The organism is Azospirillum picis (assembly GCF_017876115.1).
GTDB classification, from domain to species: Bacteria; Pseudomonadota; Alphaproteobacteria; order Azospirillales; family Azospirillaceae; genus Azospirillum; species Azospirillum picis.
The window spans coordinates 1-56,752 of the sequence record NZ_JAGINO010000031.1; the positions used below are offsets into that span (position 1 = coordinate 1).

Below are 56,752 nucleotides of genomic sequence, written 5' to 3' on the forward strand. Positions count from 1 at the left end.
GCGCACATTCATCAGACCGCGCCGATCCGATGTCCATGTTGTCGGTGCTGGCTCGTCCCGCGCAGGCGGGAGTAGAACTGCCAAAGTAGTGCTAGGACCTAATGGCTAAGGGCACTCCTTACTGTTCGAAGCGATTGACCGCTCTCTACCGAGCGCCTATCTGAAACGTCATCCGAGCCAACAAAAGTCTTACGGAATCCGATGGGCGTGTGGAAATGGCTGCGCAGGATGGCGGCGGCGGACGGGCGGACGGCGCCCGCCCTGCTGGCCGCCGCCCTGTTGGCGGCCGTGCTCCTGTGGAGCGGCGGGGCATCCGCCGACTGCCCGCACGGTGACATGCCCCCATCCACGACCTCCTGGACCGCCATGCCCGCCGCCATGCCCGCCGCCGGGCCAATGCAGGCTGCACACTGCGCGGGGGATGAGCATCGCCACGCCGATTCGCCCTGCTGCGGCTGGATGGCCTGCGGCACCATGCATGTCGGCCTGATCGGGCTGGAGCCGCTGCCGATTCCGCGCTTTGCCAAAGCGCCGCTCTGCCATGCCGACCTCCGCCTGCAGAAGGGACTGGAGTCGCGGCCGGCCCTGCCACCTCCGCGGCGGGCTTGACCCAGCGCCAAGCCAATCCTGTTCCCTTCATTTCCGGAGTCCGCGATGACTCTTCCGATTTCCCGCCGTCGCCTGCTGTCGGCGGCGCTGGCCGGCGGCTGTGCGGCGGCCCTGACGCCTGCCAAGCCCCATACCGCCGTCGCCGGCCACAGTGGCGGCGATCCCGTCCGCCTGACCGTCCGGCGCCGCACGATCGAGGTGAACGGCAAGGCCGCCAGCGTCTTCGGCATCCGCCGCCCCGACGGCACGGCCGGGTTGGTGCTGGATCCGGGCCAGCGCTTCATGGTCGAACTCGCCAACCGGTCGGGTGAGGACACCGTCATCCACTGGCATGGCCAGACGCCGCCCTATGTCCAGGACGGTGTCGCCGACAAGAACCGTCCGGCGGTCCGCAACGGGGCTTCGGCCAGCTACGATTTCGTCCCTCGTCCGGGCACCCATTGGATGCATTCCCACCTGGGGCTCCAGGAGCAGTCGCTGATGGCCGCCCCGCTGGTGGTTCGCAGCGAGGAGGACCGCCGGGCCGACGAGCAGGACGTGGTGGTGCTGCTGCACGACTTCAGCTTCCGCGATCCGGCCGAACTGCTGGCCTCCCTCGTCGGCCCCAACGGTCAGGCCGGGAGCGGGCATGGCGGCCACGGAACGGCGGCGGGCACGATGGACCATGCCATGATGGGGCACGGCCAGTCCCACGACATGGGCGCTCCCGCCATGGCCGCCGGCAACGGCGGCGGCATGGCGATGGACCTGAACGACGTCGAATACGACGCCTTCCTGGCCAACGACCGCACGCTTGCCGATCCGCAGGTCCTGCGGGTGGAGCGCGGCGGGCGGGTGCGGCTGCGCGTCATCAACGGCGCCACCACCACCGCCTTCCACCTCGACCTCGGCCGGCTGACCGGGCAGGTGGTGGCGGCCGACGGCAATCCGGTGCAGCCGGTGATGGGCAGCCGATTCGGGATCAGCATGGGGCAGCGGCTCGACATCCGCCTGACCCTGCCTGCCGAGGGGGGAGCCTTCCCGATCCTGGCCCTGCGGGAGGGCGGGCCGCAGCGCACCGGCATCATCCTGGCCACGCCGGGCACCGCCGTCGCCAAGCTGGCCCAGCAGGGTGACGAGGCGACCGGTGCGCTCGATCTGTCGCTGGAGAGGCGGCTGGTGGCGCTGGCACCCCTGGTGCCGCGCCAAGCGGACGTGGTCCGGCGGGTTCGCCTGACGGGGGGCATGGCGCCCTATGTCTGGAGCCTGGACGACCGGACGTTCGGGCAGCACCGGCCCGTCTCGGCGCAAGCTGGCCAGCGGGTGGAGCTGACCTTCGAGAACGCCAGCATGATGGCCCATCCCATGCACCTGCACGGCCATCATTTCCAGGTGGTGGCGATCGACGGCCGGCCGGTGGCGGGAGCGGTGCGGGATACGGTGCTGGTGCCGGTGATGGGCAGCGTCACCGTCGCCTTCGATGCCGACAACCCCGGCCGCTGGCCGTTGCACTGCCACAACCTGCTGCACATGGCGACCGGCATGATGACGGAGCTGGTGTACGACGGCTATGCGTGAGCCGCAGCCGGCCTCAATAGTGAGGCGGCGGCCTGTCGTCCTGGGGGGAGCGGATGGCGTATTCCGCCGCCTCCAGGCGGTCGCGCATCCGCTGCACCTGGGCGGTCAGCCGGTCGATGGTCTTGCCCTGCGCGTAGATGACCTCGGACATCTCCTCCGCCATGCGTTCGTGATGGGCGAGGCGGATTTCCAGATCGGCCATCCGCTGTTCGAGACGCTGTTCCTGGGCGGTGTCCATGCTGCTCCGGCCGGGGTTGGGGAAACGGGAAATGGCCGCAACATGGACCATTCACCGCCGTCGGTCGAGAAGATTTTCCTAACTTCTCAGACCATCGCGCTGGTCCCGGCCAGCCAGCCCGACAGGCCGGTCAGCGTCAGGACCATCAGGCTGGCCAGCCGCAGGGTCAGCGGCGCCATTGCCAAGCCGCCCATCAGCTTGCGGTTCTTCAACAGCAGCAGCATCGGGATCAGGATGAAGGGCAGGGTCAGGGCCAGCACCACCTGGCTCAGCACCAGCAGCTCGTCCACGCCGGCATCGCCGGAGCCGCCCAGGATCACCAGCGCTGGCACCAGTGAGGCGCCGCGGGTGATCAGGGCGCGGGTCAGCGGGCGCATCCGCAGGTTCAGGAAGCCTTCGGTCACGATCTGCCCGGCCATCGTGCCGGTGGTGGTGGAGCTCTGCCCGGCCGCCAGCAGCGCGATGGCGAACACCAGGGCGGCGGCCCCGCCGATGCGGCCGCCCAGCAGGGCGTGCGCGTCCTCGATGCCGGGAGCGGCCCCGGCCGAGGTGCCCTGGAAGGCGACGGCGGCGACGGCCAGGATCGAGCCGTTGACCAGCCCGGCCAGCGCCAGCGCGGTCGACAGGTCGATGGTCAGCCAGCGGGCGGCCTGCCGGCGCTCCTCGTCGCCGTGGACGCCGGCCAGCCGCGACCGCACCAGCCCGGAGTGCAGGAACAGGTTGTGCGGCATGACGGTGGCGCCGATGATGCCCAGCGACAGGTAGAGCATCTCCGGGTCGCGGGCGATCTCGATGCTCGGCACCAGCCCGGCCAGCAAGGCCGCCGGATCGGGGCCGGCGACCACCAGTTCCCAGCCGAAGCAGACCACCACCACGCTCATCAGTGCGCCGACCACCAGTTCCGGCGCCCGGCCGCGGGCACCCGGCAAGGCCAGGATGCCGAAGGTCAGCACGGCGGAGACCAGGACGCCGGCGACGATCGGCATGCCGAACAGCAGCTTCAGCGCGATGGCGCTGCCCAGCAGTTCGGCCAGGTCGGTGGCGATCATCGCCAGTTCCGAGACGGCCCAGACCAGCATCGCCACCGGCCGCGGGAAGCGGTCGCGGATCAGGCGCGCCAGATCCTTGCCGGTCGCCAGCGTCAGCCGGACGATCAGCGCCTGGAGGAAGATGCCGGCGAGGCTGGCGATCAGGACCGCCGACAGCAGGGCGAAACCGAAGCTTGAGCCGGCGGCGATGTCGGTCGCCCAGTTGCCGGGATCCATGTAGCCGACCGCCACCACGAAACCGGGGCCGAGCATGGTCCAGAAGCGGCGCGCCGGTGCCGCTGCGGGGCGGCGGTCGGTGTCAGCGATAGTCGAGACGGTCGTCACGCCGGGTGCTCCTGAGCGGTCCGATGAGGGCCTTGTGCTTGGCCGGTGCTTGAAGGATGGCAAGGGCGATCGATAGTGTCCAATTGATGTTATCTAAGGAAGCGATAGGAGATTCCTATTGAGAGGCCGCTTCGGCTGCTTTCCGACAACAGCGGAACAGGCGGTTCGTTCGGCCCGTAGCGGATAAGAGTCCCACTTATCTGCGCCGTGGGCCGAAGCGTTTGCGCGGAGCGCCGCGGAAACCGGCAGCGGGCGGCGGTTCGCGGCGGCGGGCACGCGAGGCCAGGGTGGCCGACAGGCGCTGGCCGATGGCGTCGCGCTGGCCACGCACGCGGTCGCGGTCCGGCAGGACGTCGGGGAACTTGCGCGACGCCCAGAAATAGAGGTCGCAGGCCCGCGACAGTCCTTCCAGCAGGTCGGCCGCCAGCCCGTCGAGGCGGTCCGGCATCAGCCGGCCGAGCGGCAGCGGCTCCTGGGATTCGACGGCGTCGAGGATGGCGGCGAAGACCTTGGCGTCCTCCGCCTCCTCCAGGTCGGCGGGAGCGAGCAGCAGCTCCAGCTTGGCCGCCAGCGGCAGGCGACGGGCGTCGAGCAGGGGCGCGGCGCGGCGCAGCGCCGAGAGGTCGGCGAGCCGGAAGGGCGAGCCGGCGGTGGCGGCGTCGGCGAAGCAGTCGACCAGCAGCCGGGTTTCGTCGCTGCCGACATGGGCGGCGAGCCGGGCCAGCATGGCGCGGGTCGGGCGGACCGGCAGGGGCGCGTCGGCGCGCAGCCGGCGGTCGGGTGCCTCCAGCAGCCGCTTCAGGGTGGCGGGCGTGCCGCGGGCGATCACGCCGAAATAGCCCTCCTCGAACTGGCCGAAGCGCCCGGCGCGGCCGGCGATCTGCTTCACCTCGGTGGCGGTCAGCGGGCGGACGGCGCTGCCGTCGAACTTCTCCAGCGCGGTGAACAGCACGCGGCGGCAGGGCAGGTTCAGCCCCATGCCGATGGCGTCGGTCGCCACCACCACGTCGGCCTCGCCGGACAGGAAGCGCGCCGCCTCGCGCCGCCGCACCGCCGGGGCCAGCGCGCCATAGATGGCTGCGACCGACAGGCCCTGGGCCAGCAACGTGTCGCGCACGCTGTGGATCTCGCGGCGGGAGAAGGCGATCAGGGCGTCGCCGCGCTCCACCTCCGGCCAGTCGAGCCGGCAGTCGAGCATCGACAGCGGGGTCTTGCGCTCCAGCTCCACCACCTCCAGCGGCTCGCCGAGATGGGCGGCGGCACGCTCCACCAGCGGCCGCACCTCGGGAGCGCCGAGGATGTAGACGGTCTCCGCCGGGACGCCCATCAGGGCGGCGGTCCAGGCCCAGCCGCGCGCCGGGTCGGCGAGCATCTGGATCTCGTCGATCACCGCGACCTCCACCGGCCGCTCCGGATCCATCACCTCGATGGTGGAGGCGGTGTGGCGGGCGCCGGGGGTGCGGATCTCCTCCTCGCCGGTGATCAGGGTGGCCGGCGTCCCCTCGGCGTTCAGCCGTTCCATCACCTCCAGCGCCAGCAGGCGGAGCGGGGCGAGATAGACGCCGTCGCGGGCCTGCTTCAGCGCGGTGATGGCGCGGTGGGTCTTGCCGGAATTGGTCGGGCCGACCACCAGCACCAGCCGGCGGTTCATGCCGCGGGCCAGCGGGAACAGCCGTTCGAAGCGGGAGAAGTCGAACTGGCGGTCGACATAGGCGCGGCCCAGCGCCTCCGCCCGCTCGCGGCGCCACTGGTCGTACTCGCGCTCCCAACGGTCGAGCAGTTCGTCGGCGTCGCTGCGGTTGCGGGCGGCCTTGCCGAGGCGACCGGCGAGGCTGGCGAAGCCCCAGTCCGGCGTGTCGCCGGCCCGGCCGGCGAAATCGCGCAGCCGGGTGGCCAGGCGCGACAGCGCCTCGTCCAGCGCCGCGCGCAGGGCCGGGTCGTGGTCGAGGCGGGCCACCAGCTCCGCATCGCCGAGGTCCGAGAGTTCCAGCGCGTCGTAGGTCCGCGACACCTGGATGCGCAGCGGCTGCGGCAGCCCCGGCCAGGGCAGTTCGTCGCCGCGGATGGCGCGCACGCGGGTGCGGTCCTCGCAGGAGAGCAGCGCGCTGTGGCTGCCGGCCAGCGCCCGCCGTCCCTGGGCCAGCAGGGCGTCGCGCCGGTGGGCGCGGTCGATGCGGCCGGCGATCTCCAGCAGGATGGCCTCGCGCCGGTCCGCCGGGACCAGCAGGTCGCGCTTGCCCTTGGGCAGCGGCAGACCGAGCGGCACCAGGCCGCGCGCCTCGGCGTCGGCCGGGCGCAGCACGCCGGCGGCGGCCAGGGTCGTCACTTCGGGATGCGCGACGGCGAGGTCATGGACCAGATGCGGGTCGGCGGGGGTGTGATCGGTCATGCGGCCTGTCCGCTGGCGATGTGGTGGAGCACGATGCCGCTTGTGGTCGCGACATTGAGGGAGTCGAAGCTGCCGGCCATCGGGATGCGCACGCTGCGGGCACGGGCGAGCAGGGCGGCCGGCAGGCCCGGCCCCTCCGACCCGAACAGCAGGGCGGCGCGGCGCGGCGGCGCCAGCGCGGCCAGCGTCTCAGCCCCGCCGGGGCTGAGCGCAACCGCCTCGAAGCCGTGGCGGTCGAGCAGGGCGAGCGCATCCTCGTCGGCCGCCAGCCGGGCGGTCGGCACCAGCAGGGCGGCGCCCACCGACACGCGGATGGCCTTGCGGTAGAGCGGGTCGCAGCAGCCGGGATCGAGGATCACCGCATCGGCGCCGAAGGCGGCGGCGTTGCGGAAGATGCCGCCCATATTGTCGTGGTTGCCGATGCCGAACAGCATCACCACCCGCGCCACCGGCCCGCAGGCGGCCAGCAGGTCACCGGCGGCCGGCTGCACCCCCCTGGCGCCGAGCGCCAGGATGCCGCGGTGCAGGGGAAAGCCGGCGATGCGGTCGAGCACGGCCTGGGCGGCGCTGTAGACCGGGGTGCCGGTGGGCACCTGCGCCAGCAGCGGCGCCATCGCCGCCACCCGTTTGTCGGCCAGCAGCAGCGACAGGGTGCGGTGGCGGGTGGACTGCACGAGGCCGCGCACCACCACCGCCCCCTCGGCGATGAACAGCCCGTCGCGCCCGACCAGATCGCGCTCCCGGACATCGCGATAGGGCTCGATGCGCGGGTCGTCGGGATCGTCGATGGGAATGACGGCAGGCAGATCTGGCGGCAAGGCGGGCGGCTCCACGGTCGGGTTCGGGGGCATGCGTGGTGCGGGCTTGTTTAGTGCATCGGGGAGTCGCTTGCCAGCCGCCGGCATGGTCCATCCCGAGAACCGGCCGCGGCGTGCGTCGGTCCCTTTCCGGTCCGATGGCCCTCCGCATGGAACATTTGGAACAGGGAATCCGCATCTGTTCCATCGCTCAGATCGCCGGCCGGGTAGCCGCCGGGGTGACAGGGAAGCGGGCAAGTGAGCGTGACGCAGCATCGCCTTCCCGATGGGGCGGCGAGGAGAAGGTGGTCGCACATGCTCAAGCTCCAACGGCAAGGGTGGCCATTTATTCCTATCATGGATGGCCGCCGCCGCTAAGGAACTCCGCCAAATCACGTGTCGGTGGTCGGGCACGCCGGTCCTGCGAGACTTGGCGGAAGAGGCGGTGCCCGAACTTGTTCGATTTCGATGTGCCCGGCTGCCCGTCGGAGCAGTCGCCGTCCGCCGTGGTCGTCGGCGTGCCGGCCTGCGAACAGCGCCCCCGGCCAAGACGACAGAGATCCCGCTGCCTCACTGAATCCGGTGCGGGGTCGTTACGGCTTGTTAAGATGAAACCGCGTCAGGCAGACATGCTTGGCCAGCGAGGTTCGCCGGATCGCCACCGGGGGCGTCGTGCCGTAGGGGGCGCCGGTCTTGACGTCGATCTGGTCCTTGTACGGGCCGGCGACATATTCAGACGAGCACTGGCCGTATTTGTTGCAGACTTCGAGCTTGGTGCAGATGACCTGCGTGTCCCGCTCGTAGATGTAGTAATTCGCACCGGAATAGGGCGGCCTCGGGAAGCGCTCGGTCCGCACGGTGATATCGCTCGAAGCGTCGCTGGCCGCCATGGCCTGGAGCGGCAGGATCGCGAGAAGCGTGACCGCAGCCATCATGATGCGCATCGGAATGGATCCTCGAATTCGACAGGCCGGTCCCGCCGGGATCCCGGATCGGCGACGGCACGCTTTGCAGGTGCGATCAGGCAATGCGCCCGATCAAGCGGTTCAGAAAGCCCGTTGCTCTGCCTTCTGCAAGCTGCACTTGCCCGGGTTGGGCGGGATGCCCGCATTGTGATCCTCGGTGAAGGACAGATCGATTCGGCTCACTTCGTAATAGGTTTTGTTGCCGTACATATCCAAGACGAAGTCGACAGTCCTGGCGGAAAAGCTCGCCGGCAAGCGGTAGGTCCGCTGGGGGAAATCCCGAGTTGGCGCGAACACCATCGTCACTTGCTGATTGGCCTCGTCCAGGGAAAGATCGATCCCTTTCGGGCCATTGATCGTCGTGATCACACAGGACAAGTAAACAAGAGCCGCTGCTACCATGGCCGTTCATCACTTCCTATCAGCATGAGCCTGCGAAGCAAGACAGTGAAACCAATGGTATATGGTACCAGCAGGACAATAGCCAGAGCGAGGCTCGGGATCTACCTGTTCGCTCCTCCGTTGCTTCGTCCCGGGCATGTTGCTAGCGTTCCGCACGCCAGCGAAACCGTCAAAGGTCCTGCAAGAGGATGACCGGAAAGCCGATGAGTCCGACGGTTATGCGATTGATCGCACTCGTCCTGCTTCTGGGGCCCTCATCCGCCTGGGCGCAATGCGCGCCCGGCATCCCCTGCTGGGGCAACCCGATGGGCCTTCCGCCCACGGCGCCGAACTCGCCCTACAACAGCGGCGGCTCCTAACGCTTCCATCCGGGCGGCCAGCTTGACGAGGAGGCACCGCAGGCGCCGGCCCTCTGGGCGTCCTTCGCGGTCGATCAGCAGGGACGCCTTGCCTGGATCGTCGACCAGGGGAGCGCCCGGGAAGCGGCGGGCCGGGCCTTAGAGTGCACCGTTCCTGTCCGACCCGGAAACCTCGACCGCGTCCTCCGCCTCCCAGGCGGAGCCGGAGACGGCACCCGATCCGGCGCCGGCCATGGCTCCCACCCGCCCGTCCTATAAGGCTTGCGTCGGCGCGAGCAACGGCTTCACCGCTGCGGCGGACGACTGCATCGGCACGGAATTGGACTACCAGGACGCGCGATTGAACAAGGTCTATGGCGCTCCGCGCGGTGCTCGACCTGGCACGGAAGTCGGCCCTGCGCAGCGAGGAGCTGGAATGGATCGCCTCGCGCGACGCCTCCTGTGCGCCGGCGGAGGATGGCGGCACGGCCGCGATGCTCGACAGCAATGCCTGCCGCGTCGACCGCACGGCCGAGCGTGCGGCAGTGCTGGAGCGGATGCTTGGAGCCCATGCGGCTGGGAACGGTGCCGGGGTCCAATGATCCGGCGGCTGCGTGCGAGACGGAAATGATGGCGCCGCACCGCCTGAAGCCCGTTTTCGCTTCCGTGGCCCTCGCTTTCGGGGCGTTGGCGGCATTCCTCGCAGTGAGCGGCCCCAGGCAGCGCGTCTGGGCGCAGATCCACGGGCGGCAGGCCGGTGCGCTGGCCGAAGGGCTCGGTGGACTCGGCTGGAAGCAGGCATCGACCGAGTTCGATGCCTGCTTCCGGCGGCGCTTTCCCATTGGAACGCCGCTCAGCGACATGGCCGAGGCGCTTCAAGGGGAGGGTTTCGTTCCGACCGTCTCCGAGCTGCCCGGATGGGGCGAGCGGGTGCTACGCCGGGACGGACCCGTTTGCAGGGTCTCGGCGCGCGTCCTCTGGCAGGCCGATGCAGCGGCGCGGCTGACACAGATCCAGGGCCTTTATCGCGAGGACGGTTCCCTGTGAAAGCCGGCCGCCGCGAGGCGGCCGGGCCGGATTTCTATTTGGACGGTGCGGTGGGAAAGTAGGTCCCCGCGACCGATCCGTTCATGCCGCAATAGTCGGGCATCCAGTCGGTCTTGCCCGTTGGCGGCACCGCCTTCACCTCGACGGCCTGACCCTCGCGCTTCAGCCGCAGGGCGGAGCCATCCTCCACCTGGACCTCCAGGACGCCATCGACCACCCGGCCGGTGCCGGCGAGGCTGCAGACCCACCGGGCCGTCACCGGCTCGTTGGTATCCATGCCGATGTCGATTTGGCCATTGGCGCCGGGCCTGATGGCGAGCAGCCCGGTGACGTTGGCCCAATGCCCGACAAGGCCGTCGGTGGCCGGCAGGCGCAGGCCGCGCAGGAACTTCGCCCGGTCCTTGAGCACGTCCAACAGGAGTTTCGCCGGCTTGGCATCGCCGAAGCCGGGACCGAAGACGCGCTCGCGCGATGCCAGGAACCGGGTCTGGTCCCGCACGAGCAAGCGGGCGGTCGCCGGATCGAACGCTTGCAGGCGCTCCTGATAGATCCGGGCGATGTCGGCATCCGCCTTGGCGAGCGCGCCATCGGCGCAGATGGTCTTCTCCACCTGCGAGGCGGCCTTCGCGCAGTCGAAGGAGGGCTGCGCCGGTGCCGCCACCGCCACCGAGGGCAGGGCGGAAACGAGGGCAAGCGCCAAGGCGGTGCCGCCGAGTGTGACAGGGAACCTCATCTGTTTGCTTTCCGTGTCGGGGGTCGAAACCATACGCATGGGAAGGCCGTCATTGGCAGTGCACGCTTTCCCGTATCACCTCGGGCATGTCCGCTTCGCCGATGGTCGTGACCGACAGGGAGCCCGCGGGACCCTTGTAATCGAAGCTGCAATAGCCGAGGCCGGTCCCGGAACAACCGTTCACCTCGATGACGCCCTGCCGGACAAGAGCCTGTTCGCGCGGATCCGTGCTTGGTGTTTGCCGGACGGGGGTCCAGCCCTTGGCGATGAGGGCGGCGCGCGCCTCGTCGATCGGCATGCCCTTGATGTTCGGCACCGTCCCGCGCCCGCCGCATACGGACTCTTCCTTGGGAAGAGGAGCCAGCAGCAGGATCCCGTCCGCCTGCACGCTCAGAATGCCGATCTCGGCCTCGTCGATGTCGCCGTCCATGATACGCACGCTGTCATTCTCGCCGGCGCTGATCGTGCCGAGCGCATCATCCCCGGCCTTGCCGTAGACGAGGGCGACGAGGCGGCCGCCGTCGAAGACGCCGACATTGCCGTCATGAACGACGCAGGTGCCGCTGGTCCCGTTCTCTATGTCGGACGCGAAGCTGACCGCCCGGTAGCGGCCGAGCGGAACGTCGCCGATCACGTGCCAGCCCCGGACGGCAACCGCACGAGCCGCCTCGGATGGCGGCTGCGGGGGGGCGCCGAAACAGCCGTCGCCCTGATTGGCACGGGCGGGGGCCGCAGGCAGTTCGCCGAGCGCCACGAAGCGCAGGTGCTTGATCTTGGAGACGACGTGGGGCACCGGCTCGGCTGCCGCCGATCCGATCGAGGCAGGGCAGAGTGCCAAGGCGATCGCCGCGAGCGAGGAAGGTCGCACGAGTCTCAACGTGATGTCTCCTTGATACGGAGGCGGATGGCGAAGGCCAAAGACGATCAGAAACCATTGGCGTATTGATCGAGGTCGCCTTCGTCGACCCAGCCGGCGGCACAGTCGCCGGCATAGCCGCCTTCGCCGACGCGATGGCAGGACTTACCCGTCCTGGCCTTGTACCACGTGACCGGATGGTCGGCGTTTCGGCACAATTCCTTGCCCTTGCAGGCCGGTACGCTCGCGGTCGGAACGGCGATGACATAGTGGCGCTGGACGTCCCCCCGTCGCGCGATCGCGGCGATGCAGACGAACTGGCTGTCCTTCAGACGGGCGACCGCATGGCCCTTGCCGTCGATGCGGTCGTTGAGGTCGACGCCGTCGGAGCCTTTTGGGGCGGAGACCGCGCCGAAAGAGGAACTGTCGGCACAATCTCCGACCTGCACCGAGAATCCGTCCATCCGGCAGGAGGATTTGCCGTTGCAGGGGAGCGGCGGCACCCCGGCCGGGCTCGACTCGGCGGCATGGGCGCCCACGAGGCCGGAGGCCACGACGAAGAGGCCGGCGAACCAGGGAAGGAGGGACTTCATGAACAGCTCCGGATCGATCACTTCGGGTCGGATGCGCCCGTGAGACGCAACGACTTCGAGGCCATGGCGACGGCCGCGTTCCAGCGCGCCTGTTCGCTCGCCGGATAGCGGATGCGCAAACTGATGAACGCCCCGCCGCGCCCACCCTGAAGGAGGGTCTTCTGATACAGGAGGCCTGTCGCGGTCGTGCAGGAAAACACGATCCAATCGGGTTTGCGCACGAGGTATTCGGGCGGCTGGCGCAGGCAGGCTTTCTGATCGGAGGCCACGAAGGACTTGAGCCCCTCTTCGGCGGCATCGATCAGCCCCGAAACCGTCAGATGCAGGCTGCCATCGGCCGAATGGTAGGCTTGCCCGTCGCCGTTGTCCGGGGGCGGCTCCGCCACGAGATCGCCGGGAACGTCCACGGAGAATCCGAAGCGGACATTCACATAATGCCGGGAGCCGGGGTGCCGGGAGGAGGCCGGCTGTTGCGAGGGCGGCGCGTCCGACAGCGCCTGACTCCAGGTCCGGCGCACCTCGGCGATGCGCGCGGTATAGACCCGCTTCAGACAGGCCGTGTCCCGGCAGGCGTCGCGAACCTGCTCCCGCCAGCGCGCATGATCCGCGCCGAAGGGATCGGAGACCTGGCCGGTCTCGCCGTCGATACCGTTAGTCTCGTCCTCGATCCGGTCGAAGAGCGCCTTCAACTCGCCATCGAGCGCCGACACGTCGGGGTCGGTGCAGATCATCTGCTCGACCCGCGTCGGCTTGCCGGCGCAACCGCCGGCCGCCTGGGCGGTGCCCGCCAGTGCGAGGGTGCCGAGCCCGAGCGCCAGGGCCGGAAGCAGGACCCGGCGGCAGCGGTGGCGAGGCGCGCGGTGGCGAGGGGGGCGGTCGCCCGTTCGAGTGCCGGGCGGCATGGCTGCGGTCACGAGGGCATCCTCCTCCATCCCAGGGAGCGTCCCGCGGGCGCCCGCCTGTGGTTTCGCGTCATTGCGCCGGCGTGGTCTTCCGATCGCCCGCGTTGCCGCCGGCGACCTGATCGGCCGGCGGATAGGTCGGCTTGGTCAGGCAGTCGCTGATCCAGGCATCGTCGGGGTCACGCTGAAGCTCGGCATCGATCTGGGGCTGCGGCTCGGCCGGCGGAGCCTCGGGCGTGGCCGCGTCGGGAGCGGGCTTCTGCCAATGGCCCTGCTGGCTGGCGGGGGCGTCCGGGTCGGGGCAGGCGTCGCCGGCGTCGCCGGACCCGATCGAACAGCTCGCGACGATCGTGAGCTTGCCGCCGACCACCTGCCCGACCGTGCGCGTCTCGGAGACGCTGCCGCTCGCCCAATCCTGGGTCAGCGCGCAGACCCGGTCCCGGTTCTGATAGCTCTGGGTGCCGAAGCAGCCGTAGCTGTAGCTGTCGCGGCCGGGGAGGAAGTCGCAGGAGGTGGAGAAACCGGCGAACGGACCGCCGGTGAATCGGCCGGCGAAGCGGCGCTGGTCGCGGGCGACCGCGATCAGATTGGGCTCGCCCTCATTGTCCTTGGCGCGGCGCGTGAGCTCCCGCGTGCGGGCCTGGATGGCGTCCAACAGGATCTTGCGTTGCGTGTCCGCGTCGGGCGCATCGTCCGCTTCGCTCAAATGGCCGAGCCGGTCGTCGCGGCGGGCGAGCCACCGCTTCTCGCTGGCGACCAGCATGGCGCGGATCTCCGCGTCGGGCGCAGCCTTCAGGATCGCGGAATAGGCGGACCCCAGGGCGGCATCCGCCTTCTGCAACGCCTTGTCCCCGCAGATCATATGGTCGATGGCGGTAGAGGCCTTGCGGCAGTCGATCGCCCATGCCGGGGAGCTGAACAGGAACCCCAGGGCGGGCAAGGCGAGAAGGACGGCCGAGACGGTCCGGCTCTTGCGGAAACCGCCTGCGCGGGGGGTGGAAGCTCCGGCTCCCGAACGAGGCGGGCTGCGGGTGGAGGCAAGAGGCGTGGTTGCGGCCATCATCGTGTTCACTGTCAGCACCCCGAGACTTGGAAATCAGCCACAGTATCGATCTCGCGGCCGGAATTGCGCTGGATGGGGGCCAGCCCTTCGACGCGAGCGGTAAACATATCCCGGCAAATCAGGCGCGCAACCCCTGGAAGAGTTCCGGGCCGGGGCATCGCATATGGCTCTCCGGAGCGTCGGGGAGATGAAATCTTCAACGATGCCGTGGATCTGGGGCGGCCGCGTCCGGGACCTGTCCAGCGGCCTGGGCTCGATGATCGGTGACGCCGCCTTGCGCCGCCAATGCTCCCTGCCGCGCCCGAGCCTGCCCGTCCGCCACGTTGCTCATTGTTAACGCTACAGATTATCATGGGCGTAACCAGATAATGGGCACGCGCGGCCGGATGCGGCGGCGCGCGCAGGAAGACCGAAGGTCGAAGGAATGAAGGGAGAAGCGATCTTGCCGACGATCAGCAATCCGCTGACGCAGAGCTATGTGCATGGCGCCAGCGCGACGCCGCTGCTGGGTGAAACGATGGGCGCGCATCTGGACCGCATGGCGGCGCTGTCGCCCGACAGGCCGGCGTTGGTCGTCCGGCACCAGGATGTCCGCTGGACCTATTCGGAATTCCGGCGGCGGGTGGACGCGATGGCGGCCGGGCTGGTGGCGCTGGGCCTGAAACCGGGCGAGCGCGTCGGCATCTGGTCGCAGAACAATTCCGAATGGGTGCTCACCCAGTTCGCCACCGCGAAGGCCGGACTGGTGCTGGTCAACATCAACCCGGCCTACCGGCTGCACGAACTGGAATACGCCGTCAACAAGGTGGGCTGCGCCGCGCTGATCCTGTCGCCCGCCTTCAAGTCGAGCGACTACATCGGCATGGTGCGCGCCCTGGCGCCGGAACTCGACGGGGCCGGGGACCGTGCGCCGGGCAAGGCGCTGAAGCTGGAGCGGCTGCCGACGCTGCGCCACCTGATCCGCCTGGGGGCCGAGCGGACTCCCGGCATGCTGAACTTCGACGAACTGCCGGCGCTCGCCAGACCGGCCGACGTCGCGGAGCTGGGACGGCTGGCCGGAATCCTGCAGTTCGACGATCCCGTGAACATCCAGTTCACCAGCGGCACCACCGGCAGCCCGAAGGGCGCCACGCTGACCCACCACAACATCCTCAACAACGGCTTCTTCATCGGCGAGGCGATGCGCCTGACCGAGGCGGACCGGCTGTGCATCCCGGTGCCCTTCTACCATTGCTTCGGCATGGTGCTGGGCAATCTCGCCTGCGTCACCCACCGCGCCTGCATGGTGATCCCGGGTGAGGGGTTCGATCCGGTCGCCGTGCTGTCGGCGGTGCAGGAGGAGCGCTGCACCGGCCTGCACGGCGTGCCGACGATGTTCATCGCACTGCTCGACCATCCCGATTTCGGCCGTTACGACCTGTCGAGCCTGCGCACCGGCATCATGGCCGGATCGCCCTGTCCGATCGAGGTGATGAAGCGCGTGGTGTCGGAGATGAACCAGCGCGAGATCACCATCGCCTACGGGATGACCGAGACCAGCCCCGTCAGTTTCCAGAGCTCCACCGACGATCCGCTGGAGCGGCGGGTCTCCACGGTCGGTCGCATCCAGCCGCATCTGGAGGTGAAGATCGTCGATGCCGAGGGGCGGATCGTGCCGCCGGGCACGCCGGGGGAACTGCTGACCCGCGGCTATTCGGTGATGCGCGGCTACTGGGGCGATGCGGAGCAGACGGCGGCGGCGATCGACGCGGCCGGATGGATGCACACCGGCGACCTCGCCACCATCGACGCCGACGGCTATTGCAACATCGTCGGCCGGTTGAAGGACATGGTGATCCGCGGCGGCGAGAACATCTACCCGCGCGAGGTGGAGGAGTTCCTCTACACCCACCCGGACATCGCCGACGTGCAGGTGTTCGGTGTGCCGGACCGGCAGTTCGGCGAGCAGCTCTGCGCCTGGATCCGGCCAAGATCGGGGGCGGCGCTGGCCGAGGAGGACGTCGTCGCCTTCTGCCGCGGAGCGATCGCCCATTACAAGATCCCGAAATACATCCGCTTCGTCGAGGAGTTCCCGATGACGGTGACCGGCAAGATCCAGAAATTCGTGATGCGCAACGCGATGATCGAGGAGTTGGGGCTCGACCAGGAGCGGACGGCATGATTGACCGGGGCCGCTCACCGGCCCGCGGCGTCCCGGGACAGGCGGGAGCCGGGTCGTCCGGATGAGGATGGGGAGCCGAACGCCGAAGGCGGCGCCCTTGGACGTGGCGATCCATTTCCGGAACGGGCGACGCCGTGCGCGTCACGCGCGGCTGACGACCACGTGACCCAGGAGGCCATGGTGTCGCCACAGTCCGTTACTTACCGGAAGGTGCCTACTTCCCACCGGAGAGTGATGGGAATAACCCTGCGGCCGGACTGGCTGGGAAGGAAGACGATCATGGACTTTTCGAAGGCGACCATCCTCGTAACCGGCGGCAATTCCGGAATCGGCCGGGGGCTGGCCGAGGCGCTCGCGTCGCGTGGTGCGCAGGTCATCATCACCGGCCGGAACCCCGGCACGCTGAAGGCGACGCTGGACGCCAACGCAGGCATGCACGGATACGCGCTGGATGTGACGGATGCCGGAAGCCTGAAACGCTTTGCGGCGATGGTGACGGAGCGCCATCCCGATCTGAACGCCGTCATCCACAATGCCGGCATCATGGAGCTGGAAAAGGTCCTGGAGGAACCCTACGACCTCGACCTCGTGGAGCGGACGGTTGCCACCAATCTGCTCGCACCGATCCGCCTGACGGCGGCGCTGCTGCCCCATCTGCGGGCAAAGCGCGAGGCGGCCGTCGTCACCGTGTCCTCCGGCCTTGCCTTCGTGCCGCGGGCCGAGGCCATGACCTACAGCGCCACGAAGGCCGCAATCCATTCATGGACCCAGGGATTGCGTCATGAACTGCGCGGAACGGACATTTCGGTCGTCGAGATCGCGCCGCCGCTCGTGGCGACCGATCTGACGCCCGGGCAGTCGGAGAACCCGCGCGCCATGCCTCTGGGTGCGTTCGTGTCCGAAGCGGTGGAGCTGCTGTGTGCGCCTGAGACGCCGAACGAGGTCCTGGTTCAGCGCGTCATGCCGCAGCGGACGGCCGAGCAGACCGGAAATTTCGACAAGGTCTTCGCGATGATCAACCCGGCCTGAGGCCATGGACCGGCCGGCATCGCCCCCGCGCTGCCGGCGGGGCACTTCGGCGGGGTACCTGGGCGGGGCATCCCTCAGGGCGGAACGCCTGGGCGGGGCGCCTGGGCCGCTTGCGGTCGACGGGAGCTACGGCTGCTCCCGATCGAACGTCCTCCTGGCGGCGGTCACCGCGTCATGGTTCTCCACCGCCCAAATCCAGACATTGCAGAATGCCGCGCCCAGCGTGAGGCCGAGCGGAGAGAGGGTATATTCGACCTTCGGCGGCACGCTGGCGTAGACCCGCCTCATAACCAGGCCGTCGCGCTCCATGCGTCGGAGCGTCTGCGTGAGCATCTTCTGGCTGATGCCGTCGATCCGGCGGGCGATCTCGGAAAACCGCAGCGTCCCGTCCTCCCACAGCGTGTCGAGGATGACGACCGTCCACTTGTCCGCAAAGCCCGACATCATGTCCCCGACCAGCCTTTCGACCGCGGGGTCGACCTGCTTGGGATAGTCTCGTGCCTTATAGGATTGCGCCCTGGCAAGGTCGGCGTCCGAATAGGAAGCCCGAGCGTGATCTTCCATGATGGCTCCTGCCCCTCACTTTCCGAGCGGACGGTACTGCGCGGGAGGTGCCGGTTCAATCGGAGCCGGGCCGCCCGCACCGTTGCGAGCCCGCGTTGCAAGCCGGGGGAGGGAGGGGGCATCGTCGGCCAGCCTTCGCTTTCCCGGTGTCGAAACAGCGCGGACGCGGTGGCGCGCCGTCAACCCGGAACGGCATCGGCGGGTTCGATCCGGTAGGCGCAGCGTCGCCCCCCGGCCACGATGTGCTCCATGCGCCGGATGCGGGTATCCGGCCCGACCAGCCGCTGGAAGACCGCCAGCTCTGCACGGCAGAAGTCCTGGCAGGCCGCGGCGGCCGCACAGATCGGACAGTGGTTTTCGATGAGGAGCAGCGCGCCGTCGGCCTCCTCCCGCCATTCCGCCATATAGCCCTCGCGGTCGCGGATGGACGCCAGAGCGGCGACGCGGTCACGCAGGCCGGTCGTCCCCGCCATCTCGGCCGCGTAGGCCGCCTCGGTCGCGGCTTCCCGCGACTCGATCAGCACATCGAGCGCCTGCTGCCCCAGCCTTTCGCGGACCGCGTGCAGCATCTGCACCGTCAGTTCGGCATGGGTATCCGGAAAGCGGGCGTGCCCGGCCGCCGTGAGCTGCCAGATCTGGGCGGGCCGCCCGACGCCGCGTGGCTGGCTGCTGGCCTCGGCGAGGCCCTCCGTCGCGAGCTTGCCCAGTTGCTGGCGCGCGTTCTCCGGCGTGGTCCCAAGCGCACGGCCAAGGTCGGTCGTGGTCTGCGGGCCGCGCGTCTTCAGAAGCGTCAGCAGCCGGTCGGCCACCGGACGCGGTGACCAGGAACCATTTTCCAAGCTCAAGGTTGACATATTGCCTGACGGGTTGATAAAACAAGTTTGTTCTTGGAAATTTAGCCGTTCCAGCGTGCCCTTGCAATGGCCGAACGGCTTTCGGGAAGGAGAAAACCGATGGCTGATGCGTTCGTTCTCCCTGATCTGCCCTACGCGCCCGACGCCCTGGGGCCGGCGATGTCGCAGGAAACCATGACGCTGCACCACGGCAAGCACCATGCCGCGTATGTGGCCAAGCTCAACGAGCTGGTGCCGTCATCGCCCTTCGCCGGCCTGTCGCTGGAGGATCTCGTCAGGCGCTCCTTCGGCGATCCGTCGGCCCAGGCCATCTTCAACAACGCCGGCCAGCACTGGAACCACATCCAGTTCTGGACCTGGATGAAGCCGAAGGGCGGCGGTGCCGTGCCCGGGGAACTGGAGCGCCGTCTCGTCGACAGCTTCGGCTCGGTCGACGCCTTCAAGGAGGGCTTCGTCAAGGAGGGCGTCGCCCAGTTCGGATCCGGCTGGGTCTGGCTGACCGAGGAGGCGGACGGGCGTCTCGCCCTGATGCGGACCCCGAACGGCGAGAACCCGCTGGCCCATGGCCGGCACGCGCTGCTCGGCTGCGACGTCTGGGAGCATGCCTACTACGTCGACTACCGCAACCGTCGTCCCGACTATCTCAAGGCCTTCGTGGATCAGCTCGTCAACTGGGAGGCCGTGGCGGCCCGCCTGGGACAGGCATCCGCCGCCTGAACCTGCGGCGGCGTTCCATTACGGCTTCCGGCCGGGCGGCGATGCCGTCCGGCCGGTGTGCCTGACGTGACCGGCCGGTTTCCCCGGTACCGGGCACCGTTGCCGGCGGAACGGAACATGCCGCCATCTGCGGGGTTGGACTTCCGTATGCGGTCGACGGCCATGTGGTGGCGGCGACCGCCTTCGAAGCCCAGCTTTATGAAGGCCAGCCCCGATGAGCGTCGATGGACTGTCGGACGACGACAACACCGTGCATTCCGACCAGCCGTCCGGCGGCTGGGGATCCGTCGGGTCCATGGCCCGCATCATGGGGGAGGAGCGTCCGTCCCCCGCGGTGCTGAACACTCTGCGCCGGCAGAACAAGCCGGGCGGCTTCATGTGCGTGTCCTGCGCCTGGGGAAAGCCCGCCAAGCCCCACACCTTCGAATTCTGCGAAAACGGTGCGAAGGCAACCATCTGGGAGCTGACCAGCCGGCGCTGCACGCCGGACTTCTTCGCCGAACATACGGTCAGCGAGCTGAAAGGCTGGAAGGACTACGACCTGGAGCAGCAGGGACGGCTGACGCATCCCATGCGCTATGACCGGGCCACGGACCGCTACGTTCCCTGCGGCTGGGACGAGGCCTTCACCGCCATCGGCTCCGAGCTGCGCGGAATCGCGCCGGACCAGACGGTGTTCTATTCCTCCGGCCGCGCCAGCCTGGAAACCTCCTACCTCTATGCGCTGTTCGCGCGGCTCTATGGGCACAACAACCTGCCCGACAGCTCCAACATGTGCCACGAGACCACCTCGGTCGCGTTGAAGAAGCTGATCGGCTCGCCGGTCGGCACCTGCGTGCTTGACGATTTCGAGAGCTGCAACGCCATCTTCTTCTTCGGCCAGAACACCGGCTCGAACAGTCCGCGGCTGCTCCACCCGCTGCAGGACGCCGTCAAGCGTGGCGTGAAGATCGTCACCTTCAATCCGGTGCGGGAAAAGGGGCTGGAGAGCTTCCGCAATCCACAGAGCCCGCTGGAGATGCTGACCGGCAAGGAGACGCAGATCTCCACCCTCTATTTCCAGCTCAAGGCCGGCGGCGACATCGCGGCGATCACCGGCCTGATCAAGCATGTGCTGGCGGCGGAGGAGCAGCGGCAGGCCGAGGCGGGGACGCCGGTCATCGATCCCGACTTCATCGCCCGCCACACCGTCGGGTTCGAGGAGATGAAGGCGCGGGTCGATGCCGTCGCCTGGGAGGACATCGAGCGCGAGTCCGGGTTGACCCGAGGGGAGCTGAAGCAGGCCGCCGACATCTACATCGAGGCCGACCGCTCCATCGCCATGTACGGCATGGGGCTGACGCAGCAGGTCCACGGCTCGGAGAACCTCGCCGCGCTGGTGAACCTCTGGCTGCTGAAGGGCAACATCGGCCGCGACGGCACCGGCATCTCGCCGGTGCGCGGCCATTCGAACGTCCAGGGGCAGCGGACCGTCGGCATCTCCGAGAAGCCGGAGCTGGTGCCGCTCGATCGGCTGGCCGGGCAGTTCGGCTTCGAACCGCCGCGCACCGAAGGATTGAACACCGTCAAGGCCTGCGAAAAGATCCTGTCCGGCGAGGTCAGGGCGTTCATCGGCCTGGGTGGAAACTTCGTCCGCGCCATTCCGGAGCGCGACCGGATGGAAAAGGCCTGGACTGGCATGCGCCTGACGGTGCAGGTGGCGACCAAGCTGAACCGCAGCCACCTGATCAACGGCGAGGTCGCCTTCCTGCTGCCCTGCCTGGGGCGGTCGGAAGAGGACCTGCAGGCGAGCGGCGCCCAGGCGGTGACGATGGAGGACAGCCTGAGCTGCATCCACGGCTCGCTCGGCAACAACACCCCGGCCAGCCCCGACCTGAAATCGGAAGTCGCCATCGTCGCCGGCATGGCCAAGGCGACCCTGCCGCCGAACCCGAAGGTGACCTGGGACGGGTGGGTGGCCGACTACCGCCGCATCCGTGCCTCGATCGAGGAGACCTATCCCGACCAGTTCCACCGCTTCAACGAGCGGGTGTTCACGCCCGGCGGCTTCTATCGCGGGAATCCGGCGCGCGAGCGCATCTGGAAGACCGAGTCCGGCAAGGCCCACTTCACGCCGCCGGGCAAGCTGCGGGCCGTCGGGTTCGACGACGCGCCGGGGCGCTGGCGGCTGATCACCATGCGCTCGAACGACCAGTTCAACACGACGATCTACGGCTATTCCGACCGGCTGCGCGGCATCGAGGGCACCCGCGACGTACTGCTGATGCACCCCGACGACATCGTGGCGGCCGGCTTGCGGGAAGGGCAGGTGGTCGGGCTTGCCAGCGACGCCGGCGACGGCGTGGATCGGCGGGTGGGCGGCCTGACGGTCACGCCCTTCCGGCTGCCGCGCGGCTGCATCGGCTCCTATTACCCGGAAATGAACCCGCTGATCCCGCTGTGGTACCATGACGAGGCGTCGAAGACCCCGGCCGCCAAGGGCGTGCCGGTGCGCATCGTCCCCGACATGCCGGCGATCGGCCGGGCGTAGGAGGCGGTTCCGGACGGGCGGGGCGGGGGCGCCGGACCGCCCTGCCGGCCCCCCCCTGCCGGCCCCCCCTGCCGGCCCCCCCATGGACGAACCTCCCGCCTGGGGATCGCGGCTCGCCGGCTTGGGGCGCCCTGCCGACAGGCGCTCCCCGACGGCATAGCCCCCTTGCCACGGTCCGCCGCCCCTCTCATGTTGCAGTGCAGCATGAAAGTATGGGGCTGCCGACAATGACCATCATCCGCAGGCTATTGGACCGGTTGCGCCCGGTACCGGCTGTTGCGCCGGCTGTGGCATCGGCTGCGGCGCCTGCCGCCGGAATGCCGCGACTGCCGCCGCCGGAACCGCGCCATGCCCTGCCGCGTCCCCGGCTGGCGCTGGCGCTCCAGGGGGGAGGGGCGCATGGCGCCTTCACCTGGGGCGTGCTCGACCGGCTGCTGGAGGAGGACGTCGAGCTGGCCGGCGTCAGCGGCGCCAGCGCCGGGGCGATGAACGCGGCGATGCTGGTGCAGGGCTGGGCACGCGGCGGGCGCGACGGCGCGCGGGCGGAGCTGGCGGGATTCTGGAAGCGGGTCAGCGACGCCGGACGGCTGGGGCCGATCCAGCCGGGCCTGTCGGGGCGGCTGTTCGGCCGCTGGAACGTCGACCATGCGCCCGGCACCCACCTGATGGAGTGGACGCGGCGCTGGATCACCCCCTACCAGACCCAGCCGGCCGACTTCCATCCGCTGCGCGGCCTGCTGACCGAGATGGTCGAGCCGGAGTTGATCCGCCGCGCCGGGCTGCGGCTGTTCGTCAGCGCCAGCAACGTCCGCACCGGCGCGCTCCGGCTGTTCGACGAGGGGGAGGTCGGGGTCGACCATCTGCTGGCCTCCGCCTGCCTGCCGCACCTGTTCCGCGCCGTCCGCATCGACGGGCAGGATTACTGGGACGGCGGCTATCTCGCCAATCCGCCGCTGTCGCCGCTGGCCGATTCCTGTCCCGACGCCGACCTGCTGGTGGTGGCGATCAACCCGCTGACCTGCGCCACCACGCCGGAGGATCCGGCCGGCATCGCCGCCCGGCTGAACCAGATCACCTTCAACGCCACCCTGCTGCAGGAGTTGCACAGCCTGGCCGGACGGGCGGACGGGCCGCGCCTGCACCTGATCACGGCCGACGAGCATCTCCAGGACCTGGGCGTCTATTCCAAGCTGATGACCGATTGGGGGTTCCTGAGCTGGCTCTTCGACGCCGGGCGCGAGGCGGCGGGCCGGTGGGTGGACGGCGGGCTGCCGGCGGTCGGGGTGGAAAGCACCGCGCGGTCGCCGGCCTTCGCCTGAGGCCGCCCGAACCGCTCAGTCGGAACCAGCCGGCTGGCTTCCCGGGTCGGGCCGGTGGGGGTCGGGCCGGTGGGGGTCGGGCCGGTGGGGGTCGGGATGGGCGAACCACCGCTTCGTCCGCCGCGACAGCCCGTCGAGATAGGTCAGCGCCACCGGCACCACCAGCAGGGTCAGCACGGTCGAGGACAGCAGGCCGCCGATCACCGCGTGGGCCATGGGCGCGCGCTGCTGCGCGCCCTCGCCGATGCCGAGCGCCAGCGGCAGCATGCCGAAGATCATCGCCGCGGTCGTCATGACGATGGGCCTCAGGCGGATGATGCCGGCCTCCACCAGCGCGTCGTGCAGGGCCACCCCGCGCTTGCGCGCCTGGTTGGCGAAGTCGACCAGCAGGATGGCGTTCTTGGTCACCAGCCCCATCAGCATGATGAAGCCGATGGCGCTGAAGATGTTCAGCGTCGATCCCGCCACCAGCAGCCCGAGGAACACGCCGACCAGCGACAGCGGCAGCGAGGCCATGATGGCCAGCGGCTGGAGGAAGCTGCCGAACTGCGAGGCGAGGATCAGGTAGATCAGGATGACCGCCAGCGCCAGCGCCTGCGCGGCATAGCCGCTGGTCTCGGCAATGTCCTTGGTCGAGCCGCCGAAGACGATGCGGTAGCCGGGCGGCAGGTCGATCTTCGCCAGCGCCGCCTGAAGGTCGCGGCCGGCATCGCCGGCGGCGCGTCCTTGGACGTTGGCCTGGACGTTCACCTCGCGCTGGAGGTCGCGCCGGTTGATCTGCGAGGCGCCGAGCGTCGTCTCCACCCGCGCGACCTGCGACAGCGGGATCATGCGCGGCGTGCCGCCGGCCTCCATCCCGCCGTTTGGCCCGCCGTTTGGCCCGCCGGACAGGTAGATGCGGTCGAGGTCGGCCCGGTGCTCGCGGTCGATTTCCGGCAGGCGGACCAGCACGTCGTAGCTCTCGCCGTCGGGCGCCTTCCAGCTCGACACCGTGTCGCCGGCGAACAGCGGGCGCAGGCTGTCGGCCACCTTGGCGGTGCCGATACCGAGGTCGCTGGCGAGGTCGCGCTCCAACCGCACCGCCAGGGTCGGCTTGGCCGCCTTCAGCGTGCTGTCGATGTCGACGAAGCCGGGAATGCCGCGCATGGCGGCGCCGACCTGCTGCGAGATGCGGTCGAGCGTGGCGATGTCGCGGCCCTGCACGGACACCTGGATCTGCTTCTGCACGCCGCCGACGCCGGGGATGGCGATGCCGACGGTGGCGCCGGGAATGGCCGACAGGCGCTGGCGCAGCAGCGGCGCCAGATCGTTGGGCGAGCGCCGGCGCTGGTCGATCGGCGTGTAGCGCAGGTAGAGGCTGCCGCGGTTGTGGCCGACCGAAACGCCGGTGTTGACGGTGGCGTAGGTGTAGGCGATCTCCGGGAATTCGCGGATCGCCGCCTCGACCTGCCGCACCTTGGCCGTGGTGTAGGCAAGGGAGGAGCCGACCGGCGTCTCCACCTCGACGATCTGCTCGCCGAGGTCGGCGGCGGGAACGAACTCGACCCCGATGCGCGGCACCAGGAAGAAGCTGCCGACGAAGATGGCCAGCGCCGCCAGGATCACCAGCCAGCGCCGGCGCAGGCCCCAGCGCAACAGCCGGCCATAGCCGCGGGCCAGCGCCTCGAAGCCGCGCTCGAAGGCGGCGGCGAAGCGGCCGAAGACCGAGCGGCCATGCCGGCCGTGGGCCGCCGGGTCGTACCAGACGCTGGACAGCATCGGATCGAGCGTGAAGGAGACGAACAGCGAGATCAGCACCGCGGCCGAGACGGTGATGCCGAACTGCAGGAAGAAGCGGCCGATGATGCCGCCCATGAAGGCGACCGGCAGGAACACCGCGACGATGGTCAGGGTGGTGGCCAGCACCGCCAGCCCGATCTCCGCCGTGCCGTCGAGCGCCGCCTGCCGGTGGCCCTGGCCGCGGTGGAGGTGGCGCATGATGTTCTCGCGCACCACGATGGCATCGTCGATCAGGATGCCGATGGCCAGCGACAGCGCCATCAGCGTCATGATGTTGAGGGTGAAGCCGAGGGCGGCCAGCACGCCGAAGGTGCCGAGCACCGCCACCGGCAGCGTCAGGGCGGTGATGACCGTGCTGCGCCAGGACCCGAGGAAGACCATGACGATCATCACGGTCAGGATGCCGCCCTCGACCAGCGTCTCCTGCACGTTGCTCAACGAGTTGGTGATGCCGCGGGAGCTGTCGCGCACCACGGCCAGCGACACGTCGGGCGGCAGGGCGCCGCTGGTCCGCAGGTCCCGGATGGCCTCCTGCAGGCCGCGGGCGACCTCCACCGTGTTGGCGCCCTGGACCTTGACCACGTCGACCGCCAGCGCCGGGCTGCCGTTCAGCAGGGCGGCGGTGTCCTGCTCCTCCTGCCCGTCGATCACCTCGGCGACCTGTCCGAGCCGCACCGGGCTGCCGCCGCGCCGGGCGACGATCAGGTCCATCAGGTCGAGCGGGTCGCGCACCCGTCCCTCGACCTGGACCACGCGCTCGCTGCCGCCGCCGGTGACCGTGCCGGCCGGGACGTCCTGGTTCTCGCCGGCGAGGGTCTCGATCACCTCGTCGACGCCGATGGTCAGCGCCTCCAGCTTCTCCGGCTTCAGGCGGACCAGGATCTGGCGCTTGACCCCGCCGGCGATGGTGGCGCGGCCGACGCCGCGGACGTTCTGCAGCCGCTTCAGGACGACCTGATCGGTCAGGGTGGTTAGGTCGCGCAAGGGGCGCAGGTCCGAGGTCACCGCGATCGACAGGATGGGCTGGTCGTCGGGGTTGAAGCGGGTGATCTGCGGGTCCTTCACCTCGTCGCGGAACGTGGCGCGGATCGCCGAGACCTTTTCGCGCACGTCCTGCAGCGCCTGCACCGACGAGGTCTTCAGGTCGAACTCGGCGATCACCACCGACTGGCCCTCGTAGGAGCGCGAGGTCAGCGTCTTGATGCCGGCGATGGTGTTGATCGCATCCTCGACCGGACGGGTGATGTCGGTTTCCACCGTCTCCGGGCTGGCGCCGGGATAGCTGGTGCTGACCACCACCACCGGGAAGTCGACGTCGGGAAACTGGTCGACGCCGAGCCGGTTGTAGGAGAACAGGCCGAGGACCATCAGCGCCACCATCATCATGGTGGCGAAGACCGGGTTGTCGACGCTGATGCGGGTGATCGGCATGGTGTCAGCCGCCGACGACGGTCACCGGGCGACCGGCGGTCAGGCCGGGCAGGTTGCCGGTGACGACGCGGTCGCCGGCGGCCAGCCCCTGCACCTGCACCAGGTCGCCACGGGCCCACAGGCCCAGCCGGGCGACCGGGCGGCGCACCGTGCGGCCGTCGGCGACCACCAGCACATAGTCGCCGCCCGCGCCGTCGCCGTCGCCGTCATGGCGGATGGCGGCCGGCGGGACGGCGAAGGCGCCCTCGGCCTCCGCCACCAGGGCATCGCCGCTGGCGAACATGCCGCCGCGCAGGCTGCCGTCGGGGTTGTCGACGGCGACATAGACCGGGATGGCGCGCGAGCCGCTGCGGGCCATCGGGTTGATGCGGGCGATGCGGCCGGCGAATTCACGCTCGCCGAACCCTTCCACCCGCAGGCGCACCGCCTGGCCGACGGCGAGCCGGGCCACCTGTTCGGCCGGGACGGTCGCCTCCACCTCCACCCGCGACAGGTCGACGATGGTGAACATGGCGGCGTTCACCGCCAGCGTCTCGCCGGGATTGACCGAACGGACGGCGACCATGCCGTCGATCGGGCTCACCACCACCGCATCGCGCAGCGCCTTGCGCGCCAGCTCGACCTGGGCGGCGAGCGCATCGACCTGCGCCTTCTGGAAGCCGTGACTGCTTTCGGCCTGGTCGAGGCTGGTGTCGGAGACGATGTTGCTGCGGTTCAGCGTCCGGTTCTTGGCCAGGGTGCGCTCGGCGAGCACGAGCTGTGCGCGGGCACCCTCCAGGTTCGCCTGCTTCTCGTTCAGGCGGGCGGCGAGCTCCACCGTCTCGAAGCGCGCCAGCACCTCGCCGCGGCGCACCGCCTGGCCCTCGCGGACCAGCACCTCGGTCAGGCGCGCCGCCACCTCCGCCTTGATCGCCGACTGCTCCATCGGCGAGACCGAACCGCTGAGCCGGACGCTGTCGACCAGATGGCGCGGCACGATGGTGGTCACCTCCAGCGCCGCCAGCTCCACCGGCCGCTCCGGCGCGGCGGCGGTGGTGGCGGATGGCGGCACGGCCGCCGTCCGGTCATGGCCACGCCAGAGCAGGGCGGCGCCGGCGAGCAGCGCCAGGAGCAGCAGGGCCAGCACCAGACGGATAGGGCGGCGCGGGCGCGGAAAACGCCGCCGGGGCCGGGCGGGCGGATCCGGCGCCGGCACCGGCCGTTGCGGATGGAGCGGCTGGGCGGCCGGGGAGGCGGTCCTCTGGGGGGCAGTCATGATACCGAGTCCGTTCGAGGGCACGCCGCCGGCTGCTTGGTTGTAAGGCACGGCCACCCTCTTCCATTAGGGGTGGCCACGATGTTCCGTCAAGGTTCTCCCCGTCGCAGCCGGGAGAGCCTGCTGCCGGCCGCCGGACCGTAGGCCCGCATGTCCACACGGGCTCCGAAGAATGGCATAACGAGAGTTGCCGAAAATCTGTATTGCCCACCCAAATACAAGGGAACAATCAGGCATATTTGAGGCATCTTCGGGACAGGCGTCAAGAAACGGTCACGATGTCGCTTGACAGGCGTGGGCTATACAATGAAAAAGCGTTCCGTCACTTGTCCTGCCCCGCGCCAACAGCACGGAAATCCCCTGTGGCCAAACGAAATCTCGCGACGATCCACGCCGCCGGCGCGATGCTGTGCCTTGCCCTCGGGCTGGCCGGCTGCGCCACCGAACCGCCGCAGACCGTGAGCGCGCCGGTGGAGACGGCCTACGTGCCCGATCCCAGCGATCCGCTGTCCCGCTGGGTGCCGATGATTCGCGAGGCGTCCCAGCGTTTCGACGTGCCGGAAAAGTGGATCCGCGCGGTGATGATGCGCGAAAGCAACGGCCGCGCCACCACGGGCAGCGGCAGGGTGCTGACCAGCTCGGCCGGCGCCATCGGCCTGATGCAGGTGATGCCGGGCACCTACGAGCTGATGCGGTCGCAGTATGGCCTGGGATCGGACCCGTCCGACCCGCGCGACAACGTGATGGCCGGCACGGCCTACCTGCGCGAGATGTACGACCTGTTCGGGGCGCCCGGATTCCTGGCCGCCTACAATTGCGGTCCGGCCTGCTACGCCCAGCATCTGGCCGGCAAGCAGCGCCTGCCGCGCGAGACGCGGATGTACCTGGCGGCCCTGACGCCGGCGCTGCGCGGCTCCGCGCCGCTGGAGCCGTCGCAGGCCGCCGGCGCCTCGGCGATCGAACTCGCCGTGGTGCCCGACGACGCGCCCAAGCCTCGCGCCGGAGCCAAGTCCGCTGCGCCCGAACCCGCGCCGGTGGTCGTCGCATCGGCCGACGTTCCGGCGCCCCGCGCCGAGTCGAAAGCCGTCGAGCCGCGCCGGATGGAACCGCGTCCCGAGCCGGCGCCCGAGCAGGTCCAGGCTGCTGCCCCCATCCCGGTCCAGGCGCCGGCCCCCGCCCCCTTGCCGGCCCCCGTGGTGGTGGCGGCAGCGCCGGCGCCGGCTCCCGTCGCCAAGCCCATCCAGGTTGCGAGTCTCGAGTCGCCGCCGACGGGCGGCCATCGCATCAGCCCGCAATTCACCACCCAGGTGGCGGAAGCCCTGCTGCCTCCGCAGGCGGCCGGGAAGGGCGAGCGCGTGGTCATGCGCTTCGTCTCGCAGCGGGCGGACGGCTGCGGCAGCATGGCGGGCCGCGACCGTGTCTGCGTAGCGCTCGGGCCGGGATCGTAAGTACCGCGGCCGTCGCCCGGCAGGTGCGACGGCCGCAAATTTTTCTTCCGGCTTGCGATCAGATTTGATCCGCATCACTTACGGGACCGCGACCACACTGGCATACAAGTGTGATGGACCGGTCCGAACACACATCCAGCCCATATCCGCCCTGCACCTGCTGCGGTGACGAGGTGCTGCTTGGGGAGCCCATGTACTGGACTCCCGAGCGTCCCGGCTATGTCTGGCACGACCATTGCGCCCAGCGGGAGGGACTGCTGCCGGTAACGCCGAAGCCGTCACGCAGCAAGCGCCGCAGCAAGTCGAAGGTCGAGCCGCTGTTCTGAAGACCTCGGCGGACCTCCGTCCCCGTCGCCGCCACCAGTTCCCATCCAGCCCTGAAGTTGTGCACACACATTGCGGCACCCATCGGGAGTTCCATCGGGAGGGGGGCGTGCCCGCACCGGGCTAGCGGCCATACCCCACCCGGCATCAGCCTAATGATCACATTGGAATTGTGCCGCTGACAGCGCAATCGTTCCGAGCCCTCGTTAAGCTGAAGTTCGGACCATGATGCCACGCAATTGCCAGCATTGGCTGCCCCTTAGCGTGTTCAGCGTGCTCGCCACCCCGGCGACCGCCTGGGCACTTTGGGGACCCGGTTCCCTGACGCTCAACGACATGTACGGGGCCGGGCTCACCGGCACCATCATCGGCATCACCCTGGTTGCCGCATTATCGGTTGCAGCCGCTGCCGCCGTCTTCTTTTCCGGCGGCGCAGCCACACCGGTCGTCGCTTCGGTCGGCTCCTTCATTGGCCAACTCGCCGGACTTTCCGGAGCGGCTGCGACCAACTACGGCCTTGCGATGGTCGGGGGCGGCGCGCTCGCCGCCGGGGGCTTCGGCGTCGCCGGCGGTGCGGCGGTCCTCACGGCCTTGTTCACGTTCGCGGGGAACATGGCCGTCGACTATGCGATCAATTTCGGCCTGGATTCCTATAACGAAGCTGCGTTCAAGGAGGCGTCGAAGAACGCTGTCATCCTGCCCTTTCCGGAGCGGGAGAACGGCGACAGCGATTACAACAAAATCCTTGAGCGGCTGAACAAGAACTACAATGTAAAAGAACCGAAATTCTCGGTGGAAAATCGTGCGGTCGTCGCCGTCTCCCTGCGAAATCTGAAGCACAGCACGGACCAGAGCATTGAAGGTGTCAGAAAGAATGCCCTGAGGGCGCTGCTGGATGTCTATGCGGATGATTATCAAGGATGCCGCGATGATGCCGAGAGCGCGGCGCAACTGGCGGCTTCGTCCGGAATTCCCGATAAGGACCTGGCGTTTCTTACCATGGTCAGAGCGCTGTGCGTCGTTGGTTTGCCGCAAACGGACAGGAGCGGTTTGAAGGATCTTTCTGAACTGTACCACAGATCCGTCGATGAAGAAATAAATGGCAAGTTCAGGAACTATGCCAATATTTTCGTGGCGAGTTTCTTCGATCGTTATATGGCGCGGGATGACTTGATGTCTTCCGAAATTTTGCGGGAAGCACTCTCTTTCATGCCGCTGATTTCCGATGCGGAGACGAAATACACGTACTTCCTTCTGATTGGGCCACGATACAATGCGAAATTGAATGCTTATAGATCCATGATTTCCTCGTTGTACGAGAACCGCACCAATCCCGCCGTGATGAGCCATTCAAGCTCGCGGAAGGATATGGAGTATGTAAAGGCGACGTATCTGGATCTGCTGAGCATTTCCGACGACTTTATTCATTACGCAAACAGTATTGACCCCTCGCGAAATTTTATCTGGGGCACTCGCTGGTACCATGAGGACAAGATTTCGGAGCAAGCATCGGCGCTGAAGCTGCTTTCCGAGTCGTTGAAGGAACATCAGAACCGGGAAGCGGAGATCGAGATGCAGTCTCAGGTCTTTGCGAAAGCAAGCACCGAATAGCGGGTGGCGGCGTAGAAGGTTGGCCAGACAGTCTCGAAAACCGGAGGGGGAAATGCGACGTCTCGTGAGATTGTTTCCCAGCGTTTGCCTGATTGCCTTGACTGTCTTCCTTTCCGGGCCTGTCGACGCCTTCTCGCCGAAGACGGCGTTTCGCGTTGCGGAGGTCATGCGCCAGATCGCGAGGGTGGATGAGGCGCATGTCGAGCGTGCGGTCCTCGCCTACCGACGTGGAGGCTACTTGGCGCTGACCAAGTCGATGGAGGGAATTACCGACAAGAGCGCCATCGGCGGCATCTTCCTGCGCGTTGCCGTCACCGAGGGGAAGCTGGCCGACGAAGAGGCCGCTGTCCTGTTGAAGGAACTGCACGCGGTACCGGGCTATGAGAAAGCCGCGCGGGCTCTTCTCATCAGCGACGTCAATTTCACCGGCGCCATCCAGGAATTGCGGGCTGCCAGGGCATTGAAGGAGTCGGGTGGCGAAGTGAGGTTCATCAGGATGGAATTCAAGGATGTCGGCAAGAAGGGCGTGACCGATATCGACATCTTCGCCAACGTCAACGGCCGGGTCGTCGCGGTGGAAAGCAAGGCCTACAAGACGGCGATGAGGTGGGATGAGATCAGCCGGGATGCGGACACCCTGCTTCACGTCAAGGAGATCAATCCCAGCGCCGTCGGTTGCTTCCTGTTCCTGGAGAAGCCGAGCGAACTGGCGCTGAAGATGATCGAGGAAAGAGGCCTGAAAGCGGTGTGGGGTGACCCTGGAATGATCCGTTACTGCGTGTAACCGGATTGGGGATCAAGAGGGGCGCGAACGGCGCACCAGCCTGCACTCGTCCGAGGAAGGAAGCCCGTGGGGTAGGGACGCACAACCCCTGTCGTGCGTCCCCCCTGAAAGCCGCCGTTGCATGACCGCGTCACTGGCCTTGGGAAGGCGTATCAGTCAACCTTTACGGCGAACTCGTTGCCACGGCCTTCGTCCACCGGAATGGGCTGCGACAGATACCCATTCGTCGGATTTCGCATGAAGGTCAGATAATCATCTGCGAACGCGTTCTCGGCGAGGACCACGGAGCCCGGCCTGAGCCGAGGCTCGACCAGTTTCAAGATTGGCAGGTAGAGCGACCACGCCCCGTCGATATGCAGGAGGTCGACCGGGCCGCCCACATCCGCCAGGGTCTCCCTGGCGTCGCCTTCCCGGATCTCGACGAGATCGGCAAGGCCGGCAGTTGCAATGTGCGCCCGCGCCCGTGCGACCTTGCCGGGCTCCAACTCGGTACCGATCAGCTTGCCGCCGCCGTTGTCGCGGAGCGCCGCAGCCAGGTATATCGCCGACACTCCCATCGACGTCCCGAACTCCACTATTCGCGTAGCGCGGCACGCGCGCGCCATCGCATAGAGGAAGCGGCCGTAAGCCGGTGAAACGGACAGGAAGTGGTCGGCATGGCGCCGGTAGACCGACCGCATGTCGGAGCGTTCCTCGCTGATCAATTCCGCCGCCAGTTGCTCCATCGTCTTGCCGCTGGCCGCCATGTCGCCGACGACCTCCTCAACCAACGTCCGGTCTGCCGCCTCGGCGTCCTGATGCAACCGATCCAGAAGCACCGAGATCCGTTCGCTGTCCAATGTGGTCATTGCTTTCTTTCCCCGTTGGGCCTGCGGCCCGATTGGAACTGAAAGCCAAAAATAGATGGGCGTCCGACAGGCGTCATTCCGAAGGATGGACAGACTATTATTCGATCACGCCAAACCGTGGTAACAAGCTGCCATGCCGCTCCTGACCGACCTCTCCAACGAAGACGACTGGGTCGAGCCGGACGACGTGCCTCGGCTGGTCGTCACCTATGGCTTCGCCTCCGACACCTTCGGAGATTTCGAACTCGAACCCCATCGCCACATGAAAGGCCAGATCCTGTTGGTTCAGCGCGGCGCGCTGACCTGCGAGGTGGCGGGAGGATTGTGGGTCGTTCCACCGCGCAGCGCCTTGTGGATCCCGAGCGGCACGCTGCACGCGATCAGGATGACCGGCGCGCTCGAAGGGTATGGCGCCTTCATCACCAGCGACGCCGATCCCCGGCTGCGCCCCACCTGCTGTGCGGTGACGGTCACGCCGCTGCTCCGCGAACTCCTGCGTCGAGCGGCGACGCTCCCGCTGCTGTACGAGGAGGGCGGCGCGAACTCGCGCCTGCTGGCGGTGTTGCTGGACGAACTGACGGCGGCGAAGGTGGACGATCTGCATCTGCCGATGCCGTCCGACCCGCGCCTGCGCATGATCTTCGACCGCATGATGGCTGTGCCTGCGGATCGCGGATCGCTCCATGGCTGGGCCGCCGGGGCGGGCATGAGCGCCCGGTCCCTGGAACGCCTCGTCGCGCGCGAGACGGGGATGAGCCTGGGCCGCTGGCGTCAGCAACTCAACGTCGTCCTGGCCGTGACGTGGCTGGCCGGCGGCTCGACGATCCAGCAGGTCGCGGCCGACCTTGGCTACGAGAGCGTGCCAAGCTTCGTGACCATGTTCAGAAAGGCGCTGGGCACGTCGCCCCGGCGCTACATGGCGGAGCGCTATGGCGGATGAGGACCCTGCCACGCCCTTCCTGACCCGTCGGTGGTTTACTGAAAGCTGATGCGGCAACGGCATCGGCATTTCCGTTGCCGCATCAGCTTTCAGAAATATCCGGAACTACGCTCCCGTCACTCCCATTCGATAGTCCCCGGCGGCTTCGAGGTGATGTCGTAGACCACGCGGTTGACGCCGCGGACCTCGTTGACGATGCGGTTCGAGACGCGGGCGAGGAAGTCGTGAGGGAAGGGGTACCAGTCGGCGGTCATGCCGTCCGTGGAGGTCACCGCCCGCAGCGCCAGCACATGGTCGTAGGTGCGGCCGTCGCCCATGACGCCGACGGTGCGGACCGGCAGCAGCACGGCGAATGCCTGCCAGATGGCGTCGTACAGGCCGGCGTTGCGGATTTCCTCCAGGTAGACGGTGTCCGCCTTGCGCAGGATATCCAGCTTCTCCGGGGTGATCTCGCCGGGGATGCGGATCGCCAGGCCCGGACCGGGGAAGGGGTGGCGGCCGATGAAGGCGGCCGGCAGCCCCAGCTCGCGGCCGAGAGCCCGCACCTCGTCCTTGAACAGCTCGCGCAGCGGCTCGACCAGCTTCAGCTTCATCCGCTCCGGCAGGCCGCCGACATTGTGGTGCGACTTGATGGTGACCGAGGGGCCGCCGGTGAAGGACACGCTCTCGATCACGTCGGGGTAGAGGGTGCCCTGGGCCAGGAACTCCGCACCGCCGACCTTGTGGCTTTCCTCGTCGAAGACCTCGATGAACAGGCCGCCGATGATCTTGCGCTTCTGCTCCGGATCGGTGACGCCGGCCAGCTTGCCGAGGAACAGCTCGGAGGCGTTCCGATGGACCAGCGGGATGTTGTAGTGGTCGCGGAACAGCCGCACCACCTCTTCGGACTCGCCGGCGCGCATCAGGCCGGTGTCGACGAAGATGCAGGTGAGCTGGTCGCCGATGGCCTCGTGGATCAGAACGGCGGCGACCGAGCTGTCGACACCGCCGGACAGGCCGCAGATCACCTTGCCGGTGCCGACCTGGGCGCGGATCTTCTCGATGGCCTGCTGCTTGAACGCCGCCATCGTCCAGTCGCCCTTGATGCCGGCGACACGGTGGACGAAGTTGGCCAGGAGCTGGGCGCCGTGCGGGGTGTGGACCACCTCGGGATGGAACTGGACGCCGTACATGCGGCGACGGTCGTCGGCGATGGCGGCGAAGGGTGCGCCGTCGCTGACAGCCACCGCGCGGAAGCCGTCGGGCAGGGCGGTGACGCGGTCGCCGTGGCTCATCCACACCTGCTCGCGCGATCCGACCTCCCACAGCCCGTCGAACAGGGCGCAGGGCTCCTTGATCTCGATGAAGGCGCGGCCGAACTCGCGGTGGTCGGACCCGGAGACGTTGCCGCCCAACTGGTGGCACATCGTCTGCTGGCCGTAGCAGATGCCCAGCACGGGGACCTTCAGGTCGAACACAGCCTGCGGCGCGCGGGGACCGTTCGCCTCGGTGACCGAGGCCGGGCTGCCGGACAGGATGATCGCCTTCGGGTCATACTCGCGGATACGCTCGTCGCTCATTCCGAAGGGGTGGATTTCGCAATAGACCCCGCTTTCGCGCACGCGACGGGCGATGAGCTGGGTGACCTGCGAGCCGAAATCGAGAATGAGGACGCGTTCGGCGGAAAGGGAAGCGGCGCTGGACATCGACGAATCCTGATGCGGGGGACTCAAGTCCTCTCACTACCGCACCTCCGGCCCCGCCGACAAGCGTGCAAGCGGCGTCAGATCGCGCCACCCGTATGCGATTTCAACAAGGTCGGCGGCGGCGAAGCGGATCGGCCGTTCCGCCAGCCTGATGCCGCCCAGCCGCTCGTAGAACCAGCGCGAGGGGTTGTCGCGCAGGCACCAGACCACGGCGGACCGGATGCCGGCGGCCAGCATGCGGTCGGCCATCCCGGCCATCAGCCGGCGGCCGATGCCGCGGCCCTTGGCGTCGTCGAGCAGGTAGAGCGCGTGGAACTCGCCGGCATGGTCCTGCACCGCCACCCGCCGCGTGCCGAAGGAGGAGATGCCGACGATGGTCCCCGGAGCCGCAACGACGCCGGCCACGTCGACGGCGACCAGCGCCCCCTGGCCGGGAGCACGCGCCTCGGCGATCGAGGCCCAGCGCCGGGCGGCCGGCGCCTCCGCCAGGTTGACCAGGAACTGTGCCGGGATCAGGCCGGGATAGGTGGAGCGCCAGCTCTGCACATGGACGCGGGCCATGCCCGGCGCGTCGTCCGCGCGCGCTTCCCGGATTGCGATCCCGGACGGAAAAGCACTGTCCGTCATCGACCGACCCTCCCGTGCGATACAGCCACCTTCAACAGTTTGGCCCGCCATCCCCGGAAGTCCAGACGGAAAACGGGGCAGCCCGGCCGTGGCGGCGGCCGGCCGCACTCCGGCTGCCGTCCGCCAGCGGCGATCCGCCGGCGCCACGCGCAGGGGCATCACAGCGGCCCGGTTGTCTTTGCGGTGCAACGGGGGTAAACAGCCGGAACTCTTTCCGGCGGGCGGCCGTATCGAGGGTGACTGTCGAGCCGCCGCCCGCCAAGTCCGCCCAGGCGCCGTACCGGCGCCGCGCGCGGGACTCCGGAGACCGCGCACCGCATGTATTCCTCGTCCACCCTGTCGCGCTATATCGGACGCCAGTTCGTCGTCTGGTTCTGCCTGCTGATGGTCATCCTGCTCGCCATCGTGCTGCTGCTGGACACCGTCGAGCTCCTGCGCCGGGCCGGCACCAAGCCCCACGTCACCTTCGGCCTGGTGCTGGAGATGGCGCTGCTGAAGCTGCCGGAGATCGGCCAGCAGATCTTTCCCTTCGTCGTCCTGTTCGCGGGCATGTTCACCTTCTGGCGGCTGACCCGCAGCGCCGAGCTGGTGGTCGCCCGCGCGGTCGGCGTGTCGGCCTGGCAGTTCCTGATGCCGGTGATGTTCGCCGCCGCCGCCATCGGCGTCGTCAAGGTGACGCTGATCAACCCGGTCGGCGCCGTCTTCATCGCCAAGTACGAGCAGCTCCAGGACCGCTACCTCAAGCTCCAGTCCAGCACGCTGAACATCTCGCGCTCCGGCCTCTGGCTGCGCCAGACCAACCAGAGCGAGCAGTTCTTCATCCACGCCGAGCTGGTCAACCCGGTGACCTTCGAGCTGTCGAACGTCATCGTCTTCCTGTTCGATGCCGACCAGACCTATCAGGGCCGCATCGACGCGCCCAGCGCGGCGCTGAAGGACCGCAAGTGGGAGCTCCAGGACGCCGTGCTGAACCGGGCGAAGAAGGACCCGGAGAAGCTGGACAGCTACACCATCCCGACCGAGCTCGACATGGCGACCATCGAGGAGAGCTTCGCCCCGCCGGAGACGATCTCGTTCTGGGAGTTGCCGCGCTTCATCCACACCCTGGAGACGACGGGTTTCCCGGCGGTCCGTCATCGGCTGCACTACCAGTCGCTGCTGGCCCAGCCCTTCCTCTTCCTGGCGATGGTGCTGTTCGCCGCCGCCTTCTCGCTGCGGCTGCCGCGCCGCGGCGGCACCATGGCGATGGTGACCGGCGGCGTGCTGACCGGCTTCGTGCTGTTCGTGATGACCGACGTGGTGCGCACCTTCGGCATGTCGGAAACCATCCCGGTGATCATGGCCGCCTGGAGCCCCGCCGGCATCAGCCTGCTGCTCGGCACCGCCGCGCTGCTGCATCTGGAGGACGGTTGACGGCCACGGGCGGGGCCGTTTTCCGGCCGCGGGGTGGGACGAAAGGCCGCAAAGCCCGCGCTCGCCCGCATCGGCCATAATTCCGCCGCCAAGATTTTGCACTGGTCTGGCTGGTTTGATTCCGTTTGCACAGGGGGCGGGCTGTCCGTAATAACGGGCGACCCGTTTTTGGAGCTTGAGCACCATGTCGAGTTTGCGAGCCGTCCGGTCTGCCTTCGCCGTGGCGACTGCCTGCGCCTTCCTGGCGCTGCCCGCCGCCGCGCAGTCGAGCAAGGCGCCTGCCGGCGCCACGGCGCCGAAGACGGGCGGCAACGGCGTGCAACAGGCCCGGACCCCGGGGTCCGAGGGGATCGCCGCCGTTGTGAACGACGAGGTGGTGTCCGTCTCCGACGTCAGCGCCCGCATCCGCCTGGCGCTGCTGAATGCCGGCGCGGCCGCCAATCCGGAGACGCGGCAGCGGCTGGCCCCGCAGGTCCTGCGCCTGCTGATGGACGAGCGGCTGCAGATGCAGGAGGCCAAGCGCCTCGGCATCACGGTGTCGCAGGCGGAGGTCGACGAGGCGATCAAGCGCATCGCCGAGCAGAACCGGATGAACCGCCAGCAGTTGGACGAGATGCTGAAGCGGCAGGACGTCCCGATCTCGACGCTGAAGGACCAGATCCGCTCGCTGCTCGCCTGGCAGAAGGTGATGCAGCGGCGGGTCCGCCAGGAGGTGGTGGTCGGCGAGGACGAGGTCGACGCGGCGCTTGAGCGCCTGAAGGCCAACATCGGCAAGCCCGAATACCTGGTCGCCGAAATCTTCCTGGCGGTGGACAGCCCCGACCAGGATGACGAGGTCCGCCGCAACGCCGACCGCCTCGTGGAGGAAGTCCGGCGCGGCGGCAACTTCGCCGGCCTCGCCCGCCAGTTCTCGCAGTCCGCCGGTGCCGCGGCCGGCGGCGACCTGGGCTGGGTGCGCAGCGGCGAGCTGTCGACCGAGGTGGACCGGGCGCTCTCCGACCTGCGCGTCGGCCAGATCTCGGCGCCGGTGCGCACCGCCACCGGCTACCACATCCTGCTGGTCCGCGGGCAGCGGCCCTTCGGCAGCAGCGGCGGCGAGATGGCGATGCCGGCTCCGCAGGCGCCGGCGCCGCAGCCGCGGCCGGACCTGGCCAAGGCCACCGTCAACATGAAGCAGATCATTCTCCCGATCGAGAACAAGGAGAATGCCAAGGCGGTCAAGGAGCAGGCCGAGAAACTGCGCAAGTCGATCAAGAGCTGCGGCGATTTCCAGGCCCGCGCCAAGGACAGCGGCATGCCGGAGTCGGGCGACATGGGGACCATGCGGGTCAAGGACCTGGCGCCCGGCCTGCAGAACCTGGCGCTGGGCATCCCGGTGGGCCAAGCGAGCCCGGTGCTGATGAGCCAGGCCGCCGCCGTGATCCTGATCGTCTGCAAGCGCGACGTCCCGGTGATCGCCCCGCCGCCGCAGGCCCAGCCCAAGCCGGTTCCGGTCACCACGCCGATCAAGGAGGGCAAGCTGCCCGCCCGCGAGGAGGTCGAGCGCGACCTGATCAACGAACGCGCCGACCTGCTGTCGCGCCGCTACCTGCGCGACCTGAGGCGCACCGCCTTCATCGAGGTCCGCATCTGATGGACGCCCCGCCCGCCGGCCGGCAGGGAACCGGCCTGCCGCTCGCCGTCACCATGGGCGAGCCGGCCGGCATCGGCGGGGAGATCACGCTCAAGGCCTGGATGGCGCGCGCGGGAGACGGCGCGCCGCCGGGCGGGCTGCCGCCCTTCTTCGTGATCGACGACCCGGCGCGGCTGGCCGCGTTGGCTGCCGGTCTGGGGCTGGCGGTCCCGGTGCGGGCCATCGCCTCGCCGGCCGAGGCGCCGGCACTGTTCGGCCATGCCCTGCCGGTGCTTCCGGTGGAGCTGTCCGCCCCAGTGCAGGCCGGACGCCCTGACCCGGCCAATGGCGCGGCGGTGATCGCCGCCATCGACGGCGCCGTCGCCCTGGTCCGGGGCGGCGAGGCCGCCGCGGTGGTGACCAACCCGATCCAGAAGTCGGCGCTCTATGCCGCCGGCTTCCGGCACCCCGGCCATACCGAGTATCTGGCGCATCTCGCCGGGATGGCAGAGGAGCCCATCATGATGCTGGCGGCGGCCGACCTGCGGGTGGTGCCGGTGACCATCCATGTCGCACTGCGCGACGCCGTCGACCGCCTGAGCACCGAAGCCATCGTCCATGCCGGCCGGGTCACCGCGGCGGCCCTCGCCCGCGACTTCGGCATCGCCCGTCCGCGGCTCGCAGTCGCCGGCCTGAACCCCCATGCCGGGGAGGGCGGGGCGATGGGCCGCGAAGACATCGACATCGTCGCCCCGGCGGTGGCCGCCCTCAGGGCCGAGGGGATCGACGCGTCGGGGCCGCGCCCGGCCGACACGATGTTCCACGCCGCCGCGCGCCGCGGCTACGACGCGGCGCTCTGCATGTATCACGACCAGGCACTGATCCCGGTCAAGACCGTGGATTTCGACGGCGGGGTGAACGTCACCCTGGGGCTGCCCTTCGTCCGCACCTCGCCCGACCACGGTACGGCGCTCGACATCGCCGGCAGCGGCGTCGCCAGTCCGGGCAGCCTGATCGTCGCCCTCGCCACCGCCGACCGGATGGCGCGCAACCGCCGCGCCGCGACCTCCCGGCCCTAGAGTCTGTCTGGTGCTTATTGAAGCACCAGACAGACTCTGAGCTTTTAATTTTCCGTGTGGTCCACGCTTCAAGCGATCCCGCTTGGAACGATCACACTCCAAAGGCCACCGGTCATGGAAAAGGGGAGTGCCGCTGCACTCCCCTGGTTTTCAACCCCGGTTCTCACCCCCGGTCCTAACCCCGGTTCCGGCGCTGCCCGGCGGCAGGCGTCATCCGCGCTCGTCCGGATCATACATCGTCGGACCGGCCTGATGGTGGTCGTGCGGCCCGCCCGAGGACTCGCGGTGCTGATGGACGCGGGCGATCGACGGCGCCAGATCCTGCAGCTCGATGAAGTTGTCGGCCTGCCGGCGCAGCTCGTCGGCCACCATCGGCGGCTGCGAGCGCACGGTGCTGACCACGCTGACGCGGACGCCCTTGCGCTGCACCGCCTCCACCAGCCGGCGGAAGTCGCCGTCGCCGGAGAAAAGCAGGATGTGATCGACACGCTCCGCCATCTCCATCACGTCGATGGCGAGCTCGATGTCCATGTTGCCCTTGATCTTGCGGCGGCCGGACGCGTCGGTGAACTCCTTGGTCGGCTTGGTCACCATCGTGTAACCGTTGTAGTCGAGCCAGTCGACCAGCGGGCGGATCGGTGAATATTCCTGATCTTCAACCAGAGCGGTATAATAGAAAGCACGGACGAGACGGCCTTCATTGGCAAAGCCGTCGCGCAACCTTTTATAATCAATGTCAAACCCCAACGAGCGCGCCGCAGCGTAGAGATTCGCGCCGTCGATGAACAAAGCGAGGCGTTCTTCCTTGTAAAAAAGCTTGCTGACCTCACGCGGCAAAGTGGAGTTGCGATCCAAAGCCGGTATCCCTTCTACGTCTAATGTTAATATGGATGGAACTAGCGTAAAGCGTCGCTGTTCCAAATTTGAAATTTAGTGTGTTGCGAACCGTTACACAAGTGGGATACGGGCACCGACAGCCGGGACGGCAGGCCTCGCGGAAACCAGCCAGCACTCCTGCGCAGGGCAGCGGCGCTCTCGTTCGCGCTTGCACCATTCGGGCCACATCCATATAGTCTAGAGCCTCCTTGGAATCCGGAGTTCGTTTGGCATGGCCCGCGTTACCGTTGAAGATTGCGTCCTGAAGGTTCCGAACCGTTTCGAGCTGGTGATGATGGCGGCCCAGCGCGCCCGCGAGGTTGCGTCCGGCGCTCCGCTGTCGATCGACCGCGACAACGACAAGAACCCGGTCGTGGCGCTGCGCGAGATCGCGGACGAGACGGTGTCGCTGGACCACCTGAAGAATGCCCTGATCAAGGGCCATCAGAAGCATGTCGAGCCGGACGAGCCCGAAGAGGAGATCGTCGAGCTGATGGCGGGCGAGAATGATTGGGCCGCCCGCGGCAACAACTCGCTTGGCGACGAGGACGGCATGAGCGAGAGCGACGGCGAGGAGCTGACCGAGGACGACGACGTCGCCGCCGACATGGATGCCGAGCCGGGCGCCGGGTTCGCCATGACCGAGGATCCCGACGGAGACCTCTGATTCTGGACAACGACCGCAGGACCCGCGAAGGGACGACCCGTAAAGGGGCAGGGGGTGGAAATCCCCCTTTCGGTTCGCAAAGAACCATCACGTCAGCGTACATGGCGCCTTGCGCGCCGGGTCGGGCCGCATGATCCGGCAATATGAGCTTGTCGAGCGCGTCAAGGCCTACGATCCCACGGCCGACGAGGATCTGCTCAACCGCGCCTACGTCTTCTCGATGAAGGCGCACGGATCGCAGACGCGGGCGTCGGGCGACCCCTATTTCCTGCATCCGCTGGAGGTCGCCGGCATCCTGACCCAGATGAAGCTGGATGCCGGCACCATCGCCACGGCGCTGCTTCACGACACTGTCGAGGATACCGTCGCCACGCTCGACGACATCGAGCGGGTGTTCGGCAAGGAGATCGCGCGGCTGGTCGACGGCGTGACCAAGCTGTCGCGGCTGGAACTGAACAGCGAGCAGGCCAAGCAGGCGGAGAATTTCCGCAAGCTGGTCCTGGCGATGTCGGAGGACATCCGCGTCCTCCTGGTGAAGCTGGCCGACCGGCTTCACAACATGCGCACGCTCTATCACCTGAAGAAGCCCGAGAAGCGCCGCCGGATCGCCCGCGAGACCATCGAGATCTACTCGCCGCTCGCCGAGCGCATCGGCATGCACAAGATCAAGGACGAGCTGGACGACCTCGCCTTCGCGGAGCTGAACCCCGACGCCCGCGACAGCATCCTGGCCCAGCTTGCCCGCCTGCGCAGCGAGGGCGAGAACCGCGTCCAGACCATCATCACCGAGCTGCGCGAGCTGCTGGCCGTCGAGGGACTGCCCGACGCGTCGGTCACCGGCCGCGAGAAGTCGGCCTATTCGATCTGGCGCAAGCTGCAGCGCAAGAACGTCAGCTTCGAGCAGCTCTCGGACATCATGGCCTTCCGCATCACGGTGGGGTCGGTCGGCGAGTGCTACCAGGCGCTGGGCATCGTGCACGCCCATTACCCGGTCGTGCCCGGCCGTTTCAAGGACTACATCTCCACGCCGAAGCCCAACGGCTACCGCAGCCTGCACACCGGCGTGATCGGTCCCGGCCGCAACCGGATCGAGGTGCAGATCCGCACCCAGGACATGCACGAGATCGCCGAGCTCGGCGTCGCCGCCCACTGGGCCTACAAGCAGGACCACCAGCCCCGGCCGAACGGCGGCGAGTACCGTTGGCTGCGCGAGCTGCTGGACATCCTGGAGCATGCGCAGAAGCCGGAAGAGTTCCTGGAGCACACCAAGCTTGAGCTGTTCCAGGACCAGGTCTTCTGCTTCACGCCGAAGGGCGACCTGATCGCGCTGCCGCGCGGCGCGACGCCGGTCGACTTCGCCTATGCCGTGCACTCGCAGGTCGGCGACCATTGCGTCGGCGCCAAGATCAACGGCCGCATGCTGCCGCTGCGCACCCAGCTCCAGAACGGCGACCAAGTCGACATCGTCACGTCCAAGGCGCAGACCCCGGTTCCGGGCTGGGAGCGCTTCGTCGTCACCGGCAAGGCCCGCGCCCGCATCCGCAAGTTCCTGCGCACGCAGCAGCGCACCCAGTACATGGAACTGGGCCGCGGCATGCTGATGCGGCAGTTCAAGTCGGAAGGGTACGAGTTCACCGAGAAGGCGCTGGAAGCCGCCATCAAGATCTTCCAGCAGCCGACGGTGGACGACCTGATGGCGGGGGTCGGATCGGGCCTGCATTCGGCGCGCGAGGTCTTCCACACCGTCTTCCCCGGCCACAAGCCGCAGCCCGCCCCCGCCGCCCGCGAGGCGGAGGAGGCGCTGCCGAAGTCCAAGCCCGGCAAGGGGCGCAAGGAATCGCCGCTGCCGATCCGCGGGCTGATCCCGGGGATGGCGGTGCATTACGCCCGCTGCTGCCACCCGCTGCCGGGCGACCGCATCGTCGGCATCGTCACCACCGGCAAGGGCGTGACCATCCACACCATCGACTGCGAGACGCTCGAGAGCTTCAATGAGTCGCCGGAGCGCTGGATCGACGTTTCCTGGGAAACCGGCCCGGATTCGCCGGAGGAGCATGTCGGCCGCATCACCGTGGTCATCGCCAATGAACCGGGGTCGCTGGGCACCCTGTTCACGGTGATCGGCAAGAACCAGGGCAACGTCATCCACCAGAAGATCACGAACCGCAGCACCGATTATTTCGAGCTGCTGATCGACGTCGACGTCAAGGATGCCAAGCACCTGACCAACATCATGGCCGCGCTCCGCGCCACCCCGGCCATCCATTCGGTGGAGCGGGCGCGGGGACGGTGAAATCCCCGTCATGCATGGGCCATCCGGTCGGTTCGGCGTGACGGGAGCCATGCGCACCGCTATATAGACGGAATCGCTCCCGCCCGATCCGGCGGCGGCGGCGCTTTGGAGTCCGTGCATGTCCCGTCAATTGCGCCTCGGCGTGAACATCGACCATGTGGCGACCGTCCGCAACGCACGCGGCGGGGCGCACCCCGATCCGGTCCGTGCCGCCCGCCTCGCCATCGAGGCCGGTGCGGACGGGATCACCGCCCATTTGCGCGAGGACCGCCGCCACATCGTCGACCGCGACATCGACCGGCTGATGGCGGAGATCGACCGCCCGCTCAACCTGGAGATGGCCGCCACCGGCGAGATGCTGGGCATCGCCCTGCGCCACAAGCCGCACGCCGCCTGCCTGGTGCCCGAGAAGCGCACCGAGGTCACCACGGAAGGCGGGTTGGACGTCCTCGGCCAGTATGACCAGTTGGTCCGGCCGGTCGGCGAGCTGTCGGCGGCCGGCATCCGCGTCTCGCTGTTCATCGACCCGGAACCGGCGCAGCTCGACGCCGCCAGGCGCCTCGGCGCTCCGGTGGTGGAACTGCACACCGGCGCCTATTGCGACGCCGTCGATCCGGCGGAGCGCGACGCGGAACTGGCGCGCATCGTCCGCGCCGCCGCACACGCCGAGGCGATCGGCCTGGAATGCCATGCCGGCCATGGCCTGAGCTACGACACGGTCGGCCCGGTCGCGGCGATCCCGACCATCGTCGAACTGAACATCGGGCATTTCCTGATCGGCGAGGCGATCTTCGTCGGGCTGACCAATTCGATCGCCCGCATGCGCAAGGCGATGGAACGTGCCCGCTCCGCCACGCCGGCCGGGTCCGGCGCATGATGCTGTCCGGCACCATCATCGGCATCGGCAACGACCTGATCGATATCCGCCGGGTCGAGAAGTCGCTCGAACGCTTCGGGCAACGCTTCATCGACCGCATCTTCACCGAGGTCGAGCAGGCCAAGTCGGAGCGCCGCGCCGCTTCCGCGGCGAAGAACAACGCCCGCGCCTCGACCTACGCCAAGCGTTTCGCCGCCAAGGAGGCCTGCTCCAAGGCGCTCGGCACCGGGTTCCGCGATGGCGTGTTCTGGCGCGACATGGGGGTGGTCAACCTGCCGTCCGGGCAGCCGACCATGCGGCTGACCGGCGGCGCGCTCGCCCGGCTGGAGCAGATCACGCCGCCGGGCATGCGCGCGCGCATCCATGTGACGCTGACCGACGAATACCCGATGGCGGAGGCGATCGTCATCATCAGCGCCGAACCGCTTCCCCCCACCGTGCCAACCGATACGGCGACCCCAGAATGACCTTTCACGACAAGACGGCATCCGACGCCAAGCCCAAGGAGTCCGGGTTCGCCGAGACCGTCAAGACGGTGATCTTCGCGGTGCTGATCGCCTTCGGCGTGCGCACCTTCGCGTTCGAGCCCTTCAACATCCCGTCCGGGTCGATGATCCCGACGCTGCTGATCGGCGATTACCTGTTCGTGTCGAAATACAGCTACGGCTACAGCAAATACACCGTCGGCTTCGGCCTGCCGCTGTTCGAGGGCCGTATCCTGGGCAAGATGCCGGAGCGCGGCGACGTCGCCGTGTTCAAGCTGCCGCGCGACAACAAGACCGACTACATCAAGCGGGTGATCGGGCTGCCGGGCGACAGCATCCAGATGATCGGCGGCGTGCTGCACATCAACGGCCAGCCGGTCAAGCGCGACCGGATCGACGACTACGTCACCACGGATTCGCTGGGGCGCACGGTCCGGACCGCGCAGTACATGGAAACCCTGCCCAACGGCCGCACCCACCGGATCATCGAGGAGTCCGACAACGGGCCGCTCGACAACACGCCGGTGTTCAAGGTTCCCGAGGGTCACCTGTTCATGATGGGCGACAACCGGGACAATTCTCTCGACAGCCGGGTGCCGTCGCAGGTCGGTTTCGTGCCGTTCGAGAATCTGGTCGGCCGTGCCGAGTTCCTGTTCTTCTCGCTCGACGAAGGCACGCGCTTCTACGAGGTCTGGCGCTGGCCGGTCGACCTGCGCTTCAGCCGCCTGTTCAACGGAGTCCGGTAAGTGTCCAGTGTCACGAAGGCGTCCGCCGAAGCGGGCGCCGGGTCCGAAGCCGGAACCGAGGATGCCGCCGGGTCTGCCGCCGCGTCGGCAGACGTGGCGGAGCTGGCGCAGGCGCTCGGCCATCAGTTCGCGAACCTGTCGCTGCTGCGCGACGCCGTCACCCATCCGAGCCTGATGGGCCTGGAGCGTGCCGGGCGCAAGTCGCACAACGGGCCCGGCATCGCCTACGAACGGCTGGAGTTCCTCGGCGACCGCGTCGTCGGGCTGGTGGTCGCGCAGTGGCTGCTGGAGCGCTATCCGACCGAGCGCGAGGGTGCGCTGGCCAAGCGCCACGCTGCGCTGGTGCGCCGGGAGTCCCTCGGCCGCGTCGCCGACGCCATCGGGCTGGGCGCCTACCTGCGCCTGTCCCCGGCGGAGGCGCAAGGCGGTGGCCGGTCCAACCGCACCATCCTGGGCGATGCCTGCGAAGCGGTGCTGGGCGCCATGTATCTCGACGGCGGGCTGGAGCCGGTGACGCGCTTCGTCCGCCAGGCCCTGGCCGGCGAGATCGACAAGGCGACCCCGCCGCCGCTCGACAGCAAGACGACGTTGCAGGAATGGGCACAGGGCCGCGGCAAGCCGCTGCCCCAGTATGAATTGATCGAACGAAGCGGCCCGGCACACGAGCCGCAGTTCGTGGTGGCGGTCCACGTCGCCGGGATGGAGCCGGTCACCGGCACCGGCTCGTCGAAGCGGATCGCGGAAAAGAAGGCGGCCAGTGCGTTGCTGCGCCAGGTGGGAGTACAGGTCGATGACTGACGGTCGCGACGACATCGACAAGACGAAGATCGAGACCCCGGTGCCGGTGGAGACTGCCGTGCCGCCGGAAGGAGCCGCCGGCGGCGAGGAGCATGACCTCGGCGCGGAGGGCACCGGAGAAGGCGCCGGAGAGGGCACCGACGGCGGCCAGCCCGAAGGCGGCGAGCTCGATGACGGCTTCGGGGATGATGACTTCGAAGACGGCGAGTATGATGACGATGACGAGGACGAGGACGACGGCAGGCCGCGTGGATCGGTGATGCCGGTCCTGCCGCCGCTGCCGACCATGCCGGAGAATCCGCGCTGCGGCTTCGTCGCGCTGGTCGGCGCGCCCAACGCCGGCAAGTCGACGCTGCTGAACGCGATGATCGGCAGCAAGGTGTCGATCGTCAGCCCGAAGGTGCAGACCACCCGCACGCGGGTGCTGGGCATCACCATCCAGGGCGACAGCCAACTGATCTTCGTCGACACCCCCGGCATCTTCAAGCCCAAGCGCCGGCTCGACCGCGCGATGGTGGCGGCGGCCTGGCAGGGGGCGGAGGACGCCGACGTCATCGGCGTGCTCTACGACGTCTCGCGCCGGTCCATCGACGAGGATACCCGCAGCATCGTCGCCCGCCTGAAGGAGCAGGGGCGGGAAGCGATCCTGATCCTCAACAAGATCGACTTGGTGAAGCGCGACGTCCTGCTGGGCATCGCCGACGCCTTCCGGCAGGAGGGGATCTTCACCGACATCTTCATGGTGTCGGCCTTCACCGCCGACGGCGTCGCCGACCTGAGGCAGTTCCTGGCCGACCGGCTCCCGGATGGCCCGTGGCATTTCCCCGAGGACCAGATCTCCGACATGCCGATGCGGTTGCTGGCGGCGGAGATCACCCGCGAGAAGCTGTTTCTCCAGCTTCACCAGGAGCTTCCCTATTCAGCCACGGTCGAGACCGAGGTGTGGGAGGAGTTCGAGGACGGGTCGGTCAAGATCTCCCAGGTCGTCTTCGTCCAGCGCGAGAGCCAGAAGGCAATCGTGCTGGGGCGCGGCGGCCAGCGCATCAAGGCGCTCGGCTCGGCCGCCCGGTCCGAACTGGAGGGCATGCTGGAACGGCGCGTGCACCTGATCCTGTTCGTGAAGGTTCGCGAGGGATGGGTGGACGACCCCGAGCGCTATTCCGCCTGGGGGCTGGATTTCGGGGCGTCCTGACGGCTTTGAGGCACACCGGCTCCACCCACGATGGCGCCGGTGTGCGGCGGGAGTCCAAAGGGGCGGCAAGTGGCCGCCCCCGGTGGAGTTTTGAAAACCGATTTGTTTCAAGCACGGTCCGGCGGTGCGGATTGGCCTGTGCCGGCCGGGCGGTGCTGCGAGGCGGCTCCTGGCAGGCCGCCGTTCTTGTGACGCTGCCGTCAGGCCGCCAGCCGGCGCAGGCGTCCGTCGAAATCGTCGAGGGCGCGCATCAGGTCCATCATCGCCTGCTCGGCCCGCGCACGGGCGAAGCGCCAGGCGTCGTCGTCGGCGATCCGGGCCGCCTCGATATGGGCGATCGCACGGTTGTTCAAGCCGCGGAGCTGGTCGAGCGTTCGCTCCCACGCCTCGCGTCCGGCGATGTCCGACCGTTCCACCAGGGACCGGAGTGTTTCCATCCGATCGGTGGCGCGCAGCACGAGGTCTCGGCTCAGCGTGTCGAAAGCCTGCCGGTTACGGCCGCTCATGAATGATTCTCCTCTCTCTCAACCCTGTCAGACCTTACGGACGGCATTACGGTAATCCCGGGTCGGCACGGCGAAAACGCACCGGAAGCCCAGTTGGCACGTCCCCTATGGGAGATGGCCGCTATGCCGAAATGCGGGATTGCCGGACAGCGTTTCACCGTTCCGACAGCAAATCCCGCCGGGTTGGCCAGGTCCATAAAGGACAAGGCAAACCCGGTGGCCGAGGAAGTCTTCCTGGTTGAACGTGCGTTTCCTCCAGAGCCGGTTTCATCCGGCCCGTTGGCTTTTTATACGCCGCTATTTTTACGGCGCCTTTTTGATTTGGTGACGCTTTTGTGCCGGAACGGACCCGCCGGGTCAATCCGCCCAAAAATCATAGTCTGCGCGCATTGTGTCGCAGCCCAAAGGTGAGGGTTTCGACACGTCATAGGGCAAAGCGCGGCGGCCGGGAAACGCGGTGCGCGGGATTATTCGGCGGCGACCGCGTAGACGGGCAGGGCGGCGGGAACGGCATCGGCATTCGCCGGCTCCGGCACCGGGGTAGGGTGGCAGGCGGCCTGCTGGGCCAGGACCGCCTGATGCTCCGCGGCCATGCTGCGCATCATCGGCACGCATTTGCCGCACTTGACCTGGCATTGATGATGGCGGAACACCGAGGCCGGGTTGGTTGCGCCCTTGTCAAGCGCGGCCTTGACCTTCTTGTCGTTCAACGCGTGGCAGATGCAGACGTACATGAGCCCTCGGCGATTGAGGTGATCGGCGGCTGTGACCGGCGTGTTCCTGGTCCAGGAATAGCTGAGACTGAGAATCGTTGTCAACGATCGGCTTGCGAATGGCTCTCATATTGGGGGGCCTGCAGCGTTTTGTCACATCGCCGTCGGAGCGCCCGCGAAAGGGGAGGAGCCGACGCTATCGCTTGCAATCCCGATCCGGGAGCGGTAGCCCGTGGGACATGGACGACACCCCTTCCCCCAACGCACCCGGCGCCCGTCACGACGGGGGCCGCACGGATCCGGCCGCCGGTGCCGTGGCTGCACCGCTTGGCCAGACGGTCTATCTTGCCGCCGACGGCTTCCTGGACGAACTGCTGGCCGAACTCGGGGAGGTCTCGTCCGTCGACGGCCGGCTGGTCTTCGTCGACGGCCCGGCACGTCCGGCAGCCTGGGCCCAGAACATCTGGTACGACCCGGTGCGGATCGAGTTCGCCTCGATCAAGGGCGGGGCCAAGGCCCTGCGCGGCATCCAGCGCAACTGGGCGCTGTGGTCGCAGCGGCATCACCGGCGGGCGGCGCTGATCCAGGAGAACCTGCCGCACGTCTCGGCCAAGCCGATCGTCTTCCCGTCGCCGTTGCCGACGGCGCCGCTCGGATCCTGGACGCTGCTCGACGAGTCCACGATCATCGCCGCGGCGCGCTGCTCCAGTCCCTTCCGCAACGGCGAGGCGGTCTTCGTCGAGAACCGCAGCGTCCCGCCGAACCGTGCCTACCTGAAGCTGTGGGAGGCACTGACGCTGTTCGGCGAGCAGCCGGGGCCGGGCGATCGCTGCCTCGACCTTGGCGCCTGCCCCGGCGGCTGGACCTGGGTCCTGCACGACCTGGGTGCGTCGGTGGTCAGCGTCGACAAGGCGCCGCTCGACCCGGCCATCGCGGCGCTGCCGCGGGTGGAGATCCGGCAGGAGAGCGCCTTCGGCCTGAAGCCGGCCGACATCGGCGCGGTCGACTGGCTGTGCTGCGACGTGATCTGCTATCCGACCCGCCTGTTGCGCCTGGTGCGGGAGTGGATGGACAGCGGCCTTGCCAAGCGGTTCATCTGCACGCTGAAGTTCCAGGCCGAAACCGACCATGAGACGGCACGCGCCTTCGCCGCCATTCCCGGCGGGCGCCTGCTCCACCTCCACCAGAACAAGCACGAGCTTACCTGGATGTGGCCGGCGGCCTGACCGCCGTCGGGATATCCGGTGGGCGGGGGGCTACGCGCGGCGCAGGGCCAGTTCGATCGCCGGGCGGAGCATCGAGGCGGCGGCATGGCCGATCTCCACCGCTTCCGCCGCGCGGTCGAACTCCAGGATGCCGATGTGCGACAGGCGCGGGGCGATCAGCACGTCCGGCGGCTCGCCGGCGAGCCGGGATCGCGTGATGCGGTCCTGCATGATGTCGATGGAGCCCGCCATCACCTCCAGCGCGTTGGGCATCGGCTCGTGCGCGTGCTCGATCTGGTCGGCGAGGAAGCGGGTGCGCCGGGCCGGCTTGCGGCCGAGCCAGGTCGAGATCTGGCTGGTCAGGTGCGACAGGGCGGGAGAGGTCGCGTCGCCGCCCGCCACGACCTCCTCGCGCCTCGCCGGCGCGCGCACCACCGCCTTGGCGCGCGGGCGGCTCAGCGGGGAAAGCTCGCTGTTCAGGTTCACCGCCACCACGACGTCGGCCCCCAGCGCGCGGCACAGCGAAACCGGAACCGGGTTGACCAGCGCGCCGTCGACCAGCAGGTGGTGGTCCCGGCGCACGGCCGGGAACAGGCCGGGCATCGCGGCCGAGGCCAGCACCGCGGACATCAGCGGGCCGTCGCGCAGCCACATCTCCCGCCCCGTCGACAGGTCGGTGGCGACGGCGGCGAAGGGGCGGGGCAACTGCTCGATCATCACCTTGCTTCGCTCGTTGTCGAAGCGGCCGAACGCCTTCTCGGCGGCGACCAGGCCGCCGCGGCGGAAGGTCAGGTCGATGATGCCCAGCATGCCGAGCCACCCCATCTTCTGCGCCCACGCCTGCAACTCGTCGAGCTGGTCGGTGAGGTAGGCGGCGCCCACCGCGGCCCCGATGGAGGTGCCGCAGATGATGTCCGGTTCGACCCCGGCCTCCTCCAGCGCGCGCAGCACGCCGATGTGGGCCCAGCCGCGCGCGGCGCCGCTGCCCAGCGCCAGGCCGATCTTCAGGTCGGTTCCATTCTTCATCCGCACCCCCTGCTGCGGCAGCGGTCACGCCGGCTGTCCAGCGTGATCTGGAGCATATGATCTAGGCATCGCCGTTCGGATTCGGAAGCGGCCGGAAGTGGCAAGCCTCAGGGGTTGCGGGCGCCGCCCGTGCGGGAGGTGGGCGTCGCCGCCCATTTGACCAATCTTTGACACGGATCAGTGTTCGGCGATCATCGACTGTGGCATTTCTGTGTCGGTTTCTCGGGAATAACATGAAGGCCGTCGACGTTAACCATGTGTCAACTGGCCTTGCCGTAGTTTCGTTGCATCGCGGCATAGTTATCGGCACCGGAAGGTTTGTCATGGCGGACCAACTGAAGAGTTTCAGGAAGGATTGGCAGCGCTGGTCGTCGACCGAGAAACTGGTGGCGGTCACCGTTATTCTGGCAATCGCCGCTCTTCTGGGCGCGCCCGCTGCCGCCAACATGTTCTGAGGCGCTCCGGGCGGCGTTTTGCGCGCCCCGACCGTGATGCAATTGCCACTCTGTTGCCGTGGCCACTTCGTCTTTACCGGGTCTTAACCCTCGCGAACTAGCCTGACCAGGCTCGGACATATCCTGGGACAGGTCGGGCGCCGATGGAGGGGCCTGGAGCTCCCGCCGACGGCACCGACGGGCGCCCGCAGGGTGCCGGCCAGGGGAATCCGGGCGCTGCTGCGCCGTCCGGCCGGTCCACCCGGCAGCCGGAGGCCAGTCCGCCCCGCCGGCCCCGCTTCTCTCGCTGGACATGCCCGATGACCTTTTCCGCCCAGACCGCCGTGACGGAACAAAAGCTCCTCAGACAGCGCCTCGACGCCGCCTTCGCCGAGGCCGCGCAGCCGCTGTCGCGGGAGGAGGTGACGGAGATCGTCCGCACCATCCTGTCCAGCATGGACGGCGACATTTCCGCCACCGACCTTCGCCTCTACAAGGAGGTGGTGGATCTGGCCAAGTTCATCGAGACGGCCAAGCAGGAGATCGCGGCCCTCCAGCCCGCCGACATCCGCGACGAGCATATCCGCAGCGCGACCGATGAACTGGACGCGGTGGTCGGTGCCACCGAGAAGGCGACTTTCGCCATCTTCGACGCCTGTGACGCCATTTCCGCCGTCGCGGGGCAGACCGAAGCCGCCACCTCCGCGACGCTGAACGACCAGGTCACCAAGATCTACGAGGCGTGCAACTTCCAGGACATCACCGGCCAGCGCATCGGCAAGGTGGTGCGAACCCTCAAGCACATCGAGGCGAAGGTCGACATGATCGTCGCCGCCTTCGGCAGCGAGGTGCGCCAGAACCACGCCCCGCGGCTGGCCAAGCTGGCGGCGGAGGAGGCCGAGGCGGCCCATTACGAGCCGATGAGCGAGGAGGAGGCCGACAAGCAGCTCCTGCACGGGCCGCAGATGCCGGGTGCCGCCATGGACCAGGATGAGATCGACCGCCTGCTCGCCAGCTTCGACTGACGCCATGCTGGCCGGCGCCTCGATCAGCGGTCCGGGCAACGGACAAGGCGGCGGGCCGGGCAGCCCGTTGTCCGGCCATGCCGGTGGTGGTGCCGCCGGAGGTGCCGGCGGTGCAGGCGGCAGCCGTGCCGGCCGGCAGCTTCCGGGAGCCGCAGCCATCCATGCCGGCGCATCCGGAAATCCGAACAACGGCAGCATCCTGCTTCTGCTGTCGCTGTTCCTGCTCCTGCTCGTCTTCTTCATCGTGCTGAACGCCAACTCGGTGCAGACGGTGCAGAAGGTGAAGGCGGTGGCGGCTTCGCTGGAGCGGACGTTTCCCAGCTTCGTCATCGACCCGCGCCTGCGCGACGGGATGGAGCCGGTGGCGTCGCGTGCCGGCACGGTCTTCGCCGTGCAGCGGCTGGAGAGCGTCGGCACCCTGTTCGCGACCGCCGTCGCCGTCGCCAAGGTGGAGGTGGTGGCCCCCGGGCAGCTCCTGGAGGTTCGGCTTCCGGCCGACGACCTGTTCGTTCCCGGCACCATGGTCCTGCGCCCCGACCGCCAGGGCCTGATCGACCGCATCGCCGACGCGCTCCGGCAGTCGCGGCAGGGTGAGCGGGTGGAACTGGATGCCCTGCTCGGCATCGGTCCGACCGGTACCCCCAGCCAGCCGCCGGGTCCGGTGGCAAGGGCCGGCGCCCTGGCCCGCGCCCTGGTGGCGGACGGTGCGCCGGTCGGCAACGTCACGGTTGGCATCGAACGGGGCGAGCCGGGCGGCGTGCGCCTGCTGTTCTCGCTGCGTTGGGCCGAAGCGCCGAAGGGTGATGGTCAGGTGGGCGCGCCGGGCAGGGCGGAGGCGCCGCGATGATCCGCATCCCCTCCGTGGCCGGTGGCGGCCGTCACGCTGCGGGCAGGTCCGGAACCGGTGCCGACGCCGAGCGGCGCAAGACGTTGTGGCTGATCAGCTTCACCGACCTGATCTCGCTGATGCTCGCCTTCTTCGTCCTGATGTATGCGATGAGCGAGCCGGAGGCGGAGCGCTGGACCGAACTGGCCAAGGGCGTGTCGCAGCGGATTCCGGCGGCACCGTCGACCGCGACCGCGCCATCGGACCGCCCCGCCGATCCGCGCGCCGCGTTCAACGCCCAGGCCGTGGAGGCACGGGCGGCCATCGACCTTCACTATCTCGCCGCCCTGTTGGGCGGCCAGACGCGGTCGAACGCCGAGCTGTCGGTGGTCGAGGTCCGGCGGGAGGACGACCGGATCATCATCCGCCTGCCGGGCGAACGGATTTTCGACGCGGGCGGTGCCGCATTCACCGAGGAGGGGCGGCGCGTGCTGTTCCTGCTGGGCGCGGTGATCGGCCGCATCGGCAACCGCATCGAACTGGTCGGCCATGCCGAGGGCGAGGATCCCGCCGGCGGCGCGGCCTGGGAACGGGCGTTGACACGGGCGGTTGCCGTATCGGCGGCTCTGCGTGAAACCGGGTACCGCCGCGATCTCGTGGCGCGTGCGGTGAACCTGCCGGCCGCGCCGGCCGGTCCCGGCAGCCGCCTGCCGGTCGACATCGTGGTGCGCGAGGAAGGAGCGGATTGAGGTGACGGAGCGGTCGGCATCATGGACCAAGCGCTGGCTGCGCGGTTGCGCCGCGGCGGTGGCGCTGCTGTCCGCGCCGATCCTGCTGGCCCCGGCTGCCGCGGATGCCGCCACCGTGCCGGTGCGCGCCGGCAGCCACAAGGAGTTCGGCCGGCTGGTCTTCGACTGGCCGGGCAAGGTCGATTACCGCGCGGCGGTCGAGGGCGGCCGGCTGGTCGTCGGCTTCGACCAGCCGATCGAGGTTGAGATCGGGCGCGTCGTGCGGACGCTGCCGGACTATCTTGCCGACGGCCGGGTCGAGGCCGATGGAAAGACCGTCTCCTTCGACCTCAAGCGCCCGGTGACGGTCCGCAGCTTCCGCAACGGCAACTCGGTCGCCGTCGATATCTCGCCGGCTGCCGACGCTGCGCCGCCCGGCGCCGTCCGGACGTCCGAAAAGGAACCGGCCAGGGCGGATTTGGACAAGGCGGAGCCGGGCAAGACCGAGGCCGGCAAGACTGATCCGGGCAAGGCGGGAGCCGCGCAAAAGGTCCAGGCGCCGCCTTCCGGCGGCACGCTGCGCGTCCGTGCCGCCGATGGCCAGGACGGCAGCCGACTGTCGTTCGAGTGGCCGTCCCCGACCGGCTATTCGGTCAAGCGCGATGGTGCCGCGGTGACGGTCGCCTTCGACAAGGCCGGAACGGCCGACCTTTCCGGGCTGCCCAGGACCGGCCTGCGCAACGTCCGCAACATGGACTCCTACCGTCAACCCGATGGAACGCTCGCGGTCACCTTCGCGGTGCCGCAGGACGCCGAGGTGAAGGACAGCCGTGCGGGCCGGACGGTGGTGCTGGATGTCGGCAACCCCGGCTCCCGGCCCGGGATATCCGGCGCCGGAAGCAGCGCCGACACCGCGCCGCCACCTGCCGCGCCGACACCCGCCACAACGCCACCCGCCACCACGCCATCCGCCGCACCGCGGTCCAACGCGCCGCCGCCTGCCGTGCCGCCGACGGAATCGGTGACCTCGGCGACATCCGGCCGCTCGGCGACGGTGGCCAACGCCGCGACGGCGGCGCCTGCCGCCTCCGCCCCGCCGCCTGCCGCCGCCATGTCGGCACCCACCGACAAGGCCGCGGATGCCAAGCCGCAGCCAGCCGCCGGACCCAAGGGACCGGTGCTGACCTTCGACACCGGCGGCCCGGCTTCGGTGGCCGTCTATCCGCGGGCCGGCCAGCTCTACGTCGTGTTCGACCGGCCGATGCCGATCGGCGCCGGGAAGCTCGGCGGTCCGGGATCCGAGCTGATGGGAACGGTGGAGCCGGTGCCGGCCACCGGCGGCAGCGTCTTCCGGACCAAGATCGGTCCGATGGTCTGGCCGACGGTGGAGCGCCAGGGCACCGGCTGGCGAGTGGTTTCGTCGGGCCGTCCCGCCAACATGGCCGGCGCCAACGATCTGCGGATCGAACCCGACCCCGAATTCCTGCTGGGTGCCCGGCTGCTGGTGCGCGCGCCCGACGCGGCGAGCGTCGTGCAGTTCACCGATCCCGACGTCGGCGACCGCATCCAGGTGGTGCCGCTGCCCGCGCCGGGCCAGGGCGTGCCGGAACCGCACCGCTTTCCCGACCTGGAGGTGATGCCGTCCTACCAGGGCGTCGTGGTCCGCCCGGTTTCCGACAACGTGACGGTGCGGCCGGTGAAGGAGGGCGTCGAACTGACCACCGCCGGTGGCCTGCACCTGTCGCCCGCCGCGGATGCCGGCACTCCCGCAGCGGCGCCGCCCCCGCCGGCGCTGCCCGCCGCCCAGCAGCCGGCCGCCCCGCAGCCGGTGCCGCCGCAACTGGCCACCGCCCCGTCGCCCGCCGCCGGCGGGTCGTCGCCGGCGATGGAGCCGCCGAAGCCGCAGCAGGCGCAGGCGGCACCGCAGGGGCGCCGCCTGTTCAACCTTCCCGCCTGGAAGCACGGCGACCTCGACCATTTCACCGAGGCGCGCCAGGACCTCCAGCTCGCCGTCGTCAACGCCCCGGAATCCGAGCGGCCGAAGGCACAGCTCGACCTGGCCCGCTTCTACTTCGCCAACGGCTTCGGGCAGGAGACGCTCGGCATACTCGACGTGCTGCAGCAGAACCAGCCGGACCTGGAGGGGTGGCCGGAGTTCCGCGCGTTGCGCGGCGCCGCCCGCGTGCTGACCGGCGACCTCGACGGCGGCGAGGCCGACCTGACGGTTCCGGCGCTGGCCGGCAATCCGGAGGCCGGGCTGTGGCGGGCCGCCATCGCCGCCGATCGCCGCGACTGGCCGAAGGCGATGGAGGGCTTCAAGGCGTCGGGGCAGATCCTGAACTCCTATCCGGAGCCGATGATCGGCAAGCTCGGCCTGCGGGCGGCGGAGGCGGCGCTGGAAATCCGCGACACCGGCACCGCCAAGCGCCTGCTGGACCGCGTGCTGGAGCACAGCGGCCCCGACCAGGAAGAGGATCCGCAGA

Annotated in this window: 52 protein-coding genes (1 of these 52 cut by a window edge); 30 read left to right on the forward strand and 22 right to left on the reverse strand. The window is 68.7% G+C overall.

Translation table 11 applies throughout. The annotated features are described in order from the left end of the window. The first annotated feature begins 201 nt into the window (after positions 1-201). Positions 202-609 carry a hypothetical protein gene (locus J2850_RS28280; RefSeq protein WP_209989839.1) on the forward strand — a complete coding sequence of 136 codons (408 nt, stop codon included), beginning with the start codon at positions 202-204 and terminating at the stop codon, positions 607-609. Positions 610-654: 45 nt separating this feature from the next. After that, positions 655-2,166 (forward strand): multicopper oxidase family protein, encoded by a 1,512-nt coding sequence (locus tag J2850_RS28285; RefSeq protein WP_209989841.1) that lies wholly within the window; start codon positions 655-657, stop codon positions 2,164-2,166. A 13-nt stretch (positions 2,167-2,179) separates the two neighbouring features. On the opposite strand, the gene J2850_RS28290 is transcribed toward J2850_RS28285, so the two are convergent. The 6 genes from J2850_RS28290 to J2850_RS28315 form a co-directional block, all read right to left on the reverse strand. After that, positions 2,180-2,404: a SlyX family protein gene (locus J2850_RS28290; protein ID WP_209989843.1), complete on the reverse strand. Its 225-nt coding sequence runs from the start codon at positions 2,402-2,404 to the stop codon at positions 2,180-2,182. Between the two features lie 86 nt (positions 2,405-2,490). Beyond that, positions 2,491-3,777, reverse strand: a complete 1,287-nt coding sequence (locus J2850_RS28295; protein WP_209989845.1) for an Nramp family divalent metal transporter — start codon at positions 3,775-3,777, stop codon at positions 2,491-2,493. 196 nt (positions 3,778-3,973) lie between these two features. Beyond that, positions 3,974-6,166: a helicase-related protein gene (locus J2850_RS28300; RefSeq protein WP_209989846.1), complete on the reverse strand. Its 2,193-nt coding sequence runs from the start codon at positions 6,164-6,166 to the stop codon at positions 3,974-3,976. After that, on the reverse strand, positions 6,163-6,984 hold the full coding sequence (locus J2850_RS28305; RefSeq protein ID WP_246513689.1) for a TrmH family RNA methyltransferase: 822 nt from the start codon (positions 6,982-6,984) through the stop codon (positions 6,163-6,165). Before J2850_RS28305 ends, J2850_RS28300 begins: the two co-directional genes overlap by 4 nt. A 572-nt stretch (positions 6,985-7,556) precedes the next feature. Next, complete coding sequence (locus J2850_RS28310; protein WP_209989850.1) at positions 7,557-7,907, reverse strand: hypothetical protein; 351 nt, start codon at positions 7,905-7,907, stop codon at positions 7,557-7,559. A 102-nt stretch (positions 7,908-8,009) separates the two neighbouring features. Then, positions 8,010-8,330, reverse strand: coding sequence for a hypothetical protein (locus J2850_RS28315; RefSeq protein WP_209989851.1), 321 nt, complete (start codon positions 8,328-8,330; stop codon positions 8,010-8,012). Between the two features lie 712 nt (positions 8,331-9,042). Between J2850_RS28315 and J2850_RS28320 the strand changes: the two genes are divergently transcribed. After that, the gene (locus J2850_RS28320) at positions 9,043-9,270 is read left to right on the forward strand and encodes a lysozyme inhibitor LprI family protein (RefSeq protein ID WP_209989853.1); all 228 of its coding nucleotides are present in this window, start codon (positions 9,043-9,045) and stop codon (positions 9,268-9,270) included. Continuing rightward, positions 9,239-9,715, forward strand: a complete 477-nt coding sequence (locus tag J2850_RS28325) for a hypothetical protein (protein WP_209989855.1) — start codon at positions 9,239-9,241, stop codon at positions 9,713-9,715. Before J2850_RS28320 ends, J2850_RS28325 begins: the two co-directional genes overlap by 32 nt. 34 nt (positions 9,716-9,749) lie before the next feature. Here the strand turns inward: J2850_RS28325 and J2850_RS28330 are convergent, their stop codons facing one another. From J2850_RS28330 to J2850_RS28350, 5 genes are all read right to left on the reverse strand, one after another. Continuing rightward, positions 9,750-10,448, reverse strand: a complete 699-nt coding sequence (locus J2850_RS28330) for a lysozyme inhibitor LprI family protein (RefSeq protein ID WP_209989858.1) — start codon at positions 10,446-10,448, stop codon at positions 9,750-9,752. 49 nt (positions 10,449-10,497) lie between these two features. After that, a complete protein-coding gene (locus tag J2850_RS32270) occupies positions 10,498-11,241 on the reverse strand; it encodes a PASTA domain-containing protein (protein ID WP_209989861.1) in 744 nt (247 codons plus the stop codon). 131 nt (positions 11,242-11,372) lie between these two features. Further along, the gene (locus J2850_RS28340; protein ID WP_209989862.1) at positions 11,373-11,897 is read right to left on the reverse strand and encodes a hypothetical protein; all 525 of its coding nucleotides are present in this window, start codon (positions 11,895-11,897) and stop codon (positions 11,373-11,375) included. 17 nt (positions 11,898-11,914) lie between these two features. Beyond that, the gene (locus J2850_RS28345) at positions 11,915-12,811 is read right to left on the reverse strand and encodes a lysozyme inhibitor LprI family protein (RefSeq protein WP_209989865.1); all 897 of its coding nucleotides are present in this window, start codon (positions 12,809-12,811) and stop codon (positions 11,915-11,917) included. 58 nt (positions 12,812-12,869) lie between these two features. Beyond that, positions 12,870-13,862 (reverse strand): lysozyme inhibitor LprI family protein, encoded by a 993-nt coding sequence (locus J2850_RS28350; protein ID WP_209989868.1) that lies wholly within the window; start codon positions 13,860-13,862, stop codon positions 12,870-12,872. A 442-nt stretch (positions 13,863-14,304) separates the two neighbouring features. Between J2850_RS28350 and J2850_RS28355 the strand changes: the two genes are divergently transcribed. Further along, positions 14,305-16,023 carry an AMP-binding protein gene (locus J2850_RS28355; protein WP_281415094.1) on the forward strand — a complete coding sequence of 573 codons (1,719 nt, stop codon included), beginning with the start codon at positions 14,305-14,307 and terminating at the stop codon, positions 16,021-16,023. A gap of 279 nt (positions 16,024-16,302) precedes the next feature. Then, complete coding sequence (locus J2850_RS28360) at positions 16,303-17,052, forward strand: SDR family oxidoreductase (RefSeq protein WP_209989871.1); 750 nt, start codon at positions 16,303-16,305, stop codon at positions 17,050-17,052. Between the two features lie 126 nt (positions 17,053-17,178). Here the strand turns inward: J2850_RS28360 and J2850_RS28365 are convergent, their stop codons facing one another. Both J2850_RS28365 and J2850_RS28370 read right to left on the reverse strand, forming a co-directional pair. Continuing rightward, positions 17,179-17,616 (reverse strand): winged helix-turn-helix transcriptional regulator, encoded by a 438-nt coding sequence (locus J2850_RS28365; RefSeq protein WP_246513691.1) that lies wholly within the window; start codon positions 17,614-17,616, stop codon positions 17,179-17,181. Positions 17,617-17,795: 179 nt separating this feature from the next. Continuing rightward, positions 17,796-18,461, reverse strand: a complete 666-nt coding sequence (locus J2850_RS28370) for a helix-turn-helix transcriptional regulator (protein ID WP_246513693.1) — start codon at positions 18,459-18,461, stop codon at positions 17,796-17,798. 108 nt (positions 18,462-18,569) lie between these two features. Between J2850_RS28370 and J2850_RS28375 the strand changes: the two genes are divergently transcribed. The 3 genes from J2850_RS28375 to J2850_RS28385 all read left to right on the forward strand — a co-directional run bounded on the left by J2850_RS28375 (position 18,570) and on the right by J2850_RS28385 (position 23,036). After that, complete coding sequence (locus J2850_RS28375; RefSeq protein ID WP_209989874.1) at positions 18,570-19,187, forward strand: superoxide dismutase; 618 nt, start codon at positions 18,570-18,572, stop codon at positions 19,185-19,187. A 214-nt stretch (positions 19,188-19,401) separates the two neighbouring features. Continuing rightward, positions 19,402-21,717 (forward strand): FdhF/YdeP family oxidoreductase, encoded by a 2,316-nt coding sequence (locus J2850_RS28380; protein WP_209989877.1) that lies wholly within the window; start codon positions 19,402-19,404, stop codon positions 21,715-21,717. 317 nt (positions 21,718-22,034) lie between these two features. Further along, positions 22,035-23,036 (forward strand): patatin-like phospholipase family protein, encoded by a 1,002-nt coding sequence (locus tag J2850_RS28385; protein WP_246513695.1) that lies wholly within the window; start codon positions 22,035-22,037, stop codon positions 23,034-23,036. Between the two features lie 15 nt (positions 23,037-23,051). On the opposite strand, the gene J2850_RS28390 is transcribed toward J2850_RS28385, so the two are convergent. After that, complete coding sequence (locus J2850_RS28390; protein WP_209989882.1) at positions 23,052-26,246, reverse strand: efflux RND transporter permease subunit; 3,195 nt, start codon at positions 26,244-26,246, stop codon at positions 23,052-23,054. Positions 26,247-26,250: 4 nt separating this feature from the next. Continuing rightward, positions 26,251-27,501, reverse strand: coding sequence for an efflux RND transporter periplasmic adaptor subunit (locus J2850_RS28395; RefSeq protein WP_209989884.1), 1,251 nt, complete (start codon positions 27,499-27,501; stop codon positions 26,251-26,253). A 362-nt stretch (positions 27,502-27,863) separates the two neighbouring features. Here J2850_RS28395 and J2850_RS28400 point away from each other — a divergent pair, with 362 nt between their 5' ends. The 4 genes from J2850_RS28400 to J2850_RS28410 all read left to right on the forward strand — a co-directional run bounded on the left by J2850_RS28400 (position 27,864) and on the right by J2850_RS28410 (position 31,668). Further along, on the forward strand, positions 27,864-28,949 hold the full coding sequence (locus tag J2850_RS28400; protein WP_307354572.1) for a lytic transglycosylase domain-containing protein: 1,086 nt from the start codon (positions 27,864-27,866) through the stop codon (positions 28,947-28,949). A 191-nt stretch (positions 28,950-29,140) separates the two neighbouring features. After that, positions 29,141-29,275: a hypothetical protein gene (locus J2850_RS32145; RefSeq protein WP_281415095.1), complete on the forward strand. Its 135-nt coding sequence runs from the start codon at positions 29,141-29,143 to the stop codon at positions 29,273-29,275. Between the two features lie 223 nt (positions 29,276-29,498). Next, positions 29,499-30,884, forward strand: coding sequence for a hypothetical protein (locus J2850_RS28405; RefSeq protein ID WP_209989887.1), 1,386 nt, complete (start codon positions 29,499-29,501; stop codon positions 30,882-30,884). A gap of 52 nt (positions 30,885-30,936) precedes the next feature. Continuing rightward, positions 30,937-31,668 (forward strand): hypothetical protein, encoded by a 732-nt coding sequence (locus J2850_RS28410; RefSeq protein ID WP_209989894.1) that lies wholly within the window; start codon positions 30,937-30,939, stop codon positions 31,666-31,668. Positions 31,669-31,820: 152 nt separating this feature from the next. On the opposite strand, the gene J2850_RS28415 is transcribed toward J2850_RS28410, so the two are convergent. Further along, on the reverse strand, positions 31,821-32,516 hold the full coding sequence (locus J2850_RS28415) for an O-methyltransferase (RefSeq protein ID WP_209989898.1): 696 nt from the start codon (positions 32,514-32,516) through the stop codon (positions 31,821-31,823). 133 nt (positions 32,517-32,649) lie between these two features. On the opposite strand from J2850_RS28415, the gene J2850_RS28420 reads away from it, so the two are divergent. Further along, on the forward strand, positions 32,650-33,456 hold the full coding sequence (locus tag J2850_RS28420; RefSeq protein WP_209989901.1) for an AraC family transcriptional regulator: 807 nt from the start codon (positions 32,650-32,652) through the stop codon (positions 33,454-33,456). A 116-nt stretch (positions 33,457-33,572) separates the two neighbouring features. On the opposite strand, the gene guaA is transcribed toward J2850_RS28420, so the two are convergent. Both guaA and J2850_RS28430 read right to left on the reverse strand, forming a co-directional pair. Continuing rightward, positions 33,573-35,141, reverse strand: a complete 1,569-nt coding sequence (gene guaA, locus J2850_RS28425) for a glutamine-hydrolyzing GMP synthase (RefSeq protein WP_209989904.1) — start codon at positions 35,139-35,141, stop codon at positions 33,573-33,575. A gap of 36 nt (positions 35,142-35,177) precedes the next feature. Next, positions 35,178-35,768, reverse strand: coding sequence for a GNAT family N-acetyltransferase (locus J2850_RS28430; protein ID WP_209989907.1), 591 nt, complete (start codon positions 35,766-35,768; stop codon positions 35,178-35,180). Positions 35,769-36,086: 318 nt separating this feature from the next. Here J2850_RS28430 and lptG point away from each other — a divergent pair, with 318 nt between their 5' ends. From lptG to pdxA, 3 genes are all read left to right on the forward strand, one after another. Further along, positions 36,087-37,181, forward strand: coding sequence for an LPS export ABC transporter permease LptG (gene lptG / locus J2850_RS28435; RefSeq protein WP_209989911.1), 1,095 nt, complete (start codon positions 36,087-36,089; stop codon positions 37,179-37,181). A gap of 184 nt (positions 37,182-37,365) precedes the next feature. Next, positions 37,366-38,814, forward strand: a complete 1,449-nt coding sequence (locus tag J2850_RS28440) for a peptidylprolyl isomerase (protein WP_209989914.1) — start codon at positions 37,366-37,368, stop codon at positions 38,812-38,814. Then, the gene (gene pdxA / locus J2850_RS28445; RefSeq protein ID WP_209989917.1) at positions 38,814-39,872 is read left to right on the forward strand and encodes a 4-hydroxythreonine-4-phosphate dehydrogenase PdxA; all 1,059 of its coding nucleotides are present in this window, start codon (positions 38,814-38,816) and stop codon (positions 39,870-39,872) included. Before J2850_RS28440 ends, pdxA begins: the two co-directional genes overlap by 1 nt. Positions 39,873-40,082: 210 nt before the next feature. Here pdxA and J2850_RS28450 read toward each other — a convergent pair whose 3' ends face one another. Next, positions 40,083-40,727: a LabA-like NYN domain-containing protein gene (locus J2850_RS28450; protein ID WP_246513697.1), complete on the reverse strand. Its 645-nt coding sequence runs from the start codon at positions 40,725-40,727 to the stop codon at positions 40,083-40,085. Positions 40,728-40,980: 253 nt separating this feature from the next. Here J2850_RS28450 and rpoZ point away from each other — a divergent pair, with 253 nt between their 5' ends. From rpoZ to era, 7 genes are all read left to right on the forward strand, one after another. Then, the gene (rpoZ, locus tag J2850_RS28455; RefSeq protein WP_209989920.1) at positions 40,981-41,415 is read left to right on the forward strand and encodes a DNA-directed RNA polymerase subunit omega; all 435 of its coding nucleotides are present in this window, start codon (positions 40,981-40,983) and stop codon (positions 41,413-41,415) included. Positions 41,416-41,545: 130 nt separating this feature from the next. After that, positions 41,546-43,708, forward strand: coding sequence for a RelA/SpoT family protein (locus tag J2850_RS28460; protein WP_209989923.1), 2,163 nt, complete (start codon positions 41,546-41,548; stop codon positions 43,706-43,708). Between the two features lie 118 nt (positions 43,709-43,826). Beyond that, a complete protein-coding gene (locus J2850_RS28465; RefSeq protein WP_209989926.1) occupies positions 43,827-44,585 on the forward strand; it encodes a pyridoxine 5'-phosphate synthase in 759 nt (252 codons plus the stop codon). Continuing rightward, a complete protein-coding gene (gene acpS / locus J2850_RS28470; protein WP_209989930.1) occupies positions 44,582-45,052 on the forward strand; it encodes a holo-ACP synthase in 471 nt (156 codons plus the stop codon). The genes J2850_RS28465 and acpS overlap by 4 nt, the downstream gene beginning before the upstream one ends. Next, a complete protein-coding gene (gene lepB, locus J2850_RS28475; protein WP_209989932.1) occupies positions 45,049-45,816 on the forward strand; it encodes a signal peptidase I in 768 nt (255 codons plus the stop codon). The genes acpS and lepB overlap by 4 nt, the downstream gene beginning before the upstream one ends. Further along, on the forward strand, positions 45,817-46,614 hold the full coding sequence (gene rnc / locus J2850_RS28480; protein WP_209989935.1) for a ribonuclease III: 798 nt from the start codon (positions 45,817-45,819) through the stop codon (positions 46,612-46,614). It abuts the gene before it with no gap. 286 nt (positions 46,615-46,900) lie between these two features. After that, positions 46,901-47,806 (forward strand): GTPase Era, encoded by a 906-nt coding sequence (gene era / locus J2850_RS28485; RefSeq protein ID WP_209990051.1) that lies wholly within the window; start codon positions 46,901-46,903, stop codon positions 47,804-47,806. A gap of 200 nt (positions 47,807-48,006) precedes the next feature. Here the strand turns inward: era and J2850_RS28490 are convergent, their stop codons facing one another. Both J2850_RS28490 and J2850_RS28495 read right to left on the reverse strand, forming a co-directional pair. Then, positions 48,007-48,312: a hypothetical protein gene (locus J2850_RS28490; protein WP_209989939.1), complete on the reverse strand. Its 306-nt coding sequence runs from the start codon at positions 48,310-48,312 to the stop codon at positions 48,007-48,009. 467 nt (positions 48,313-48,779) lie between these two features. Beyond that, on the reverse strand, positions 48,780-49,046 hold the full coding sequence (locus J2850_RS28495; RefSeq protein ID WP_209989944.1) for a (2Fe-2S)-binding protein: 267 nt from the start codon (positions 49,044-49,046) through the stop codon (positions 48,780-48,782). A gap of 218 nt (positions 49,047-49,264) precedes the next feature. On the opposite strand from J2850_RS28495, the gene J2850_RS28500 reads away from it, so the two are divergent. Beyond that, positions 49,265-50,251: an SAM-dependent methyltransferase gene (locus tag J2850_RS28500; protein ID WP_246513699.1), complete on the forward strand. Its 987-nt coding sequence runs from the start codon at positions 49,265-49,267 to the stop codon at positions 50,249-50,251. A gap of 30 nt (positions 50,252-50,281) precedes the next feature. Here J2850_RS28500 and J2850_RS28505 read toward each other — a convergent pair whose 3' ends face one another. Further along, positions 50,282-51,256, reverse strand: a complete 975-nt coding sequence (locus tag J2850_RS28505) for a patatin-like phospholipase family protein (RefSeq protein ID WP_209989947.1) — start codon at positions 51,254-51,256, stop codon at positions 50,282-50,284. A 233-nt stretch (positions 51,257-51,489) separates the two neighbouring features. Here J2850_RS28505 and J2850_RS28510 point away from each other — a divergent pair, with 233 nt between their 5' ends. The 5 genes from J2850_RS28510 to J2850_RS28530 form a co-directional block, all read left to right on the forward strand. Beyond that, a complete protein-coding gene (locus J2850_RS28510; RefSeq protein ID WP_209990063.1) occupies positions 51,490-51,711 on the forward strand; it encodes a hypothetical protein in 222 nt (73 codons plus the stop codon). A gap of 299 nt (positions 51,712-52,010) precedes the next feature. After that, complete coding sequence (locus tag J2850_RS28515) at positions 52,011-52,715, forward strand: protein phosphatase CheZ (RefSeq protein ID WP_209989951.1); 705 nt, start codon at positions 52,011-52,013, stop codon at positions 52,713-52,715. Continuing rightward, positions 52,681-53,562 carry a hypothetical protein gene (locus J2850_RS28520; RefSeq protein WP_246513701.1) on the forward strand — a complete coding sequence of 294 codons (882 nt, stop codon included), beginning with the start codon at positions 52,681-52,683 and terminating at the stop codon, positions 53,560-53,562. The genes J2850_RS28515 and J2850_RS28520 overlap by 35 nt, the downstream gene beginning before the upstream one ends. Next, on the forward strand, positions 53,559-54,290 hold the full coding sequence (locus J2850_RS28525) for an OmpA/MotB family protein (RefSeq protein WP_209989954.1): 732 nt from the start codon (positions 53,559-53,561) through the stop codon (positions 54,288-54,290). Before J2850_RS28520 ends, J2850_RS28525 begins: the two co-directional genes overlap by 4 nt. A gap of 1 nt (position 54,291) precedes the next feature. Further along, positions 54,292-56,752 carry the 5' portion of a tetratricopeptide repeat protein gene (locus tag J2850_RS28530; protein ID WP_209989956.1) on the forward strand. The gene runs 1,157 nt beyond the window's last position, so 2,461 of the gene's 3,618 nt are visible here — the first part of the coding sequence; its start codon is at positions 54,292-54,294; the stop codon falls past the right edge of the window.

Excerpts from the sequence above, each read along its gene's own strand:
- J2850_RS28280 (WP_209989839.1), top strand. The coding sequence starts at position 202 with ATGGGCGTGTGGAAATGGCTGCGCAGGATGGCGGCGGCGGACGGGCGG.
- J2850_RS28285 (WP_209989841.1), top strand. The coding sequence starts at position 655 with ATGACTCTTCCGATTTCCCGCCGTCGCCTGCTGTCGGCGGCGCTGGCC.
- J2850_RS28290 (WP_209989843.1), bottom strand. The coding sequence starts at position 2,404 with ATGGACACCGCCCAGGAACAGCGTCTCGAACAGCGGATGGCCGATCTG.
- J2850_RS28300 (WP_209989846.1), bottom strand. The coding sequence starts at position 6,166 with ATGACCGATCACACCCCCGCCGACCCGCATCTGGTCCATGACCTCGCC.
- J2850_RS28310 (WP_209989850.1), bottom strand. The coding sequence starts at position 7,907 with ATGCGCATCATGATGGCTGCGGTCACGCTTCTCGCGATCCTGCCGCTC.
- J2850_RS28315 (WP_209989851.1), bottom strand. The coding sequence starts at position 8,330 with ATGGTAGCAGCGGCTCTTGTTTACTTGTCCTGTGTGATCACGACGATC.
- J2850_RS28320 (WP_209989853.1), top strand. The coding sequence starts at position 9,043 with ATGGCGCTCCGCGCGGTGCTCGACCTGGCACGGAAGTCGGCCCTGCGC.
- J2850_RS28325 (WP_209989855.1), top strand. The coding sequence starts at position 9,239 with ATGCGGCTGGGAACGGTGCCGGGGTCCAATGATCCGGCGGCTGCGTGC.
- J2850_RS28330 (WP_209989858.1), bottom strand. The coding sequence starts at position 10,448 with ATGAGGTTCCCTGTCACACTCGGCGGCACCGCCTTGGCGCTTGCCCTC.
- J2850_RS28340 (WP_209989862.1), bottom strand. The coding sequence starts at position 11,897 with ATGAAGTCCCTCCTTCCCTGGTTCGCCGGCCTCTTCGTCGTGGCCTCC.
- J2850_RS28350 (WP_209989868.1), bottom strand. The coding sequence starts at position 13,862 with ATGATGGCCGCAACCACGCCTCTTGCCTCCACCCGCAGCCCGCCTCGT.
- J2850_RS28360 (WP_209989871.1), top strand. The coding sequence starts at position 16,303 with ATGGACTTTTCGAAGGCGACCATCCTCGTAACCGGCGGCAATTCCGGA.
- J2850_RS28365 (WP_246513691.1), bottom strand. The coding sequence starts at position 17,616 with ATGGAAGATCACGCTCGGGCTTCCTATTCGGACGCCGACCTTGCCAGG.
- J2850_RS28375 (WP_209989874.1), top strand. The coding sequence starts at position 18,570 with ATGGCTGATGCGTTCGTTCTCCCTGATCTGCCCTACGCGCCCGACGCC.
- J2850_RS28380 (WP_209989877.1), top strand. The coding sequence starts at position 19,402 with ATGAGCGTCGATGGACTGTCGGACGACGACAACACCGTGCATTCCGAC.
- J2850_RS28385 (WP_246513695.1), top strand. The coding sequence starts at position 22,035 with ATGCCGCGACTGCCGCCGCCGGAACCGCGCCATGCCCTGCCGCGTCCC.
- J2850_RS28390 (WP_209989882.1), bottom strand. The coding sequence starts at position 26,246 with ATGCCGATCACCCGCATCAGCGTCGACAACCCGGTCTTCGCCACCATG.
- J2850_RS28395 (WP_209989884.1), bottom strand. The coding sequence starts at position 27,501 with ATGACTGCCCCCCAGAGGACCGCCTCCCCGGCCGCCCAGCCGCTCCAT.
- J2850_RS32145 (WP_281415095.1), top strand. The coding sequence starts at position 29,141 with ATGTACTGGACTCCCGAGCGTCCCGGCTATGTCTGGCACGACCATTGC.
- J2850_RS28405 (WP_209989887.1), top strand. The coding sequence starts at position 29,499 with ATGATGCCACGCAATTGCCAGCATTGGCTGCCCCTTAGCGTGTTCAGC.
- J2850_RS28410 (WP_209989894.1), top strand. The coding sequence starts at position 30,937 with ATGCGACGTCTCGTGAGATTGTTTCCCAGCGTTTGCCTGATTGCCTTG.
- J2850_RS28415 (WP_209989898.1), bottom strand. The coding sequence starts at position 32,516 with ATGACCACATTGGACAGCGAACGGATCTCGGTGCTTCTGGATCGGTTG.
- J2850_RS28420 (WP_209989901.1), top strand. The coding sequence starts at position 32,650 with ATGCCGCTCCTGACCGACCTCTCCAACGAAGACGACTGGGTCGAGCCG.
- guaA (WP_209989904.1), bottom strand. The coding sequence starts at position 35,141 with ATGTCCAGCGCCGCTTCCCTTTCCGCCGAACGCGTCCTCATTCTCGAT.
- J2850_RS28430 (WP_209989907.1), bottom strand. The coding sequence starts at position 35,768 with ATGACGGACAGTGCTTTTCCGTCCGGGATCGCAATCCGGGAAGCGCGC.
- lptG (WP_209989911.1), top strand. The coding sequence starts at position 36,087 with ATGTATTCCTCGTCCACCCTGTCGCGCTATATCGGACGCCAGTTCGTC.
- J2850_RS28440 (WP_209989914.1), top strand. The coding sequence starts at position 37,366 with ATGTCGAGTTTGCGAGCCGTCCGGTCTGCCTTCGCCGTGGCGACTGCC.
- pdxA (WP_209989917.1), top strand. The coding sequence starts at position 38,814 with ATGGACGCCCCGCCCGCCGGCCGGCAGGGAACCGGCCTGCCGCTCGCC.
- rpoZ (WP_209989920.1), top strand. The coding sequence starts at position 40,981 with ATGGCCCGCGTTACCGTTGAAGATTGCGTCCTGAAGGTTCCGAACCGT.
- J2850_RS28460 (WP_209989923.1), top strand. The coding sequence starts at position 41,546 with ATGATCCGGCAATATGAGCTTGTCGAGCGCGTCAAGGCCTACGATCCC.
- J2850_RS28465 (WP_209989926.1), top strand. The coding sequence starts at position 43,827 with ATGTCCCGTCAATTGCGCCTCGGCGTGAACATCGACCATGTGGCGACC.
- acpS (WP_209989930.1), top strand. The coding sequence starts at position 44,582 with ATGATGCTGTCCGGCACCATCATCGGCATCGGCAACGACCTGATCGAT.
- lepB (WP_209989932.1), top strand. The coding sequence starts at position 45,049 with ATGACCTTTCACGACAAGACGGCATCCGACGCCAAGCCCAAGGAGTCC.
- era (WP_209990051.1), top strand. The coding sequence starts at position 46,901 with ATGCCGGAGAATCCGCGCTGCGGCTTCGTCGCGCTGGTCGGCGCGCCC.
- J2850_RS28490 (WP_209989939.1), bottom strand. The coding sequence starts at position 48,312 with ATGAGCGGCCGTAACCGGCAGGCTTTCGACACGCTGAGCCGAGACCTC.
- J2850_RS28495 (WP_209989944.1), bottom strand. The coding sequence starts at position 49,046 with ATGTACGTCTGCATCTGCCACGCGTTGAACGACAAGAAGGTCAAGGCC.
- J2850_RS28500 (WP_246513699.1), top strand. The coding sequence starts at position 49,265 with ATGGACGACACCCCTTCCCCCAACGCACCCGGCGCCCGTCACGACGGG.
- J2850_RS28505 (WP_209989947.1), bottom strand. The coding sequence starts at position 51,256 with ATGAAGAATGGAACCGACCTGAAGATCGGCCTGGCGCTGGGCAGCGGC.
- J2850_RS28510 (WP_209990063.1), top strand. The coding sequence starts at position 51,490 with ATGAAGGCCGTCGACGTTAACCATGTGTCAACTGGCCTTGCCGTAGTT.
- J2850_RS28515 (WP_209989951.1), top strand. The coding sequence starts at position 52,011 with ATGACCTTTTCCGCCCAGACCGCCGTGACGGAACAAAAGCTCCTCAGA.
- J2850_RS28520 (WP_246513701.1), top strand. The coding sequence starts at position 52,681 with ATGAGATCGACCGCCTGCTCGCCAGCTTCGACTGACGCCATGCTGGCC.
- J2850_RS28525 (WP_209989954.1), top strand. The coding sequence starts at position 53,559 with ATGATCCGCATCCCCTCCGTGGCCGGTGGCGGCCGTCACGCTGCGGGC.